General features: G+C 51.0%; 50 protein-coding genes (1 of these 50 running past the window's edge). 40 read left to right on the top strand and 10 right to left on the bottom strand.

The window, feature by feature from the left end; genetic code table 11:
* The 6 genes in view from AC6B99_RS29165 to AC6B99_RS29140 are tightly spaced (at most 48 nt apart) and all read left to right on the top strand, a layout consistent with a single transcriptional unit that may run on beyond the window.
* Positions 1-1,674, top strand: partial view of a M20/M25/M40 family metallo-hydrolase gene (locus AC6B99_RS29165; RefSeq protein WP_496664858.1) — the 3' portion only. It extends 222 nt beyond the left edge of the window; 1,674 of the gene's 1,896 nt are visible here — the last part of the coding sequence; its start codon lies off the left edge, out of view; the stop codon is at positions 1,672-1,674.
* A complete protein-coding gene (locus AC6B99_RS29160) occupies positions 1,637-2,443 on the top strand; it encodes a thiamine pyrophosphate-binding protein (protein ID WP_496664857.1) in 807 nt (268 codons plus the stop codon). The genes AC6B99_RS29165 and AC6B99_RS29160 overlap by 38 nt, the downstream gene beginning before the upstream one ends.
* Positions 2,440-3,375, top strand: coding sequence for a transketolase family protein (locus AC6B99_RS29155; protein WP_496664856.1), 936 nt, complete (start codon positions 2,440-2,442; stop codon positions 3,373-3,375). The genes AC6B99_RS29160 and AC6B99_RS29155 overlap by 4 nt, the downstream gene beginning before the upstream one ends.
* Positions 3,365-4,585 (top strand): MFS transporter, encoded by a 1,221-nt coding sequence (locus AC6B99_RS29150; RefSeq protein WP_056038669.1) that lies wholly within the window; start codon positions 3,365-3,367, stop codon positions 4,583-4,585. Before AC6B99_RS29155 ends, AC6B99_RS29150 begins: the two co-directional genes overlap by 11 nt.
* A gap of 25 nt (positions 4,586-4,610) precedes the next feature.
* Positions 4,611-5,846, top strand: a complete 1,236-nt coding sequence (locus AC6B99_RS29145; protein ID WP_496664855.1) for an ATP-grasp domain-containing protein — start codon at positions 4,611-4,613, stop codon at positions 5,844-5,846.
* Between the two features lie 48 nt (positions 5,847-5,894).
* Positions 5,895-6,446, top strand: coding sequence for an NAD(P)H-dependent oxidoreductase (locus tag AC6B99_RS29140; RefSeq protein ID WP_494883564.1), 552 nt, complete (start codon positions 5,895-5,897; stop codon positions 6,444-6,446).
* Positions 6,447-6,599: 153 nt separating this feature from the next.
* Here AC6B99_RS29140 and AC6B99_RS29135 read toward each other — a convergent pair whose 3' ends face one another.
* Together AC6B99_RS29135 and AC6B99_RS29130 are read right to left on the bottom strand one after the other, a co-directional pair.
* A complete protein-coding gene (locus tag AC6B99_RS29135; protein WP_056038660.1) occupies positions 6,600-7,817 on the bottom strand; it encodes an acetoin utilization protein AcuC in 1,218 nt (405 codons plus the stop codon).
* 43 nt (positions 7,818-7,860) lie between these two features.
* Complete coding sequence (locus tag AC6B99_RS29130; protein ID WP_496664854.1) at positions 7,861-8,496, bottom strand: GNAT family N-acetyltransferase; 636 nt, start codon at positions 8,494-8,496, stop codon at positions 7,861-7,863.
* 178 nt (positions 8,497-8,674) lie between these two features.
* On the opposite strand from AC6B99_RS29130, the gene acsA reads away from it, so the two are divergent.
* Positions 8,675-10,399: an acetate--CoA ligase gene (gene acsA / locus AC6B99_RS29125; RefSeq protein WP_494883560.1), complete on the top strand. Its 1,725-nt coding sequence runs from the start codon at positions 8,675-8,677 to the stop codon at positions 10,397-10,399.
* A gap of 95 nt (positions 10,400-10,494) precedes the next feature.
* Here the strand turns inward: acsA and AC6B99_RS29120 are convergent, their stop codons facing one another.
* The gene (locus AC6B99_RS29120; protein WP_496664853.1) at positions 10,495-13,614 is read right to left on the bottom strand and encodes a transglycosylase domain-containing protein; all 3,120 of its coding nucleotides are present in this window, start codon (positions 13,612-13,614) and stop codon (positions 10,495-10,497) included.
* 282 nt (positions 13,615-13,896) lie between these two features.
* Here AC6B99_RS29120 and AC6B99_RS29115 point away from each other — a divergent pair, with 282 nt between their 5' ends.
* Together AC6B99_RS29115 and floT are read left to right on the top strand one after the other, a co-directional pair.
* Positions 13,897-14,424: an NfeD family membrane protein gene (locus AC6B99_RS29115; RefSeq protein WP_099520810.1), complete on the top strand. Its 528-nt coding sequence runs from the start codon at positions 13,897-13,899 to the stop codon at positions 14,422-14,424.
* A 233-nt stretch (positions 14,425-14,657) separates the two neighbouring features.
* Positions 14,658-16,241, top strand: a complete 1,584-nt coding sequence (gene floT, locus AC6B99_RS29110) for a flotillin lipid rafts scaffold protein FloT (protein ID WP_496664852.1) — start codon at positions 14,658-14,660, stop codon at positions 16,239-16,241.
* 142 nt (positions 16,242-16,383) lie between these two features.
* Here the strand turns inward: floT and rpsD are convergent, their stop codons facing one another.
* Entirely contained in the window at positions 16,384-16,983 is a 600-nt protein-coding gene (rpsD, locus tag AC6B99_RS29105) for a 30S ribosomal protein S4 (RefSeq protein WP_494865091.1), read from the bottom strand.
* Positions 16,984-17,361: 378 nt separating this feature from the next.
* On the opposite strand from rpsD, the gene AC6B99_RS29100 reads away from it, so the two are divergent.
* The 5 genes from AC6B99_RS29100 to AC6B99_RS29080 all read left to right on the top strand — a co-directional run bounded on the left by AC6B99_RS29100 (position 17,362) and on the right by AC6B99_RS29080 (position 22,176).
* A complete protein-coding gene (locus AC6B99_RS29100) occupies positions 17,362-19,311 on the top strand; it encodes a diguanylate cyclase (protein ID WP_496664851.1) in 1,950 nt (649 codons plus the stop codon).
* Positions 19,312-19,498: 187 nt separating this feature from the next.
* Positions 19,499-20,203 (top strand): hypothetical protein, encoded by a 705-nt coding sequence (locus tag AC6B99_RS29095; RefSeq protein WP_496664850.1) that lies wholly within the window; start codon positions 19,499-19,501, stop codon positions 20,201-20,203.
* Positions 20,204-20,291: 88 nt separating this feature from the next.
* On the top strand, positions 20,292-21,407 hold the full coding sequence (locus AC6B99_RS29090) for an aminopeptidase (RefSeq protein WP_496664849.1): 1,116 nt from the start codon (positions 20,292-20,294) through the stop codon (positions 21,405-21,407).
* Positions 21,408-21,510: 103 nt separating this feature from the next.
* Positions 21,511-21,753, top strand: coding sequence for an HPr family phosphocarrier protein (locus AC6B99_RS29085; RefSeq protein WP_046230579.1), 243 nt, complete (start codon positions 21,511-21,513; stop codon positions 21,751-21,753).
* 135 nt (positions 21,754-21,888) lie between these two features.
* Positions 21,889-22,176: an Fpa/YlaN family protein gene (locus tag AC6B99_RS29080; protein WP_056038636.1), complete on the top strand. Its 288-nt coding sequence runs from the start codon at positions 21,889-21,891 to the stop codon at positions 22,174-22,176.
* 105 nt (positions 22,177-22,281) lie between these two features.
* Here the strand turns inward: AC6B99_RS29080 and cax are convergent, their stop codons facing one another.
* On the bottom strand, positions 22,282-23,340 hold the full coding sequence (gene cax / locus AC6B99_RS29075) for a calcium/proton exchanger (RefSeq protein WP_056038632.1): 1,059 nt from the start codon (positions 23,338-23,340) through the stop codon (positions 22,282-22,284).
* Positions 23,341-23,490: 150 nt separating this feature from the next.
* Between cax and AC6B99_RS29070 the strand changes: the two genes are divergently transcribed.
* Entirely contained in the window at positions 23,491-23,877 is a 387-nt protein-coding gene (locus tag AC6B99_RS29070; protein WP_056038629.1) for an Asp23/Gls24 family envelope stress response protein, read from the top strand.
* A gap of 104 nt (positions 23,878-23,981) precedes the next feature.
* On the opposite strand, the gene ftsW is transcribed toward AC6B99_RS29070, so the two are convergent.
* Together ftsW and AC6B99_RS29060 are read right to left on the bottom strand one after the other, a co-directional pair.
* Positions 23,982-25,151 carry a putative lipid II flippase FtsW gene (ftsW, locus tag AC6B99_RS29065; RefSeq protein ID WP_496664848.1) on the bottom strand — a complete coding sequence of 390 codons (1,170 nt, stop codon included), beginning with the start codon at positions 25,149-25,151 and terminating at the stop codon, positions 23,982-23,984.
* Position 25,152: 1 nt separating this feature from the next.
* Complete coding sequence (locus tag AC6B99_RS29060) at positions 25,153-25,497, bottom strand: YugN family protein (protein WP_046230584.1); 345 nt, start codon at positions 25,495-25,497, stop codon at positions 25,153-25,155.
* Positions 25,498-25,725: 228 nt separating this feature from the next.
* Here AC6B99_RS29060 and AC6B99_RS29055 point away from each other — a divergent pair, with 228 nt between their 5' ends.
* The 8 genes from AC6B99_RS29055 (at position 25,726) to AC6B99_RS29020 (ending at position 34,334) form a co-directional block, all read left to right on the top strand.
* Positions 25,726-26,910, top strand: a complete 1,185-nt coding sequence (locus AC6B99_RS29055; protein ID WP_496664847.1) for a M20 metallopeptidase family protein — start codon at positions 25,726-25,728, stop codon at positions 26,908-26,910.
* Positions 26,911-27,162: 252 nt separating this feature from the next.
* Positions 27,163-28,860, top strand: coding sequence for a DNA repair helicase XPB (locus AC6B99_RS29050; RefSeq protein WP_496664846.1), 1,698 nt, complete (start codon positions 27,163-27,165; stop codon positions 28,858-28,860).
* A gap of 40 nt (positions 28,861-28,900) precedes the next feature.
* Positions 28,901-30,757 carry a helicase-associated domain-containing protein gene (locus tag AC6B99_RS29045; RefSeq protein ID WP_056038619.1) on the top strand — a complete coding sequence of 619 codons (1,857 nt, stop codon included), beginning with the start codon at positions 28,901-28,903 and terminating at the stop codon, positions 30,755-30,757.
* A gap of 71 nt (positions 30,758-30,828) precedes the next feature.
* Entirely contained in the window at positions 30,829-31,323 is a 495-nt protein-coding gene (locus AC6B99_RS29040; protein ID WP_081418931.1) for a YlbF/YmcA family competence regulator, read from the top strand.
* A gap of 45 nt (positions 31,324-31,368) precedes the next feature.
* Positions 31,369-31,632, top strand: coding sequence for a YlbG family protein (locus AC6B99_RS29035; protein WP_046230587.1), 264 nt, complete (start codon positions 31,369-31,371; stop codon positions 31,630-31,632).
* A gap of 312 nt (positions 31,633-31,944) precedes the next feature.
* Complete coding sequence (locus AC6B99_RS29030) at positions 31,945-32,382, top strand: hypothetical protein (protein WP_046230588.1); 438 nt, start codon at positions 31,945-31,947, stop codon at positions 32,380-32,382.
* A 159-nt stretch (positions 32,383-32,541) separates the two neighbouring features.
* Positions 32,542-33,453 carry a selenium metabolism-associated LysR family transcriptional regulator gene (locus AC6B99_RS29025; RefSeq protein WP_046230589.1) on the top strand — a complete coding sequence of 304 codons (912 nt, stop codon included), beginning with the start codon at positions 32,542-32,544 and terminating at the stop codon, positions 33,451-33,453.
* Positions 33,454-33,464: 11 nt separating this feature from the next.
* Complete coding sequence (locus tag AC6B99_RS29020; protein WP_235533222.1) at positions 33,465-34,334, top strand: PHP domain-containing protein; 870 nt, start codon at positions 33,465-33,467, stop codon at positions 34,332-34,334.
* Between the two features lie 148 nt (positions 34,335-34,482).
* Here AC6B99_RS29020 and AC6B99_RS29015 read toward each other — a convergent pair whose 3' ends face one another.
* Complete coding sequence (locus tag AC6B99_RS29015) at positions 34,483-36,276, bottom strand: Rqc2 family fibronectin-binding protein (RefSeq protein ID WP_496664845.1); 1,794 nt, start codon at positions 36,274-36,276, stop codon at positions 34,483-34,485.
* Positions 36,277-36,465: 189 nt separating this feature from the next.
* On the opposite strand from AC6B99_RS29015, the gene AC6B99_RS29010 reads away from it, so the two are divergent.
* From AC6B99_RS29010 to AC6B99_RS28940, 15 genes are all read left to right on the top strand, one after another.
* Positions 36,466-39,258: a calcium-translocating P-type ATPase, SERCA-type gene (locus tag AC6B99_RS29010; RefSeq protein ID WP_496664844.1), complete on the top strand. Its 2,793-nt coding sequence runs from the start codon at positions 36,466-36,468 to the stop codon at positions 39,256-39,258.
* A gap of 120 nt (positions 39,259-39,378) precedes the next feature.
* The gene (dapF, locus tag AC6B99_RS29005) at positions 39,379-40,209 is read left to right on the top strand and encodes a diaminopimelate epimerase (RefSeq protein WP_056038606.1); all 831 of its coding nucleotides are present in this window, start codon (positions 39,379-39,381) and stop codon (positions 40,207-40,209) included.
* Positions 40,210-40,222: 13 nt separating this feature from the next.
* Complete coding sequence (locus AC6B99_RS29000; protein ID WP_496664843.1) at positions 40,223-42,118, top strand: bifunctional homocysteine S-methyltransferase/methylenetetrahydrofolate reductase; 1,896 nt, start codon at positions 40,223-40,225, stop codon at positions 42,116-42,118.
* A gap of 535 nt (positions 42,119-42,653) precedes the next feature.
* Entirely contained in the window at positions 42,654-42,914 is a 261-nt protein-coding gene (remA, locus tag AC6B99_RS28995; RefSeq protein WP_005548256.1) for an extracellular matrix/biofilm regulator RemA, read from the top strand.
* Positions 42,915-42,927: 13 nt separating this feature from the next.
* Positions 42,928-43,545, top strand: coding sequence for a guanylate kinase (gene gmk / locus AC6B99_RS28990; RefSeq protein WP_099520798.1), 618 nt, complete (start codon positions 42,928-42,930; stop codon positions 43,543-43,545).
* A gap of 15 nt (positions 43,546-43,560) precedes the next feature.
* Positions 43,561-43,770: a DNA-directed RNA polymerase subunit omega gene (rpoZ, locus tag AC6B99_RS28985; protein ID WP_056038602.1), complete on the top strand. Its 210-nt coding sequence runs from the start codon at positions 43,561-43,563 to the stop codon at positions 43,768-43,770.
* Between the two features lie 726 nt (positions 43,771-44,496).
* Positions 44,497-46,566: a bifunctional rhamnulose-1-phosphate aldolase/short-chain dehydrogenase gene (locus AC6B99_RS28980; RefSeq protein ID WP_056038596.1), complete on the top strand. Its 2,070-nt coding sequence runs from the start codon at positions 44,497-44,499 to the stop codon at positions 46,564-46,566.
* Positions 46,567-46,588: 22 nt separating this feature from the next.
* Entirely contained in the window at positions 46,589-46,960 is a 372-nt protein-coding gene (locus tag AC6B99_RS28975; protein ID WP_056038593.1) for a sensory rhodopsin transducer, read from the top strand.
* Between the two features lie 33 nt (positions 46,961-46,993).
* Positions 46,994-48,214, top strand: coding sequence for an L-rhamnose isomerase (gene rhaI / locus AC6B99_RS28970; RefSeq protein ID WP_496664842.1), 1,221 nt, complete (start codon positions 46,994-46,996; stop codon positions 48,212-48,214).
* A complete protein-coding gene (locus AC6B99_RS28965; RefSeq protein WP_496664841.1) occupies positions 48,211-49,677 on the top strand; it encodes a rhamnulokinase in 1,467 nt (488 codons plus the stop codon). The genes rhaI and AC6B99_RS28965 overlap by 4 nt, the downstream gene beginning before the upstream one ends.
* Positions 49,678-49,703: 26 nt before the next feature.
* Positions 49,704-50,462, top strand: coding sequence for a DeoR/GlpR family DNA-binding transcription regulator (locus tag AC6B99_RS28960; protein WP_056038584.1), 759 nt, complete (start codon positions 49,704-49,706; stop codon positions 50,460-50,462).
* A 161-nt stretch (positions 50,463-50,623) separates the two neighbouring features.
* A complete protein-coding gene (locus tag AC6B99_RS28955; RefSeq protein WP_056038581.1) occupies positions 50,624-51,352 on the top strand; it encodes a (Fe-S)-binding protein in 729 nt (242 codons plus the stop codon).
* Positions 51,349-52,875 (top strand): LutB/LldF family L-lactate oxidation iron-sulfur protein, encoded by a 1,527-nt coding sequence (locus AC6B99_RS28950; protein ID WP_056038578.1) that lies wholly within the window; start codon positions 51,349-51,351, stop codon positions 52,873-52,875. The genes AC6B99_RS28955 and AC6B99_RS28950 overlap by 4 nt, the downstream gene beginning before the upstream one ends.
* A complete protein-coding gene (locus AC6B99_RS28945; protein WP_496664840.1) occupies positions 52,868-53,596 on the top strand; it encodes a LutC/YkgG family protein in 729 nt (242 codons plus the stop codon). Before AC6B99_RS28950 ends, AC6B99_RS28945 begins: the two co-directional genes overlap by 8 nt.
* Before the next feature lie 48 nt (positions 53,597-53,644).
* Positions 53,645-54,352, top strand: coding sequence for a FadR/GntR family transcriptional regulator (locus AC6B99_RS28940; RefSeq protein WP_496664839.1), 708 nt, complete (start codon positions 53,645-53,647; stop codon positions 54,350-54,352).
* A 52-nt stretch (positions 54,353-54,404) separates the two neighbouring features.
* Here AC6B99_RS28940 and AC6B99_RS28935 read toward each other — a convergent pair whose 3' ends face one another.
* Both AC6B99_RS28935 and AC6B99_RS28930 read right to left on the bottom strand, forming a co-directional pair.
* On the bottom strand, positions 54,405-54,794 hold the full coding sequence (locus AC6B99_RS28935; RefSeq protein ID WP_496664838.1) for a GNAT family N-acetyltransferase: 390 nt from the start codon (positions 54,792-54,794) through the stop codon (positions 54,405-54,407).
* A 599-nt stretch (positions 54,795-55,393) separates the two neighbouring features.
* The gene (locus tag AC6B99_RS28930; RefSeq protein WP_327204934.1) at positions 55,394-55,987 is read right to left on the bottom strand and encodes a CGNR zinc finger domain-containing protein; all 594 of its coding nucleotides are present in this window, start codon (positions 55,985-55,987) and stop codon (positions 55,394-55,396) included.
* A 127-nt stretch (positions 55,988-56,114) separates the two neighbouring features.
* Here AC6B99_RS28930 and AC6B99_RS28925 point away from each other — a divergent pair, with 127 nt between their 5' ends.
* Both AC6B99_RS28925 and AC6B99_RS28920 read left to right on the top strand, forming a co-directional pair.
* Entirely contained in the window at positions 56,115-56,552 is a 438-nt protein-coding gene (locus AC6B99_RS28925; RefSeq protein WP_056038567.1) for a VOC family protein, read from the top strand.
* The gene (locus AC6B99_RS28920; protein WP_496664837.1) at positions 56,537-57,463 is read left to right on the top strand and encodes a pyridoxamine 5'-phosphate oxidase family protein; all 927 of its coding nucleotides are present in this window, start codon (positions 56,537-56,539) and stop codon (positions 57,461-57,463) included. Before AC6B99_RS28925 ends, AC6B99_RS28920 begins: the two co-directional genes overlap by 16 nt.
* Positions 57,464-57,671 lie beyond the last annotated feature (208 nt).

Below are 57,671 nucleotides of genomic sequence, written 5' to 3'. Positions count from 1 at the left end.
GAGATGCCGCTCATTCGGGAGGCGTATCAGGAGTTTATTTTAGCGAAGATCCATGAGCAATTAAAAAGCTACGAGCTCAAAGTATTCGCCCAAATTGGCGGTGACAACGAGGTTGTATTTGGACAAAAATCGAAGCCGGTTAAAGCCGTCAAGGATGGCAAAACGGTTATCGTTCGCGATTCCCTGTTCGGCTCTTTTACAGGCTGCAACGTCGATTTTCTACAGGGCGCCCTGCAGGTATTTGATGTCGTATGCTTGACACCGCCTATTTATGACCGTGAGCTAAGCGAATATATTAACATCGATGCGGACATGCTGGCCGCTCATCTTGCAACCGAGCTTGCAGCCGAGCATTTGCGATTTGTGACAGGCACGGCAGGGCTTTTGGAAAATGTGGATGAACCAGCTTCTACGATATCCGACGTCTACTTGGGCGATGACATTCATTCCATCAAAGGACGGATGAAGCAAAAGGTACGGGCGGCGAATCATGCCATCAGCAAAGGCATTTGCGACGTAAGCATAACGGGCCCCCATTCGCTGAATCGGCCGGGCACAGGAAAAACATGGTTTTGGAATATGCAGCGGGATGCAAACGGAACGGATTTGCTTAGAAAAGCAATTCGAATTCCATCAGTGTCCGGCGACGAGTCCGAGCTTGCCGACTATTTGCTGAATGCGGTTCAACTGCCAGAGGTAAACGGCTTTGTCGATGAGGCGGGCAATGTGGTGTTCCGCAAAGGCAACGGGCCTAATCAGCTGCTGCTGCTCGGCCATCTGGATACCGTGCCCTATAATTGGCCTGTTGCATGCGATGAGGAGCGAATTTCTGGCCGGGGAACGGTCGATGCCAAGGGCAGCCTGCTCAGCTTCATTCAAATGCTTTATGAGGCCAAGGTGCCAGAGGATGGCTCGCTGCTCGTCATTGGAGCGGTGGAGGAGGAAGTATCTTCGTCCAAGGGGGCCTTCTATGTCAGGGATCATTACCGGGCGGATGCGGTCATTATCGGCGAGCCGAGCGGGGAGGACAGCTTGACCTTAGGCTACTACGGACTATATAAGCTGAGTATCGCCATAAGCAAGCCGCAGGAGCATTCCGCCGGCAAGGACAGCATTAGCGTGCTGGATCAGCTTTATACGATTGTGGCGGATATCCGGCAGCAGGTAGGGGGCGTTGACCCGAACCATCTGTCATCTCTTATTGATATAAAACATAGTAATCATAATGGAATACTTAGTACTGTGGGCATTTTAAATTTTCGGATTTCCCCTGATGCGGGCAAGGAGTATGCGAAGCAGATCCAGCTTGATTATGGCGATGGGGTTTCTGTAACGGTGCTGCGGGCTACGCCGGGCTTCGCAAATCCGCGAAACAACCCATTAGTGAAAGCCTTTGTACGCAGCTTTGCGAGTAAGGGGAAAGCGATTCATTATATTAAAAAGCGTGGAACAAGCGATATGAATACGCTGGCTACGACTTGGGAGGGCGTACCAATGGTCGCTTACGGCCCAGGTGATGCGAGCCTCGACCATACAAATGAGGAGTATTTGCAGCTCAGCGAGGTGCATGGCGCGCGAGCGATTTTGCGGGGAGCAATTGAGGAATGGTATCGCCTGCGATCGGAGGAGGGTTCCTATGGGTACGTTGGTACAGTCGGCAAGTCATTCAGCTGAGTTTGAACAATTGCTAGCAAAGGCGCAGGCTGCGCGCAGCTCTATTATCGATATGGCGGCTCGTGAGACAGGCTGCCATATCGGCGGCAGCTTGTCGGTCATCGATTTGCTCATAGGCGCCTATGCAAAATATCATCAGGACGAGAATACGGCCATCGTGCTGAGCAAAGGTCATTCCGCAGCGGCATTATATGCAGCGCTGTACCAGTACGGAATTTTATCGGATGATCCAGCGGCCTCCTACGGCGGGGCAGATTCGCTATTCACCGGGCATCCCAACCCGAAGCTGCCTGGCATCCCATTTGCGACGGGCAGTCTCGGTCACGGGGTAGCCTATGCAGCTGGCTGGGCGCTCGGACAAAATCTGCGGCGTACGAGTGGGCTCGGCATTGCCATTGGCGGCGATGGCGAGCTTCAGGAAGGGCTGTGCTGGGAAACGGCACAGCTCGTGCAGGCGAAGGGCATTACGAATTTTATTTATGTCGTCGATTGCAACGGAGGTCAGAACGACGGCTTGCTAGCCGACATATCGCCGCTGCCGAATTTGCGGGAGCGCTTTGAAGCGTTTGGCTTTCAGGTGAAGGAGATCGACGGCCATGATCTGGGGCAAATTATTGCAGCGCTGGAGCCGGACGGGGAGAAGCCGCTGGCGATTTTGGCCCACACGGTGAAGGGCAAGGGCGTAGCTGCCATTGAAGGCAATCCGCATGCCCATTATGCCAAAATTTCCGAGAAAATAGCGCTGAAATGGAAGAGGGGCTTGCAATGAGCAGCTTGGCAGCAAGAGAGGCCTACAAAGATGAATTAACGAAGCTGGCAGCGGATAATGGGAACATTATTTGCTTGGAGGCGGACTTGGGAGGGAAGGAGCATCCTTTTCAGCAAAGCTATCCGGATCGTTTCTTCAATCTAGGCATAGCAGAGCTCGCCAGCGTAGATATTGCTGCGGGGCTGTCGAAGGCAGGCTTCGTGCCGTTTTTCTCGACCTTTGCGTCATTTGCTGCTCTGCGGGCAGCAGAGGGCGTGAAGCTGGCGCTAGGGTATATGGGTGAAAATATTAAAATCGTCGCCGCTTACGGCGGTGTATCGGGTGGCTGGTTCGGGACAACGCATCATTGTCTGGAGGACATTGCGGTTATCCAGACGTTCCAGAACATCCGTATCGCCTGTCCTCATGGGGAAGCGGAGACGCGTAGGGTCGTACAGGAGGCCGCAGCGTCGAAGGAGCCCTATTACATCCGCCTGTCGCGCAATGACAAGTTCGACAGCCTCGCCCGTGATGAGTCAAGCAGCTGCCGCGAGCTGTTGTTCGAAGGCGCTGTCCGCAGCGATGCGCCGCTGTGCCTGGTGTCGATTGGCGAGCAGGCTACTGAAATATGCAGCCGGATTTATCAGGAAAATGAGCGGGTCAATCATGCGCATCTTTGCTATGTCGACCGCGACAGCTTGAAGCGCTACAAAGCGGAGCTGCAAGCGGCAGCGGGAACGTTCCTCGTTGTAGAGGAGCACCGGGCTGCTGGCGGTACAGCGTCAAGTCTCGCCCTGCTGCTGCCGGAGAGCCAGGTCTACTCGCATGATTGCGGCGAGGAATGGCCGATGTATGGCGGCAGCCATGCTGATGTGCTGCATTATTTAGGCTTTGGCTATGAAGCGCTGACAAGGCAGATCGCAGAGCTCGGAGGAGATGCCGATGATTTTTAGTGTGCTGCGGCCAGCGAAATTCCGTTATTTTTTTCTCTCGGACATTATATCCGGCTTTGGAGTAGGAATGAGCACCATTGGCGCCAACTGGTTTCTAATGGACGAGACGGGCTCCATCAGCGCAATCGGGTTTATGCTGTCTCTGAATGTGATCGCCGGCTTTCTGATTTCGCCTTTTGTGGGCAGCTTGACTGACAAGTTTAATCGCAAAGCGATTATTCAGTGGACGTATTTTATCCGGGCGGCAGCTGTGCTGGCTATTATGGGCTTGTTTTTATGGACTGGATTTCGCATTGAATATTTGTATTTATTTACGATCGTAAATGGGATGGGCTGGACCATCTATATGTCGGCTTCCCGCAGCCTGGTGCAGGAGCTGCTGCCTGAGAAGGACTTGATTAAGGGCAATTCCTTAATCGAAATCAGCCTGCAGGTCGGCATGTTTATGGCTGGCGCAGCATCGGGCGTGCTGTATAAATATTCGGGCTTCGAAGTGATTCTGCTTATTAATGCCCTTGTGTTTATCGTCAGCAGCCTGCTGCTGTTCCGGGTCAGCTATGAAGCGATTGCGGTTGAAAATAAAGAAGAATCGTTTGTTTCCAGCTTTAAAAATGGACTCAGCTATTTGGCTGAGCGCCCGTTTATTTTTTTCCTCGGCGTCATCGCTATTATTCCGTTAGTATCCACGATGATTTATAATGTCGTGCTGCCGGGTTATGTGAGCGATGCCGTAAAGGGCGACTCGGTCGTGTTTGGCCTGTCGGATATGTTTTATGGCATTGGCGGGCTGCTATCGGGCTTCATTGCCGCTCCGCTGGCCGCGAAATTATCGAAAAATACGACGATTGCTTTATTTTTCGCCGTAGCCTTCGGTGTATTAGTCGCTGTCGCATTCAACACATTTGCGTTTATCCTTTACTTGGGCAGTGTGCTCATCGGCCTCAGCAATTCCTCGCTGCGAATCGTCATGACGACGACGCTGATGGAGAGTGTGTCGAAGTCGTACATGGGCCGGGCGATGTCGGTGTGGATGGCCATTTCGCTGCTGCTGCAGACGGTATCCGCTTCGGCGCTGGGCTTGCTCATCGACCGTTATTCCGCAGCTGTCGGCTTTCTCTGCATGGGCGGGCTGATGCTCGTCGGGCTGATTTTGCACCGGATGCTAGTAGCAAGCAGCGGCGTGAAGGCGAAAAAAACGCTGGAAGTATAAATTCATTAACTAAAGGAGAATCGCTATGACCAAACCCAAAATCGTCGCTTTTGTTGAGCCGAGCTTCTATGGGGTGAGCTTTGCAAGAGCGGCCTTTCAGCAGGGCTGCACCGTAATTTCGATTGTATCCTCTGTGGATAACCCGCGCACGTATGGCTATGAGGGTATTTACCATGATTTAATTGTTGCGGATATAAGAGATGAGGAGTCCGTTTACGAGGCGATTCGCAGCTCAGCGTATTTCGGCAAGCTGGATGCTTTAATTCCGGCGACCGACTATGCCTCGCATTTGACGGCAAAGGTGGCAGAGCGGCTGGGGCTTAGAAGCGTGCCGTATGAAGCGGCGTTAAAATCAAGAAATAAAGATTTGGCCCGTGAAGCCTATGAGGCGTTTGGTGTGCCCAGCGCAAAATACAGGAAGGTGAGAACTTATGAGGAAGCGGAGGCTGCGGCTCGTGAAATTGGCTATCCTATTGTACTTAAGCCGACCAATTGTGCAAGCAGCCAAAACGTTTATTTTATTTCCGGACAGGATGAGCTGAAGGACGCGATGGCGATCATCTCGGATTTTAAAGTAACGTATATGGATTTCAAAGTGAGAGAGGAATATTTGGTTGAAGAATATTTGGATGGCCAGGAGTTCAGCGTGGAAATTTTCCTTGAAAATAGCGAGCCTGCATTTGCAGTCGTTACTGAAAAAATAACGTCGCCGCTGCCTTATTTCGTTGAAGTGGCGCATACACTGCCGACCTCCGTGCATACGGATAAGCAAGCGGAAATTATTGAAACGGCGGTAAGTGCGCTGCGGGCCATTGGCATTACGGATGGCCCTAGCCATGTCGAGGTGAAGCTTTCGGAGCAAGGTCCGCGAATCATCGAAGTGAACGGCAGGCCGGGAGGCGACAATATTTCCTCGGATTTGCTCGTTCAAGCGCTCGGCGTTGATTTTTTTGAAGCAACCGTTCATTATTATTTAGCAGAACCTGTAAATGTTCATGCCAGCCGCAGCCGGGCAGCGGCGATCGCTTATTTGCTGGCTGAGAAGGATGGCACCGTTGCCTCCGTAGAAGGGCTTGAGCATTTGCAGCCGGGAGACGCTATCGTTCGTTCGCATATTTCGGTGCAGCAAGGGGACCAGATTTCCGTAGCCAAAAGCTCGGATGACAGGCTCGGCTATGTCATTACCGTCGCCGATACACCGCAGGAGGCGAAGCAGGCCGCGCTTGCGTTGATAAGCAAGGTGGAGCTGGTCTATCAGTAGCCTAAGCAGGCTTGCCATTTTAAACAGAAACAGGGGGACTACAAGCAGATGACGAACATTCTGATTGTTAACGGACATGATTATTATGACAGAGCGCAAGGGAAGCTGACCCAGACGCTTGTATCAGCGGCGGTCTCACAGCTCTCGGAGCAGCATGACATTCAGACAACGACGGTTGCAGAGGGCTATGAGGTGGAGCAGGAGATTCAAAAATTCCAATGGGCCGACGTCATTATTTTTCAGACGCCTATTTATTGGTTCAGCATTACGGGCCTGCTTAAAAAATATATCGACGACATTTATCTGCCGAATATCTTTTTCGGCAAAGCGACGAAGTTTGGCCGGGGCGGGCTGCTCACCGATAAAAAATATATGCTGTCGCTCACCTGGGGATCGTCCGCTGCCGCTTTCTCCGATCCAGCGGGCTTCCTGGAAGGAAAAAGCGAGGACGAGGTGCTGTTCAGCGTACATAAAACCCAAGAGTATTGCGGGCTGAAGCCGCTGCCTACATTCTCGCTTTATTCTTCGATGCGCGAGCCTGATGTGGATGATGGCTTAGCGAAGCTTGAGGCTCATTTGAAAAAGACATTCGAGCTTTGAGGCAGAGCGAGCGGGGGAAGCTTGGAGGTTTTTTTTGAAGGCTTCCTTGAAAGCCTCTTAAACGTTTCTCGGAAAGCTTCCCTTAAGTTTTCCCTCAAAGCTTCTCACCCCGCAGTTTTTCATAGATAGCCCGCTCTGTTCGGCTACGCCAGCTTATAAATCCTGTATTGCGATTTCACAAATAGCACGATTTTTGGCTTCAATTTCACTACGGCGGGGAATAGGCGGAATCTGTGCCAAATCATCCAGCCACCATTCGGGCAGCCCGCTAGGGCTGCTTTCTTGCCATTTATCGAGCCACTGCTGCGGCAGTCGCAGATTGCTCTCAGGGGTGAACCCGGCTTCCTTGAGCCCCGCACCCGTTTTGCCGGCAAGCGCCAAGGCGATTGGGTGATCGGTCATCGTCAGCCATACGAGTGCCCAAGCACGCGGAACGACGCGCCACAGGTCATAGCCGCCACCGCCTAGCGCGACCCATTTGCCTCCCGCAAACGTATGGGCCAGCTCATGGATAATGGCAGGCATTTCGCTATAAATGCGCATGCTGCAATGAATATGCGACAGCGGATCATAGGCGTGGGCATCGCAGCCATGCTGGCTAATAATAATGTCGGGCTTAAAAGCGGCCGCGACCTTCGTAATGGAGGAGCGGAAGCATTCCAGCCACGAATCGTCCTCCGTATAAGGCTCCATTGGCAGATTAAAGCACGTGCCAATGCCCGCATCGGTTCCTTTTTCATACACATAGCCGGTACCGGGAAAAAGAAACTTGCCCGTCTCATGGATAGAGTAGGTGCACACATCGGGATCATTGTAAAAAATCCACTGCACCCCGTCGCCATGATGGACATCGGTATCGATATAAAGCACCCTCGCATTATACGTTTCCCGCAAATGCTTAATCGCTACGGCCGCGTCATTGTAGACGCAGAAGCCGGAACCGCGCTCTGGAAAAGCGTGATGCAGCCCGCCTGCCATATGATAAGCATGCAGCGTCTTGCCGCTCATCACCTGCTCCGCCGCTTCTACGGAACCAGCGACGATAGCCGCCGCTGCGTCATGCATGCCCGGGAAAAAAGGCGTATCCTCCGTATTAAGCCCAAATTGCCCGGAGCTGTCTTGTTCTTCCGCTGCTGGCGTCTGCGTACTGAGCTGTTTAACCGCTTCTATGTAGTCCTGGCGATGCGCCAGCGCAAGCATTTGGCTGCTTGCTTGGCGGTCCGTCTCATGCCAATGCTTCTGGGGGAGCGCACCCAGTGCTTGAAGCAGGTCAACCGTAAGCGTCAGCCTGATCGGATTAAAAGGATGCTCCTCGCCAAATTTATAAAGCGAGCAGCCTGGCTGATGCACAAAAATAGCATTTGACGGCATAAACGAATCACGTCCTCCTCCGGCCTATAACGCCGATCTATCCTTAATACATAAACCGCTGCCGAAACCGAACGCGGTCAAACTGTTCGATCGATGCCAGCGGCACCTCGCTGCCGATCCGCACCATCAGGCAGTTGGCGGGATGAGAGCATATTTCCGGATCATCCGTTGCGTACCAAATCATATCGACAGACTTCATGAGCTTTTCCATCATCGTGCGATAGTCCCAGACGCTTAATCCCGTGCTTTTCAAATCCCAGTGCCAATAATATTCCGTTGTGAAAACAATCAGGTTTTCCATCTGCTGCTCCGCGAAGGCGAGCTGGATCATTTTTTTGCCGAGCCCATAGGAGCGGTAGTCATTGGCTACTTCGACAGCGCCAAGCTCGACCAAATCGATCATATTTCCTTCGGACCACCGCTCCAGCTCATCGGGGTAATGGAAGGTGACATAACCGACGATGCAATCAGCTTCCCGTGCCAAAATAATGCGGCCTTCTTCCAAGGCGGCGATTTCCACAAGCGCCTCATGCTGCTCGGCAGGCCTGCGAAACGCATCAAGGTCTGGATGCATAGTAAGCTGAGATAGCTGCTCAGCGGGAACAGGCCCTTCCAGCACAAGCTCCCGGCCGTCTGCGAGTATGATTTTGTCTTGCTGATAATGTTTGCGATGCTGCAAGGCATACTCCCCTCTCTGTGGTGCTGCCTAAATGGTAAAGCTTGTTCTACTAATGGTTATAGCAAACATTCAGCCAAATGAAAAGCATGGTCGAAAATAAAGCAGATATGTTATAATCGTCCATGTAAGCGTATTCCACTCGGTAAAGGTGTAATAGATTTGATGGGAGAGTGATAGAATGTCTGATCTACATCAAGAGCGAATTTCAGCAATAGCCAATAATTCTAACCTGGTTGATTATGATGAAGCTGTAAAAACCTTCCGATGGGAAACGATCGAGCAGCAGTTCAGCTGGCACCAGACCGGAAAGGTGAATATGGCTTATGAAGCGATAGATCGCCATGTATCTGTTGGCAAAGGAGATAAGGTTGCGCTGTATTACAGCGACAGCTCGCGCGACGAGGCTTATACGTTTGGACAGCTGCAAGCGCAATCGAATCAATTTGCGAATGTGCTGCGGGGGCTCGGCATAACGAAGGGCGAGCGTGTATTCGTGTTTATGCCGCGAACGCCTGAGCTGTATATCAGCGTGCTCGGAGCGCTCAAGCTCGGCGCCGTCATCGGCCCGTTATTTGAAGCGTTCATGGAAACAGCAGTCAAGGACCGCCTGCAAGACAGTGAAGCGTCTGCGATTATCACAACGCCAGCGCTGCTCAGCCGGATTAAGCGCGATGAAATTCCATCGCTGCGGCATATTATCGTTTACGGCGATGAGGTGCAGACGGATGACGTAATCGTCGATTATGCCGCCGAGATGCAGCAGGCATCGACCGATAGCGAGATCGAATGGCTCGGACGCGAGGATGGCCTTATTTTGCATTATACGTCCGGTTCGACCGGCAAGCCTAAGGGCGTCTATCATGTACAAAATGCAATGATTCAGCATAAATATACAGGCCAGATTGTCCTCGATCTGAAAGAGGATGATATTTACTGGTGCACCGCCGACCCGGGCTGGGTAACGGGAACGTCCTATGGCATTTTTGCCCCATGGCTGAATGCGGCTACGATTGTTGTAAGAGGAGGCAGGTTCAGCCCGGCGGATTGGTATGGCACCATTCAAAAATACGGCGTCACCGTCTGGTACAGTGCGCCAACAGCGTTCCGCATGCTGATGGGAGCAGGCGATGACGTCGTATTGAACTACGATTTGTCGAGCTTGCGTCATGTGCTCAGCGTGGGCGAACCACTCAATCCAGAAGTCGTTCGCTGGGGGATGAAGGTTTATCAGCAGCGCATTCACGATACGTGGTGGATGACGGAAACGGGTGGACAGCTGATCTGCAATTACCCGTCGATGACGATTAAGCCAGGCTCAATGGGCAAGCCGCTGCCGGGGGTGGAAGCGGCGATTATTGATAATCAAGGCAATGTGCTGCCGCCATTCCGAATGGGCAATTTGGCGATTCGCACGCCATGGCCTTCGATGATGCGCAAAATTTATAATAACCCAGCCAAATACGCAGAATATTTTCATCTGGAGGGCTGGTATGTATCGGGCGACTCCGCCTATATCGATGAGGATGGCTACTTCTGGTTCCAGGGCCGCATTGATGATGTAATTAATACAGCGGGCGAGCGAGTAGGGCCGTTTGAGGTGGAGAGCAAGCTTGTTGAGCATCCAGCGGTTGCCGAAGCAGGCGTCATTGGCAAGCCTGATCCGATGCGCGGCGAGATCATTAAAGCTTTTATCGCCCTGCGTGAAGGCTACACAGCATCCGATGAGCTGAAGGCGGAAATTTCCCAGTTTGTGAAAGTGGGCCTGTCTGCACATGCGGCTCCCCGGGAAATTGAATTCAAGGATAAGCTGCCGAAGACGCGCAGCGGCAAAATTATGCGTCGTGTGCTGAAGGCATGGGAGCTGAATTTGCCAACAGGCGATTTATCTACGATTGAGGATTAGGCTGTGTGTTAAGTTAAAAAAGCTCCGGTTCCTGCAACGTTAGTTGCGGAACCGGAGCTTTTGCTTTAGAACGATTTATCTGTGAAAAATAACGTTTAACCGCCAATGCTTGCTTTCGAGGAAGGAGCCGACTGCCCGACCGCGTTCTCCGCTGTCACGTAGAACGTTCCTGACGAAAGCGGCGAGGCGTAGACGAAGCTCGTCTCTGCGGTAGAGCCTACTTCCACATATTTGCCATCGTTGCCTGCGGCGAAATACACATGATACACCGTGACCTGCTCGCCAGCTGCGCTTGCCTGCCAAGACAAGGTAATCCCTGTTTCATTGCCCTGCGCGGAAAGGCCAGCAGGAGCTGCTGGAGCAGCCAAGCCGATTTCCGGCGTTGGCCGAACATCAGGTCCTTGACCTTGTCCTGGATCGCCGCTTTCCTCAGGAGGCTGTCCCGGATTAAGCGGATCAGGGATAACAGGTGCGACAGGCGCTTTGCCGAAGCGGACAATTTGGCTTGGTGCCGATTCCTTGCCGGCAACATCCACGGCTGTTACATAGAAGCTGTAGCCATTGCTGGCACTGACGGTAAAGCTCGCGCTGTAAGTATCTCCCAGCAGGATGGAATTTCCTACTTTGTTAAAGGAGCCTTCGTTAACAGCCTGATATAACCGGAAGCCAACGACATCATTCTGGCCCGGAGCGGAGAAGGAAAGGCTGACTACGCCCTGGCCAATCGATGTGAGTGACACATTTCCCGGTGCACTTGGCGCACTTCCGTCATCCTTGCGTGGATCGACCTTGGAAGGCGCGTTTTTGCCTGCATCCGTAGGCAAGTAATAGCTGAGCGCTCTGCGGCTGCTTGCCGGAACGCGGGAAAGCACTTTGCTGATTTCATCCATAAGCTCATCAAGCGGCTTCTTGCGCTTAATAACCGTCTGCTGCGAAATGAAATCAGATGGTGTTGCATCTTGAGCGACATAATTGACGCCGTTATAGCGTATGAATGACATATTCACAAGGGCATCATCCGCTTGCTTAGGAATATATTTTTTGTTGAACCAGTCGGTTACCAGCATGCCTGCTGATCTAGTTAATGAAGTCGGCAGCTTGCCGCTGGCACTGGATACAGTTGCTTTAACAACGCCATCCGGCTGATTGAACGCTTTGGTTGCAAACATCTCCGGCTTCTGATCGGCCAGCTGATTCATCATCTTCGCCCAAATTTCGCGGGCGCGCTTGCGGCTGTCGCCTTCGAGCGTGTAGATCGGCTTCTCATAGCCGGCCCATACGCCAAGCGTGACATCTGGGGTGAAGCCCATAAACCAGACGTCGCCGTAGTTTTGCGTGGAGCCCGTTTTGCCCGCGTACGGAATTTTACCGTAATTTTTAAGCCGCGAAGTCAAGGAATTCGCTGTGCCGCTTGGGCTGGAAATAACGGTGCGAAGCATATCCGTCATCAGGAAAGCGGTCTGCTCGGAAAAGACGCGAGTTGGCTCGTGCTGATGCTCATAGACGATTTTTCCATTAGCATCCGTAATTTTGGCGATCATGTAAGAATCATTGTACAGACCTTGATTCGGAATCGAGCCATAGGCGCTGGTCAATTCTTCAACAGACACCCCGATGCTGAGTCCGCCAAGAACGCCGGTCTGTGCGGCATCATCTTCTGGCTGCAGCGTTGTAATGCCGAGCTTTCTAGTAAACTTCCAGGCTTCCTTAATCGTAACCTCATCGAGGAAAATTTTCAGCGCTGGCAAGTTAAGCGAGCGGTTGAGCGCTTCGCGAGCGGTAACAAGGCCGCTGTAACGGTTATTTGCATTTTTTGGAATATGATAGCTGGAACCACTGTTTTTCAAAATAATCGGTGCATCATCCAAAATGCTTGCTGGTTGGATCAGCCCTTTATCAATGGCTGGCAAATAGGCGGCGATAGGTTTCATCGTTGAGCCCGGCTGCCGCGTCATCTGAGTGGCAAAGTTCATTTGCTCCTCGTAAAAATCACGGCCCTCCAGCATGCTAAGTATCGCTCCGGTTTTGTGATCGACGAGAACGGCAGCAATTTGTTCAATGCCTTTCTCCTTGCTGTCCGGAGTGAAGTTGCTCGGATCATTGCCGATATCACGCATCATTTTATAAATGTCTTTGTCAATCGTTGTATGCACCTGATAGCCGCCACGGAGCAAATGCTCGCGCGCTTCTTCTATGAGATCGGCGTTTTCCTTCTTGCGAAGATCGGCTACGGTTAGCGTCGGGTCCTGCTGCATGAGCATAACTTCCGCCGCTTGGCGCTCTGCCTCCAGCATGAGATAAGGATACGTCGTATAGGCTTTCGCTACTGGCTTTGCGAGCGATCCGCGAATATCGAATTTTTTCGCCTCATCATATTCCTGCTGGGTAATGCGTCCGGTTTGGAGCATCCGCATCAGCACGGTCGCCTGACGCTCAATGGCGAGGTCAAAGCCGCCTTCATTGAACTGGCCTTTGCCGTTAAACGCGGTATAAGCGGAAGGACGCTGCGGCAGTCCGGCCAAATAAGCCGATTGCGCAATGTTCAGCTTGCTCAAATCGGTAATGCCGAAAACACCTTTGGCGGCCGCCTTGATTCCATATAAATTGTAGCCGCTTGAGCCATTTCCGAATGGTACTTTATTCAAATATGCTGCAAGAATTTCTTCCTTCGTCAAGTAGCGCTCCATCCGCAGAGCGAGAAAAATTTCCTTCACTTTACGGCTGTCGGTTACGTCCAGACTTAAAAATACGCGTCGTGCCAATTGCTGGGTAAGCGTACTGCCGCCCGTCTGCGTATCTTCATTAAGCAGCTTTTGCTTGACTGCCCGTCCCAAACCGTTCAAATCAACGCCATAATGGGTTTCAAAATTATTGTCTTCAATCGCAAGCACGGCGTTAATGACTTGCGGGGGAAGCTCATCGTAATCGACTAGAATACGATCTTCTTCCGTACGAAGCTGTCCAATAAGGGTATCATCATTAAAGAAGACAAAGCCGGTAACTGAGTTTTCGTTTATTTTCTCTTCAATTAAGGTTCGCGGTCGTACTTCTTCTCCTTTAACCAAAGAGGCCACATAGCCCGTTACGGCTCCTCCCGTTAGCAAACCGACGAATATGACAAGGTAACAGAGCCACTTTACTGTTAGCCATGTAACGAGTCCAAATGTGCGCCAGCCGCTTCTGCGGGATGATGATGGTTGTTGATCTTCCTGCATATGAATTAACTCCTCCTCCAATACACCCAACTATTATAGCATAAAACACCATTTCGAAAAGAGGGAAGATGATTGACTTCACTCATTTGCTATGTTATGGATACGCGAAATATGTGATACCCATAAAACTAAGGAATAATTAGTATGAAAAAAAGAAATATAGCAAAGCATTTGGGACAAATTGTGTAGACTTATTTATTTTTTTGAAACAAATCCCAAGGAATTATCGTAATAAATAAAAACAGTTATAACAGCATTTGGTTGCAGAAAGGGGAGGACAAAGTGGAGGCGTTGTTCTGGGGCTGTCTGTTTGGCGGCGTGCTTTATGCAATTGTAAGCGTTATATTTGGCGATTTTCTAAGCTCTGCTTTTGACGGAGCGCTCGATTTCCTCGCCAGCGAGGGGTATGGCTGGCTTCAGCCAACCTCGCTCGTAGGCGGTATTACCGCCTTTGGCGGCGCAGGGCTGCTGCTGCAACAATATTCACCGCTGACAGCTGGAATAGTCCTTGTCATTGCTGGATTAGTCGCGATCGTCGCAGGCGGAGGCGTATATTTCCTATATGTGAAGCCGATGAGCGAAAGCGAAAATTCAACAGCCGTCTCCATTCATGATTTCACGGGGCGGCTTGGAGAAGTATTGGTACCGATTCCGGCGATTGGATGCGGCGAGGTGCTGATGCCGGCAGGAGCGGGATTTTCCAATCAAATTGCCGCAAGCTTTGACGGCGAACCGATTCCAAGCGGCGTCCGCATTGTCGTAATTGAAGTGAAGGAGCATACGCTGTATGTGTCTCAGCTTGAAATATAGGAAAGGATATGATTTTGCCATCCTTTCTCTATATTTCTCAGAATGAAACGCGCCGCCAGAGGACGGCGACAGCCGTTTCACCTTGAATTCTAAGAATGTATAAGTTTCTTCCTTATATCCGCTTAGAATTCTCCGACAAAGCTCTTCGCTCGTCCCAGAAGGACGACGAAGTCGTTTTTGCTTGATCCACTGTTATAACTGGCTATTTGACAAACAGAGAGGAGCTTGATGCTATGCCTGAATTTTTGCTTATTCCCATTATTGTTGTTGCTGTATTCGTCGTACTAGGACTCGCGTTCTGGGCTCGCTACAAAACCGTTAGCCCAGATGAGGCGATGATTGTAACCGGCTCATTTCTTGGAACCCGCAATGTTATGACAGATGACAGCGGCCGCCGCATTAAAATCGTCAGAGGAGGAGGCGCTTTTATACTGCCAATCTTCCAGAAGGCTGAATTTCTTTCTTTGCTTTCCCATAAGCTTGATGTGTCTACTCCAGAGGTGTATACGGAGCAAGGTGTTCCGGTTATGGCCGATGGCGTCGCGATCATTAAAATCGGCGGTATCGTAGAGGATGTCGCAACAGCTGCCGAGCAGTTCATGGGCAAGCCGACAGAAGAGCTGAAGAGCGAGGCACAGGAAGTGCTGGAAGGGCATTTGCGGGCGATTCTAGGTTCCATGACGGTAGAGGAAGTATATCGCAACCGCGATCGGTTTGCCCAAGAGGTACAGAGCGTGGCGGCCAAAGATCTTAAAAAGATGGGGCTGCAAATTGTTTCCTTTACGATTAAAGATTTGCGCGACAAGCACGGTTATCTGGATGCGCTCGGCAAGCCTCGTATAGCGGCAGTGAAGCGGGATGCAGACATTGCACAAGCTGAGGCGGTGCGGGATGCAAGAATTAAGAAGGCGAGTGCCGAAGAGGAAGGACAGAAGGCCGAGCTGCTGCGGGATACGAATATCGCGGAGGCAGAGAAAATGAAAGAGCTCAAAGTCGCTTCCTTCAAAAAAGACCAGGATACCGCGAAAGCGGAAGCGGATCAGGCCTACGCCATTCAAGAAGCTCGGGCGAAGCAGAGCGTGGTCGAAGAGCAAATGAAAGTTGAGCTGGTGCGTAAAGAACGGGAGATTGACCTTGAAGCAAAAGAAATTTTGCGTAGAGAGAAGCAATACGACGCTGAGGTGAAGAAAAAAGCGGATGCCGATCGTTATGCAGTCGAGCAGGCGGCAGAAGGGGAGAAATCCAAACGGCTGCGTGAGGCGGATGCGCTGCAGTACAGCATCGAAGCGGAAGCGAAGGCGATGGCCGAGCAGAAGCGGCTGGATGGCTTGGCCGTAGCGGATGCTGAGCGGGCCAAAGGTACAGCGGAAGCCGAAGTGATCAGGCTGCGCGGTCTAGCGGAAGCCGAGGCAAAGGAAAAGCTGGCAGAGGCGTTCGAGAAGTTTGGAGAGGCAGCGATCCTCGACATTATTGTGAAAATGCTGCCTGAGCTGGCAGGCAAGGTCGCTGAGCCAATCAAAGGCATCGATAAGCTGACCGTTGTGGATACGGGCAATGGCGAAGGGGCGATGCGACTGAGCAACTACGTCACTTCCTTGATGGCAACAGCGCCAGAAATGCTGAAAAGTGTAGCGGGCATTGATGTGTTTGCTTTAATGAAGGGATTAACGACGAAAAATACATCAGCCCCTGCCCCAGTGCCCGCTGCCCCAGTGCCCGCTGTCGCGGTTCCGGCGAAAGCTTCCTCAACGAGCGAGGCATTAATGCAATTGCTGTCCTCTAAGGAATCGGGCCAAGACGAGAACAACCCATCCTAAATAAGCGAACAAAAAAATCCCCGGCCATCATAAGATGACCGGGGATTTCCTTTAAAATATAGGAAAGAATATTCTAACACTATCCTATCTCTATATTTCTCGGAATGAAACGCGCCGCCAAAGGACGGCGCGTTTCAGCTTATTAACGGCTGTAGAACTCGACGATTTGTTTAACGTCGATTTCTTGCGTCAACTCAGCACGCTCTGGGAAACGAACGTACTTGCCTTCAAGCGCTTGGTCGTTAAACTCAAGGTAGTTAGGCAGGTGATGACGGCCTTCCATAGCTTCTTTGATCGTTTTCAGACCACGGCTGCGCTCGCGCAGGCCGATTACGTCGTTAAGCGATACAGTGTAAGAAGCGATGTCGACTTTTTTGCCGTTAACTGTTATATGACCGTGAGAAACCAATTGGCGCGCACCAGCACGCGAGTTGGACAGGCCAAGACGGTAAACGAGGTTATCCAGACGGCTTTCCAAAAGCACGAGGAAGTTGTCGCCGGAAATACCTTTCATTTTAGCTGCTTTGTCGAACAAGTTGCGGAATTGCTTCTCGTTCAAACCATACATATGGCGCAGCTTTTGTTTTTCTTGCAATTGAACGCCATAGCCGCTCAATTTCTTGCGTTGGTTCGGGCCGTGTTGGCCTGGTGGAAATGGACGTTTGAGATCTTTGCCAGTTCCGCTCAGGGAAATACCAAGGCGGCGGCTTAATTTAAATTTAGGTCCTGTATAACGTGACATGCGTCGTGTTAACTCCTTCAACAAATGGGATTTTTGAAGATGGGGTTGTGTTTCGCGGAACAAGCTCAAATGCTCAAGTCAAAACTTAGAGCCTAACAAGCACCTCAGCCGCAGGCCTGTCAGTGAACTTATTCTCGAGGGTGACACAAAACCGTACGCCCATGTATTCAACAATTAATATTATATGAAATTCAAGCAGAAAGTCAAGAAAAATAGCCTGTTATGCTAATCGGGAATGATATAGAGTCTTTAGGCCTATAAACCAACTGTTAATTAGTGCAATATTCTTAAAAATAAAGTATGATGATGGTATCTTCTTCATACATAGATGACTGCTCATCTCCTTGTTTAGACCGACAGAAGGGTTGGGTGTTGCAGATGAACAATCGAAACCGAGATGGGAATAATAACGATCACTTTGCTCAGGCTGCAGCTCCTGTAGAGCAATTGCATCCTGAAATATGGTTTATGCACGAAGATATTAACGATGCGGACAGGCCATATATGATGCCGCTGCTTCAGGACAGCTTCGAGCTATGGTTCAGGGAGGCAAGCGAAGAAGCGGAAGCGGTGCAGGGCGCCTCATTATTATTTGACTGGGAGCTGCGTTTAATTGATAGCGCGGGTGCTGTTAAAGGGCAGGCGGAGTTGTGGCGCGATGAGCTGCGAATGCTTGCTGCACAAGTAGCTGAGTCTGGCTGCGCAGCTTCAGTGACGTTTGGAGAGCCGCCTGCTCATGCTGCTGCTGTTCCTGTCCGCAAACGCTCGAGTGGCGAGCCATTCAGCATATTTATACATATTGTCCCAAGCAGTACCGCCGAAGCTGAGCAGCAGGCAAGGCTTAGTGCCCTTCATTTCCGCAGCTGCTTCTACCGCTCTTTCGAACATATATATGTCCGGGATTTGCTGCTCCAGCAAAAACGAACGGAGAAGGATGCCAATAGGCGCGATGCCCTGTTTCTGGCAGCTAAGCGATTGTATGATCAATTCGACGTTACAGCCGTACTGTCCGAAATGCTAAGCAGCTTAGGTCAGCTTTACCCGAGCTCCGAAGTCAATCTGTATTTGTCCCAAGACCATTTGAATGGCGACGCGCGCGTCAAGCCGCTTATTTTTAAAAATACAGCGCATGACATTGTTGCGAAAGCTTTCATGGAAGGCAAGCCGATGACGCAGAAGGAGCGGGATGGCACGATACGCCTAGCAGTTCCAATGAGCGGCAAGCAGGCGGCTTACGGCGTGCTCTGCATCTCGATTGACGCTGAGCGCTGGGATATTGCGAATATGCCGGCCTTCGTGCTGCTGGCGGATACAGCGGGATCTGCATTTGAGAATGCCAAGCTGTACGAGCAGTCCAATTTGCTCATTAACGAGCTTCGCGTCATTAATGAGCTGGCGAAACGGCTGAATCAATCGCTGAAGCTTAAGGATATATTCAAGTTTGCGACGAATGAGTTGCTTAATATTTTTGAAGCGGATTATTGCTCGATTCTCCAATTGGATAAAGACCGCAACCAATTTAATGTCATGTCCAGCAACATTCCTACGCTTGCACGCGAGCAATTCGTGCCGGATTACGGCTTTAGCGGCATTATTAATCGCACGAAAGAACCGCTTATTTTGTCAGATTATTGGCAAACCCGTGTCGTAACGTCTAAAATGATGGATTACACTGGCTCCCGCTCGCTGATCGCTGCCCCTATTATGGTTGAGGATGAAGTAGTGGGCGTGATCATGGTTACGCATAAAAACCCTCATTATTTCTCCTACGACAATTATAAGCTGCTCCAAATTATGTCCACACATATTGCCTTGGCGGTGACGAACGCTTCGCTGCATGCAGAGGTTCGCCGCATGGTTATTACAGACAATTTAACGGGGCTGCATGCCCGCCACTACTTGAACGAGCAAATCCAGAGCCGTCAGCGCAAAGATCCGTTAGGCTCACTCGTGCTCGTCGACGTCGACCATTTCAAACGCATTAATGACACATTCGGCCATCAGGTTGGGGATCGTATTTTAATCCAAGTGAGCGAAATTATACGGACTACGATTAGGCAGGGAGACATCGCTGCACGATGGGGCGGGGAGGAGCTGGCCGTATATTTGCCAGGCATTCGTTCTGAACAAGCTTTTCGAATTGCTGAACGTATTCGTCTGCTTGTGGAAGCGGAGACGGATCCTAAAGTGACGGTGTCATGCGGCGTGTCGGAATGGACGTTTGAAAATGATAAAATCAGCGTGGAATCGCTATTTTATCGTGCAGATATGGCCTTATATGATGCAAAAAATAATGGAAGAAACTGTATTCGTCTTGGCGTGGGGTAAAAGCAGGCATTAGACATAAGATTTTTGTTTGAAAAAATAGGAGAAGCGTCTGGGCATTTTGCTCAGGCGTTTTTTCTTTTTTTGCAGCCCTGCTTCATTAGATAATAGAAGCCCAGAAAGGAATAAGGAGCCTGCTGCTTCGGGGAAGCTAGAGAAAGCAAAAGCAACCTTATGGAGGGAAGAAAAAATGAAAACCATTAAGCTAGCTGTTCTATTAGCTTTAATCGCATGCACGGCATGGCTGAGCGGCTGCATGGATGTGGCAGACAAACGAACGCCGGAGCAATGGCTTTCTTTATCAGCAGCAGGGCTTGCGGCAACGGATAAATACAGCTTCAGCGGCACCACTTCCATTATTGGAGCAGATGGCTGGAGCTATACGCCGCGACGCTTCTCGGGAGAAGTAGTGGATCATGAGCAGGTCAAATCGTATGCAGCAACAGCTGCTGATCAGAGCGAATCCGCTGCGCCAGCGGAGCTGCTTAAGGAGATTCAGCGAGCGACAAATAAGGTAAGTATTCAAACGGCGGCAACAGCAGAAGGGCATCTCGTGCTTCATGCGGCCGTAGACAAGGGGGAAGCGAAGAAAAGGTGGGAGAAGCGCTTGACGGCAGAAATGGCGGCGCTCGCGAGCCAGGCTCCCGCTAAGGAAGGAGCGCTCCGGCAGGAATGGCTGCGCACGTATGAGAAGTCCCATCAGGAGCTGAAGCAAATGCTGTCCACCTTAGAGGTGGATGGGCAATACGAGCTGACGATCGACCGCAGCAAGCTGGTGCCGCTGCAGTTGCTGGAGCAAACGACATTTGCCTATCAAAAGCAGGGAAAGCGGATTACGGAGAAGCGGACGACGAACATCTCGCTCAGCGCCTTTGACGGCACCACTTCGCCATGAAGGATGCACGCACCTGTTAAACATGTTACGATGGAGTTGGTAGTATTTATCAACGATAGAGAAGCAATGATTTGGAGGAGAGTTTAACATGCGTGACCCAAGAATTCAGCAGCTAGCTGCCAATTTGGCAGGCTATTCCATCGGTGTTCAGCCAGGAGAAAATGTACTTATTGAAGTGATCGGCTCGGAGCGCGAGCTGACGAAAGCTTTAATTGAAGAGGTAGCGAAGCTTGGCGGCAGACCTTTTGTAGAAATTACAGACCCTGCGGTGACGCGCACGCTGCTGCGAAGCGGAAGCAAAGAGCAAATCGAAGAATGGACGAAATATGATTTGCAGCGCATGAAGCAAATGGATGCTTACATCGGCATTCGCGCAGGCGGCAATGTCAATGAAATGAGCGACGTTCCAGAAGATAAAATGCGGCTTTATGAGCAAATTTATCGCGATGCTGTACATATGGATCAGCGGGTAAAACGCACGCGCTGGGTTGTGATGCGTTATCCGAACGAATCCATGGCGCAGCTGGCGAAGATGAGCACGGAATCGTTTGAAGATTTTTATTTTAATGTTTGTAATTTGGATTATGCCAAAATGGACAAAGCGATGGACCCGCTTCAGGCTTTGATGAACAAAACCGATCGCGTCAGAATCGTATCGCCAGGCACCGATCTTACTTTTTCCATTAAAAATATCGGTTCCAAAAAATGCTCCGGCCACCGCAACATCCCGGATGGAGAAGTATTTTCGGCCCCTGTTCGCGACTCGGTACAAGGCACCATTTCCTACAATGCACCCAGCGTATATTCAGGCGTAACCTTCTCGGATATTTGCTTCACGTTTGAAAATGGCAAAATCGTCAAAGCGACCAGCAGCGATACGGCGCGCTTGAATGAGATTTTGGATATGGATGAGGGCGCTCGCTACATTGGCGAATTTGCAATTGGCTTTAATCCGCATATTTTGCACCCGATGAATGACACTTTATTTGATGAGAAAATTGCCGGAAGCCTGCACTTTACACCGGGCCGCGCTTATGATGAAACAGACAATGGAAATCGATCGTCCGTTCACTGGGACCTTGTGCTCATTCAGCGTCCAGAATATGGCGGAGGGGAAATTTATTTCGATGATGTGCTGATCCGCAAGGATGGACACTTCGTTATTCCGGAGCTAGAGGCATTAAATTCCGAAAATTTGAAATAAATGAAAAAGAAGCGTTTTACAATTTGCCTCTTGCCCGATCTTTAATTTCAGGTTATCATGATTTCGAAGGTAAGCTTTACTAATTTAATTGGAGGGGTTCCCCATGTCTAACAACGCAGCTATTGTAGAAATATCCCAAGCAGCAGGTCAATTCCGCTCATCAATCGTTCTGCAAGCAGATAACAAATATATTGATGTTAAAAGTATTTTGGGATTGTTTACTACGCTGGTAGGCGGTCACTCCTACGAGCTTCACGTCCACGGACCAGATGCTGAGGAAGCAAAAGCCGCAATGGCAGCTGTTTTCGCTAAGCATAACCTGAATATTGCAGTAGTTTCTGAATAAACAGGTTACACCAGTACATGCGCTTCTTCGCTAGCCGAAGGGGCGCTTTTCTGTTTTGTCCTTGTGTATTGGCTCTTTTTCGTCTAATATAAAGGGTATAGACGACGGCGGGTACACGCATTAGGGGGGAAAACGATGTCTTCACCGGAAGTCACGGTTCAATTGCATGAGAAAGCTCTTCGTCTCCTTATGGAGGATGCGGCTAAAATAGAGAAATTGATTGAGGTTCAGATGGAGAACTTGACGACCCGTCAATGTCCGCTGTACGAGGAAGTATTGGACACGCAGATGTATGGATTCTCGCGGGAAATTGATTTTGCAGTACGCGCAGGATTGATCGCTGAGCATAGCGGCAAGGAGCTGCTAAGTCGCTTGGAGCGCAATCTGGCTCAGCTTTACGAAGCGTTGAATAGAAAGGAGTAGGCGTACCATGCGGCCTGCTCCTTTTTTTTTGTCTGTCTCTCTTTGTGTCTATGAACTCCAAGCCTTTTGCGCAGTCCAGATCCTGTTTCAGCATACTCCCGTCCTTTAGACCAAATAAAAAGCAATGCCCAAAATACAATAAACCATGAGCAGCAGCGCCCCTTCGTACCAATTGGTCTGTCCATCGCCCGATACCGATTTCGCGATAAAGACGGATACTGCGATAGCGGTCAGCTCAATCGGTGTAAAAATAATGTCCATCGTTTTGCCCATTAATGCGCTGGCAATAATGAGCACGGGAGCGACGAACAGGGCGATTTGCAGGCTGCTGCCGACCGCAATTTCCACAGCTGCCCCGATTTTGTTGCGCAGTGCCAGCAAAACCGCAGCGCTGTGCTCAGCGGCATTGCCGACAATGGCAATGATGAATGCCCCTACAAACAGCTCAGACAGCCCAAAACGCGTTGTAAACGTATCCAGCGTGTGCACAAGCCATTCGCTAATAAAAGCGACCATAACGGTAGCTACAACGAGCATAAGGACGGAGCGGCCCTTAGACCATGCAGGCGCCTCGCCGTGATCAGCGCTCATTTCGCTGTCTGCCAGCATTTGTTTATGTGTCACCATGGAAAACAGCAGCCACAGCACGTAAGCCAAAATCAAAATGACCGCAACGGATAGGCTGAGAAAATGATCTTTCTCCATGGTGAAATGTTCGGCTCCAACGAAGATGGCCGGCACGAACAAGCCGATGACGGCAAGCAGCATGAGAGTCGAGTTATGCTGGGCCAGCTGCTGATTGAAATGCTGCTGCTTGAATTTAAGGCCGCCTGCCAGCAGGCTGAGCCCCAGCACGAGCAGCAAGTTGCCGATGATGGACCCGGTAATGCTCGCTTTGACCATATCGAACAAGCCTTCCTTGACGAGGAAAAACGCGATAATCAGCTCCGCGGCATTGCCGAAGGTCGCATTGAGGAAGCCGCCAAGCCGCTGTCCGGCATAATGGGCGACGCTCTCTGTTGCTTGCCCGAGAAAGCCTGCTGCGAAAACAATCGCTACAGCGGAAACAGCAAATTGCAGCGTCATGTCCAGATGGGCGAAATGTGCGATTGCACTAAAGACGAACATGACGATTAATCCGGTGAAAAACAGCTTCTGTCTCACATGGGCACCCCTTTGTTAAAGTCTGCAAACCTGTTATATAATATATCCAATTCTATTCGACAGATAACCGTTATTTTAATCGACAAAAGTTGCTTCCGGTTAATCCATCCAGTACAATATACATATATAGCAAATGGAGGAGTGAAGAAGATGACCGAGGACCTTAAAACAGGCATTATTCGTATTTCTGATGACGTAGTAGCAACAATCGCGGGACTCGCCGCACTTGAGACTCCAGGTATAGCAGCCATGTCTGGCGGGATTTCTGAAGGGCTTGCTAAACGCCTAAGCGGGAAAAACGTGCAGAAGGGTGTTTCCGTGGAAGTCGGACAGCTCGAAGCCGCAATTGATTTGCGTATTATCGTTCATTATGGCATTCCTATTCAGGAAGTATGCCGCCAACTGCAGCTCAATGTAAGGGAGTCGGTATCGAATATGACCGGTCTTCAAGTCGTTGAAGTCAATGTGAAAGTAGAAGGCGTTGTATTCAAGGAAGAAGAAGTGTTTGAGGAAACAGCTACCCCGCGTATTAAATAATCGGTGATGGCATGTTCCGCTCCGGCGGATAAAGCTATTCATTCTGATATAACGACACAACAATAAACAAGCTTCCGCGCCTCATAGCAGGTGGGAAGCTTGTTTTAGTTTTGACGTTTGTTTTTTGGCTTTGCATTGCGATTCGCTTCTCGGGAAATGCTGAGCAATACGCCAATGCACATGAGGCAGGCCATAAGCGATGAACCGCCGTAGCTGATGAAAGGGAGCGTTACCCCAGTCAGCGGTATAGCGCCTGTTACTCCGCCAATGTTAATGAATCCCTGAATGCTGAACAGTCCAACAATGCCGACGCCAATAATGGTGCCGTATTGATCCGAGCAGCGCAAAGCGACGATCAAGCAGCGCCATAAAAAAGCCAGAAAAAATAAAATAAAAAGCGAGGCGCCAATAAAGCCAAATTCCTCCGCGATAATGGCAAAAATAAAATCATTATACGCATAGGTCAAATAATGCAGCTTTTGTACACTTTCACCGAAGCCTGCTCCGGTCAAGCCGCCATGCCCTAAAGCCTGTAAAGAGGAAACGAGCTGAAGCCCCGTATCCTGCTTGTCTGCCACAGGATCCAAAAAGGCAGTAAAGCGGGCAATACGATAAGACCACTTTGTCGGGCTGATCGCCATAGATATGCTAACGCCAACGGTAAGCACGAGTCCCATTAGTCCGCCCGTTACGAATACCTGCTTCAGGTTTGCCCCGCCAGCCATAATCATAACGGTAGCGCATCCTGCCAGCACCATGCAAGAGCCCAAATCCGGCTGCAGCATAATGAGAAAGCAGATAAAACCCGTAACAAGAATGACGGGAATGAGACCTTTTTTGAAGTCGCGGAATTTTTCGCCTTTTTTGGAGATAAGTGCTCCCAAGTACAAAATAAGCGCGAGCTTTGCGGGCTCCGTCGGTTGTATAGTTAGGGGCCCTATTTCCAGCCAACTGTGCGCGCCGTTAATGTTATCACTAGCAAAGGGAACGATAGCAAGTAAAATGACGACAGGAAAAAAGAAAAGCAGAAAAGATTTTTTGTAAAACTCATAACGAATATTCATCAGTAAAAACATGGAAAATATGCCTGCTGCTGCAAAAACCGCCTGTTTCTTAACAAAATAAAGCGGATCATTCAAATATTTTGGTGAATATAAAGCAATGCTTGAGCTCGCGCTGAATACCATCACGAGCCCAAAACCGACGAGCAGAAGCGTGAAAATTAAAAGCAGAAAATCTGGCCTGCCACGGCTGCCGTTTTGCGTTTTGCTCATACTAGTCAAGCAATTGCTTGAGTTGCTGCAATCGCTGCGTAGCTGTGTTCAAAATAGGCTGTGGCACCGGGGATTCATACTCCATGCCATGCGGGAACGTTGCTCTGCCAATGTATACGGCTTCAATTGCAAGTACAGCATGCGGAGATTCAAGCTTTCCTTCAACAGCACGCGTGTTGATGCGCAAGAAGTATTCAGAGTTCGTAGCCTTATCTTCCAGTTTCAAATCATATGTAGCGCGGTAGTATTCCCACTGCCAGCGAACGAAGCCGAGCTTTTCTGCCGATTCATCCAGATGGAACAGCTCGCTCTGAACACCGTTCAAACCGGTATTCTCAATAATCATGATGTTTCCTCCTCATTATTCAAAAACCAATTGTTGAACATTCATTTCTCATGATAGTATGTTTCCCCAGCCAGTGCAAGCCTTACCCACGGCGACAAAGCAATCCGAATAAACATTCCTGCAATTAAGCTTCCTTATGTGAGCTTCGTTCTGTTAAAATAGAGTAAGTTAATACGATTAAGACGATAGGTCTGTCATTTGTGTAAAAGGTGAAGGAGGTTTGCTGTTATGTTGACCAGTGTCTATGCATTAGAAAAGCTGCAACATCTTTATCCAGAGATGGTGCAGTGGCGGAGATACCTCCATCAGCATCCTGAACTATCCTTCCAAGAGGAGAAAACCTCAAGATGGATCGCAGGGAAGCTGGCGGAATTCGGCTGCGAGTTTGAGGAAGGTGTAGGCGGATATGGAATCGTTGTGACGATAAAAGGTGAACAGCCTGGGCCAGTCGTGGCTCTGCGCGCCGATATCGATGCGTTGCCGATTCAAGATGAGAAGCAGTGTGATTATGCGTCGACAGTACCCGGAATTATGCATGCCTGCGGGCACGATGGTCATACGTCGTCGATGCTGGCCATAGCAAAGTTCTATCAGGAGCATCGCAGTGACATTAAAGGCGAGCGGAGACTGTTGTTCCAGCCTGCTGAGGAAGTGACGCCGGGCGGTGCCATTCATATGATTAAGGACGGAGCGCTTGCAGGCGTAGATGTTATCTATGGCATTCATCTGTGGGCACCGCTCCCATTTGGGCAAGTATCGACAAGAGCAGGCGCATTCATGGCCGCAGCCGATGAATTCACAATTGAAATTATCGGGCTGGGCGGACATGGCGGCATGCCGCATAAAGGAATTGATACGATTGTGGTTGGGGCGTCGCTCGTGCAGTCGATTCAATCGATTGTTAGCCGGAGCATCAATCCGCTGCATCCGTCGGTTATTTCTATAGGTTCTTTTCAAGCGGGAACGACGAATAACGTCATTGCCGAGCGGTGTTTGATGAAAGGCACGGTTCGTTCCTTCGATGAGGAAAGCCGTTATTTTATTCATGAGCGTTTGAAGCAGGTTATTGAGCATACGTGCCAAATGTATGGCGCCAAATACGATTTTCAGCTTCGCGTCGGCTATCCTGCCGTCATTAATAATGAGCATGAAGCGGAGCGTTTTTTCCGCGTAGCGGAGCCGATGCTCGGAGAAGGCAATGCGGTGCGGGGCGATGAAATGATGGTAGCAGAAGATTTTTCCTACTATTTGGACGAGGTTCCCGGCTGCTTTATGATGGTAGGCGCGGGCAATGGTGATACGTCCACCAGCTATTCCCATCATCATCCTAAGTTCGATTTCGAAGAAGGCGCCATGCTTAAATCCGCAGAGCTGCTCATACGGCTGGCTGAGGATTATGTGTCAGAGCATTAGAAGGTTAGAGCATTAAACGGCGTGCTGGACGAGCATGGCAGCAGCAGTACGATAAATGGAGAGTATGTCACAGAATACGGTGGCATGCTCTCTTTTTTTATGACCAGCTAAAGATAACAACGACTTTTATGCTTGCATAAAATAGGGCCTATTTCCGCATACTGCTCCTATAGGAGGCCATTATGGCCGATGGTCTGGCTTCGCCGTTGTGCTAATGGCAGGCTGCACACAGATACATAAGGAGGGGATAACATGCTGGAACCAAGCAGCAAGCCGCTCATTGTTCAAAGCGATATGACGCTGCTGCTCAATATGAAGCAGGCCGGGGCAGAGGAAGCTGCTGGCAGACTGCTTGCTTTCGCAGAGCTCGTCAAGCGCCCAGGCGGTTGGCATACGTACCGGATGACAGCCATGACGCTGTGGCAAGCCTGCGCGTCGGGAATGGCGGCTGAGGACGTCATAGCGCTGCTGATGAAGTATGCTTCATCGAGCATCCCGGGCTATGCGGAAATGAGCATACGCAAATGGATGGGCCGCTATGGAAAGCTGCATCTTGAGCTAGCGGGAGACAAGCTCATGCTCAGCGGCAGCGCGGAGCTGCTCACGGAGCTGGCTCGCCATCCGGAAATCGGGCCGAAATTAGCTAGCCCGGATTTGGCAGCATGCCTCAGCGGGCTAGGTGTAGAAGTTCGCGGGGAGGAGCGGGGGCTGCTCAAGCAGGAGCTGGCCCGGCTCGGTTATCCCGTCATCGATCAGGCGGGCTATCATGCCGGCGAGGCGCTGAAGGTGCAGCTGCGTGAGGTAACGCGCCAAGGCAAGCCGTTTGAGCTGCGAGCCTATCAGCAGCAGGCGGTAGATGTTTTCTGCGCTGAAGGCTCCGTGCATGGCGGCAGCGGGGTCGTCGTGCTGCCATGCGGGGCAGGCAAGACGGTTGTGGGACTGGCTGCTCTTGCTAAGCTAAGCAGCGCGACCCTGATTTTGACCTCCAGCACCACCTCGGTCCAGCAGTGGAAGCGCGAGCTGCTGGACAAAACAACACTGTTGGAAGAGCACATCGGAGAATATGCCGGCGGGCTCAAGCAGGTACGCCCGGTAACCATTGCCACCTATCAAATATTGACGAGCCGCAAGGCGAAGTCGGCAGCTTACCAGCATATGAATTTATTTTCAGAGCGCGACTGGGGGCTCATTATTTATGATGAGGTGCATTTGCTGCCTGCACCTGTATTTCGAATGACGGCAGATATTCAAGCGACGAGGCGGCTTGGGCTAACGGCAACGCTCGTCCGCGAGGATGGCTGCGCGGAGGACGTCTTTTCGCTCATTGGTCCGAAGCAGTATGAATGGCTGTGGAAGGCGGTTGAAGCAGAGGGGCATATTGCGGCTGTTCATTGCACCGAAATTCGTATACCGCTTGGTGAGGATGTCCGCACGCGTTATGCGGCTGCCGCTCCCCGTTCCCAATTGCGGCTTGCGGCAGAAAATCCGTCGAAGGCAGATGTAATTACGGAACTGCTGAAGCGTCATGAAGGCGTGCCTACGCTCATTATCGGGCAATATTTAGATCAGCTGCATGCGGTTGCCGAAGCGCTCGCGATTCCCGTTATAACCGGAGAGCTGGAGCAGGATAAGCGCCAGCTGCTGTATGATCGTTTCCGCTCGGGCGAAATTCCGGTGCTGGCGGTTTCAAGGGTTGCCAATTTCGCTGTTGATTTGCCGGATGCGGCAGTAGCTATTCAAATATCGGGCAGCTATGGCTCAAGGCAAGAGGAGGCTCAGCGCATTGGGCGCATTCTCAGGCCAAAGCAAGGAAGAAACGAAGCGTGGTTTTATACCGTTGTCAGCGACGGCACCAAGGAGCTGGATTTTGCCTTGCGGCGCCAGCTGTTCATGGTGGAGCAGGGGTATCGCTATGCGCTGGAATCGCGGGAAGCAGCTCTGCTTGAATAAAGGCAGCAAGCCGAGGCAAACGATGTAGGGGGAGAAAAAAATGTACGTCCACGAGCTCGCCGACAAGCTGACGGATTATCGGCAGCAAACATTTATGGAAGCGCCGATGTGGTGGTATGCAGCTAAAGAAAATAAGCAGTGGAGCGATGCGGTTAAAGATCGCCGCTCCATGCTTGAGGCGATTCAATCGCTCTCTTCTACGACGCTTGCGGCGCTGAAAGCGGTCATAAAGCTTGCTGGCGCTGATCCAGCTCCTGAGGAGAGGCTTTTTCGCCTCGGCCCGAAGCAGGCGTGCATGTCAGGCGCGGAGTTTCGCTGGGCTTTGGCAGAGCTGCAGCGCGGCGGACTCGTATTTTCGGTAAGCCGCAATTGGGGCGAGCGCATTTATTTTGTGCCTCGCGACAGCTTTGCGCTATGGCGGCAGCTGGTGTTTCCCTGCCATATGGAGGCGAAGGCGATGGATGCTTTGGCGGAAGGCGAGTTGCAGTTTCGAGCCTCTGGTAGACTGCTGGGACTTCAATTGCTTGATGCGTGGACGGAGCTCGCGCGAAGCGGGCTTACGCTGACGAATAAAGGAATTTTGCCTAAAAAAATAATTGCCCGACTGGGGATCTCCGTTACGCTTACGGAGGAAAATATCGCTTGCTTGAATGTATCGGACGATCGGGTACGCCAATACGGACGCATACCTGCCTTTATTTTGGAAACGGCTGTAAGATTAGGCGTGCTGGAGGAGGAAGAGGGGCGGCTCATATGGGTAAAGGATAAGCTGGAGCAGTGGCTGATTTTAAACAGCTTTGCCCGAGAGGCTTGTCTGCACAGCCTGATTGTGGAGCATTATTTATATAGAAAGCCGCTTTTGGCGCATGGCGCATCGGCATTGTCTGCGCTAACCATGGGGCCTTGGTATGAGGCTGAGGCGTGGCTGTATCAGGTGCAGGGCGAGGCTGTTGCAGTTGCGGCTGGACAATTGCCTTTGAGCGATAAGCAGCAGCTGCTGGGGTGGTTGGACACGCTGCATGCTTTCGGCTGGCTTGAGCGGATCGAAGGACCCGGGGAGCGCAGCTGGTTTCGCTGGATGATAGATCCCCAGCCCGGAACAGATCGTTCATCAGCACCGCTTTCAAGTGAAAGCGAAGCTGTCATCGTGCAGCCAAATGGGGAAATTATCGTCCTAACGGAATGCGACGGGCGTATTCGCTGGGAGCTGGAGCTTATGGCCGAGCGTGTGAACGAGGTGCAGCAAGGGCTGTACCGGCTTAGCCGCAAGTCGATCGAACGGGCAATGGCTTTTGGCCGAACGGAAGCAGCGATGCTCGCATTTCTCGAATGGGCTTCCGGGAGCAAGGACGCAGCAGCAGAAGCAGCTCCGCTGCTGCGGGACTGGGGAAGCAAGTTGGGCCAGCTGGACAAGCCAGTTGCGGGTGCAGGGAGCTTCGGAGACGGCAGAGAATATCCTTCCTTTCAGGATAGCTCCCAGCAGCAGCTTGTCGCTGGTTTCCGGCTGTATCCCGACTATGGAATGGCTACACCCAGAGCAGAGCATGAGGACTGGCTGGGCCATTATGAGCTGATTCAGCATGATGAAGAGGACAAGCAAGGAAGCTATGCGGGGCTAAAGCAAATTCCCGCAAGCTGGCTGAACCAGCGCCGCGCCTACCATCATTCCACAAGCCGGGAGATGATGGAGCGTGCGCTGCAGTGGCAAACACCTGTCGAGCTGCATTTGGAGGAAGGACTGGCTGCTTTTGTACCTTGGGAGCTGCATGCCGAATCCAATAGTTGGTCTGTAACGGGCAGCTTCTCAGGCGCGCAATATGGAGCCAGCGTGAGGTTGTCGCCTGAAAGCTGGCAGGCGATGCGGCTGCTTGTTCCAGGAATTAATTTTTATACATAAAATGGTATGTACTATTTAAGCTAGTATGCTATGATAGATAAGGAAGTAAGCGAATGAGATGAGGTGGAAAAATGCCTGCTACTAAGGAGCTCTCGGCTGTTCTACCCATACACCCTGAAGGTGCAAGCGGTGTTTCTTCGCTCGATATGGCGTCGCTGCTGCTTTGTGCTTACGAGCTGGGTGATTGGATTAATCAGTCGGCTGAAGTTGCCGAATATTTATATTGGAAAGACGCAGTCAGCGAAGATGCTGATGTTAAGGCGCTGACCAGGAAGTTTGAAAAGGCGAAAGAGCTGTTTGAGGAATGCCAGCGTTTTGGGCGTTTTCATCCGGATTTTCATGCAGCCAAAGATAAAATTAAGCTGGTTGAAGCTGAGCTCGCCCAAATCGAGGCGGTCGTTCGATTCAAATCAGCGGAGCAGGCTGTTGATACGATGCTGTTTGAGGTATCACGGACCATTGCTGAATCAGTATCGGACACGATTAAAGTGCCGAGCAATGAAGCAAGCGGCGGCGGTTGCGGAAGCGGCGGATCATGTGGCTGTGGAAGCGGCGGTTGCGGCTAGGCGGCTCTGCTCGGTGTGAATTTTACACAGGTGGAGGGAATCGTATTGTTACCGGAACGGACGGGTTATATTATATGGGTCAGTGACCTAAAGGCGGCCAGATCGCTAGAAAAACACGGCACCGTTCATTACATGTCGCGCAAAATGCACTATGTCGTCATCTACGTAAATGCCGAACGTGCCGAAGAAGTGCTGCGCAATATTGGACGTTTGCCATTCGTTCGCAGAATTGAACGTTCCTTCCGGAATGAGCTGCGAACGGAATATACGAAAGACAGTGAAGACAAAACAAGATTTTACAGCATGTAGCTGCTGGCAGCGAACAGGCTGTGCGCAATAGCCCGGGTGGGGTACAACCACCCGGGCTATTTTTTTATGCCTAGCAATATAATGAAAGTAGCCTCCGTAAGAGAGAAGCTAAAATCGATTTCGGAAAAGGAAGCGAAACGCTGAGTTAGCAAGCCTGTGGCGGGATCATAATCAGAACCGCGGTCGCGGCGGCGTCACGTCAACTGTTATTTTTGAGATTCAGCATTTTTTCTGTTGTAAAATCGGTCAATCATGGTAAAATACTTGATATAATAGTCATAAAGGCCTGGTTCTTTAGGAGGAGGGTTCGTGATGAAGGACAAGTTGACGAAACGATGGAGCACCTATGAAACGTTCTATGTCGATCTGGGCGATATGAAAGTTTCTGATATTGTCATTACGAATCATGCCCGTAGCCGCTGGATTGATCGAGTTGAACATGAGAAAACTGGCTATGAGGACATCGCAGAATTTTTGTGGGAATGCTTGAAGCAGGGCAGAATCGAGTCGTATTACCGCAATGAGCAGGATGTCTATTTAATTGACAATGATTTGGTTTTCGTAGCTGAATTTTCGCCTTCCCTGACAGATACGGACATCTTGGGGAACCCGCTGCACAAAATGATTATCGTGACCTTTCTCGGCCGCATGTCGGAGACGATGGAGCTTAGAGATTTGAAATCCTATTATTCCTGGCTGCGCCATTCCCGGCGAATGACGCTCGTTAAAAATAGCCGCAAGAAGAAATAAACCGGCCCTTATATGGAATTAAAAATGAAAGCGCATCTTCGATTCGCAAGCATGGTGAAGCAGCAGCTAGCCGTGCGATGAACGAGAGTTGCGCTTTTTCGTGCGTTTTGGCCTAGCCATATAGTATAATATAGGGCAAAGGAAAGGGTGGTCGGCCAGATGGCGCTTAATTTTCATCAACTGCATATTTTTTATACCGTCGCGGAACGGGGCAGCTTTTCGGCTGCGGCGCAAGCGCTCCATATGACCCAGCCGGCCGTGACCATGCAGGTTCAGTCGCTGGAGGATTATTTTGGCACGAAGCTGCTGCTGCGTTCGACAAAGCGAATCGAGCTGACGGAAGCCGGGCAGGAGCTGATGCCGTACGCGAGACGCAGTATTGAGCTAATTAGAGATACAGATCAAGCGATGAGCTTGTTTACAAAGCAATTAAAGGGACGGCTGCTGCTAGGAGGCAGTCTGACGATAGGAGAATACATACTTCCACGGCTGCTCGGCCCTTTCGGTCAAGCTTATCCGGACATTGCCATCAGCATGAAGGTGATGAACACGGCGCAAATTATGGAGGATATCATTAATCATCAGCTGAATTTTGGGCTTATTGAAGCGCCTGTCAATCATCCGGATATGCAGATGGAGGCCGTCATGAGCGATGAGCTGCATCTCGTAGTGCCACAGGGCCACCCGCTAGCGGGGCGGACGGATGTGACGCTGACAGAGGCGGCAAGCTATCCCTTTGTACTGCGTGAGCAAGGCTCTGGAACGAGGCTTGTGATGGAAGAGCAGCTGAAGCGCAAAAATATTGATCCTTCCGATCTTAAGGTCGTCATGGATCTTGGAAGCACCGGCGCGGTAAAATGTGCGGTAGAAGCGGGCTTAGGCATTTCTTTTCTGTCCTCCTCATCGACCAAGCATGAAATTGCGCTAGGCTTGTTGCATAGCGTGCCGATTGTAGATACGAAATTTAAACGGCAGTTTTATTCGATTTATTTGAAATCCGCGCTGCTGCCGATTTCTGCGGTCACTTTTTTAACGTTTCTTAGAGAAAATGATTTGAGAAAATGGCTATGAGGAGCAGTGAGATGAGACAAGCTGATTTGCATACACATACGACGGCTTCCGACGGTACAGGCTCCCCAAGCTACAATGTGCAGCTAGCAAAGGCGGCAGGGCTGGCAGCGATTGCGATAACCGACCATGATACGATGGCTGGGGTAGAAGAGGCGCTGGCGGAAGGCGAGCGATTAGGCATCACGGTGGTGCCAGGAGTAGAGCTAAGCACGGTGGCAGATGGTCAGGACATTCATGTGCTCGGCTATTATGCGAATTGGCGGGATCAATTATGGCAGCAGCGCCTTACGGGGCTGCGTTCAGTTCGTGACAAACGCAATGAGCTAATCGTTGCCAAGCTCGTAGAGCTGGGCATCGACATAACGCTGGAGGAGGTTATAGCGGTCGCGCTGGAGCACTCTGGCGATGCGGCGGGCGGGAAGACGGTAGGCCGTCCGCATATAGCGGAGCTGCTCATTCGTAAAGGGGCAGTCGCCACCATGCGGGAGGCGTTCGACCGTTATCTGGCTTCGGGAAGCGCAGCCTATGTCAATCCGCCTCGCGTGAATCCTTATGAAGCGATTAGCTGGATCAAGGAAGCGGGTGGCGTGAGCGTGCTGGCTCATCCTGGTTTATACAGCAACGACAAGCTGGTGGAGGAATTAATTCGCAGTGGCGGCGTTCAAGGCATTGAGGTTTATCATTCCGATCATGGCCCCCAGGAGGAAGCGAGATATTTGCAGCTTGCGGAGCAATACGGCTTGATTGTAACCGGTGGCTCTGATTATCACGGTGAACGGGAAGGCAAAGTATTTCACGGCGCAATTGGCAGCCGGACAGTGGATGCGGGCGTCTTGGAGCTATTGAAATCTGGATTGAACTTGAACGATGTGAGTTCGTAAAGATAGGTCTTTTTAAATGAAAAGGACGTGACCAGCTGTGCTTAGCAGCGGGTTCACGTCCTTTTTTATGGTGTGCAGGCAATTTAGGCCATGTAGGCAAGGCCAAGTTGTACAGATGAGGCTGGCCTTTTGAAGCCTACTGCTTTAATTAGGTGATTTTTGAAGGCAGTGCTTTAATGCGCTGTTCGTCTGGCGTAATGAAAAGCGTCTTCTGATGATCATAGATGACGAAGCCTGGCTTGGCGCCGCTTGGCTTATGCACATGGCGTATCATCGTGTAGTCCACCGGAATCATGCTGGACGATCTTGCTTGACTGTAATGCGCCGCCAGCATAGCTGCCTCTTCAAGTGTAGCATCGCCAAAGCTGCCCCCGCGGATGACGACATGCGAGCCCGGGATGTCCTTCGTATGCAGCCAAGTGTCGGAGGAAGAGGCGAGACGGTTCGTCAAATATTCGTTTTGCGTATTGTTTTTGCCTACGTAAATCGCAATATTTTCCGAAGAGGTGTAACAGAGCAGAGAAGGCTGGGCCGCCTTTTTGCGTTTAGGTCCGCGCTTGCTGCTGCGATCCCGCAGATAGCCCTGCGCAACGAGCTCCTCGCGAATTTCTTCCGTGTCGGCAAGCGACGCATTGTCCAGCTGCTGAAGCAGGGAGGACAAATAATCAATTTCTGCCTTCGCCAGCTCCATCTGCTCGCCAACGACAGCGATGCTGTTCTTATGCTTCGTATAGCGGCGGAAATAGCGCTGCGCATTGTCAGACGGTGTGAGCTGCGGATCCAGCTCTATCGTGACCGTCGCTTGATTTTCATCATAAAAGTTAACCAATGTTGCTACTTTATCCCCGCGCTGGATTTGATGCATGTAGGCGGTAAGCAGTTCGCCAAGGACGCGGTATTTATCGGCATCATGCGCGTCAACCAACGTTTCCTCCAGCTTGTCGATTTTTTTAATGTTTTTGGCTTTTTCGTTTTGCACAAAACGGATTAAATCGGAGGCGCGCTGCTTCACCGTATCCCGCTCGGCTTTATCGCCATAGAACGCTTCGAGCATTTCGCTGACGTTAGGGAAGCTTGCGGTTTCCCCTTCCAAATGAGTGAGCGCCGTGATGGAAAAATAAGCTTTGCCTTTCGCGTTCGTTACGATGGCAGGCTCAAATTCTCCCCGCTTTGCTTTGTCCATTAAATCTGAAAAGCTTTGCCATAATGTAGCTTCGGAATCATTAGCGCGGTACGCAATCTCCTTGGCAAGCAGCGGACTCAAACCGCTGAAAGCTTCTACAAGCTGCTGAAAAACGGGAGCATCTGTACTAGCTTGCTTCTCTACTGCTGGCGTGCTGTCCGCATCATCGCCAGCTGCCTCCGTATGATCCGGCTCCGGCTTGCGAAGCGCTTCGCGGAACTGCTCCTCTCGGGCAATAGCAAATGGATCAAGCTTTCCTTGGTCAGGGGGAGAGACGTAGCTGCTGCCCGGCATGACGATGCGGAAGCTGCTGATGGAAGGCGTGACATGATGGATGCCGTCATGGATGATGCCCGTAGCCGGATCCAGCAAAATAATGTTGCTGTGCCGCCCCATAATTTCAATAACAATGCGTTTCAACGATAAGTCGCCGAGCTCGTCGCGGTGCCGGATATCGATATGTATAATTCGTTCCCGTCCGATTTGGCTGATTGCTTCAATGACGCCGCCCTCGCAGTATTTGCGCAGCAGCATGCAGAACATCGGGGCTTCCATTGGATTGACGTATGTGCCCGTCGTCCAATGAAGCCGCGGATAGGTGGGATTGGCGGACAGCAGCAGCTTGCCGCTCATTCCGGCTCCACGAATGCTGAAGATGAGGTCGTTTGCTGTCGGCTGATGGATTTTATGAATGCGGGCGCCAATGCAACGCTGCAAATCATCGGTAATTGCATGTATGACGATGCCGTCTAAGGCCATAATTCGCTAGCTCCTTTATGTTTCAGGTCACTGAAGGGCTCCTGAAATCGGTACGTATCTTCCTATCATGCCATAGTTGAGGCAAAAACTTAACCCCTTGTTGGGATATTTTGCGGGTTGTCCGAATACATTTAGGCTTGAGAGGCTGTCCGAGGGGCGCTGAGGCATATACGGGAGGGAAAAGAAGCGATGGAACAATTGAAATGGCATCAATTGGGTAAAGGGGAGCTGACGCAAGCGCTGAACAGCATCCCGGAGCAGGGGCTGGCTGCCGCTGAAGCGGCGGAAAGGTTGCAGCGGGATGGGCACAATGAGCTGACCGAGGGCAAGCGGGTATCGCCGATCATGCTGTTTCTCAATCAGTTCAAGGATTTTATGGTATTGGTGCTCATGGGCGCTACTCTTATATCAGGGCTTTTGGGCGAATATTTGGATGCGGTAACGATTATCGCCATTATCGTCATTAATTCTGTGCTCGGCTTCGTACAGGAGTTTCGGGCGGAAAAGTCGCTGCATGCGTTAAAAGAAATGTCAGCCCCGTCAGCAAAGGTTTTGCGCGGTGGGCAAATAATGGATATTCCAGCGAAGGAGTTGGTCGTTGGTGATGTGATTCTGCTGGAGAGCGGGGACCGCATTCCGGCCGATGTGCGGCTGCTGGAGGCGAACAGCTGCTATACGGAGGAATCTGCCTTAACCGGCGAGTCAGTGCCAGTCGGCAAACATGCGATGGCGATTTCCGAAGCAGAGCTGCCGCTCGGTGATCAGCGCAACATCGGCTTTATGGGTACGATGGTCACACGGGGCACCGCGAAGGGCATGGTCATTCGTACCGGAATGAAAACGGAGATGGGCACGATTGCCGAGCTGATCCAGCAGACGGAGTCGATGGAAACGCCGCTGCAGCACAGGCTGGAGCAGCTGGGCAAAATTTTGATCGCCGTCGCCATTGGCCTGACGATTATTGTTGTTGCAGCAGGAATCCTGCATGGACAGCCTGCTTATGGCATGTTTTTGGCTGGAGTCAGCCTTGCTGTAGCGGCTATTCCGGAAGGTTTGCCCGCTATTGTGACGATTGCGCTCGCGCTCGGCGTACAGCGAATGATCAAGCGCAAGGCCATCGTCCGGAAGCTGCCGTCGGTGGAGACGCTCGGCTGCGCCTCGGTTATTTGCTCGGACAAAACAGGTACGCTGACGCAAAATAAAATGACCGTCACGACCATTTGGATGGGCGGACGCCGCCTCGATGTAACCGGGCAGGGCTATGAGCCCGTCGGCGCGATTATGGAGGGCGGGGAGCCCGTCGATATGAAGCATGACGCCTCGCTTAAACGGCTGCTGCAAGTTGCGGCGCTGTGCAACAATGCTTCGATTTATCAGGTGGAGCCGGAGGATGGACGCAAGCGCAGTGGTAAAAATGCAGGGGCGGTGAAGCAGGAGTGGGTGCTGAATGGCGATCCGACCGAAGGAGCGCTCGTCGTGCTGGCAGCGAAGCTTGGCTTGACCGCCAAATCGCTGGAAGGACTGTACAAGCGAGAGCGGGAGTTCCCGTTCGATTCGGAGCGCAAGCTGATGTCGGTGTTGGCATCCCATCAAGGAGGACGCGTCATTTATGCGAAAGGCGCTCCAGATGTGCTCATGCACCAGTGCAGCTATGTGCTGTGGGACGGCAAGGTTGTGCCGTTTACAGGTACGCTTAAGCAAAAATATGCCGAGGCCAGCGAAGAGATGGCCCAGTCAGCGCTGCGTGTGCTCGGTCTCGCTTACCGTGATCTGCGGGCGACAGATAAATGCAATAGCGAGGCGGAGGCGGAGAGCCAGCTCGTATTCGTAGGGCTTACGGGCATGATTGACCCGCCGCGCCGCGAAGCGAGGGAAGCGATTGCGGTATGCCGCCGCGCAGGCATCAAGACTGTGATGATTACAGGCGATCACCAGTTGACTGCGGAAGCGATTGCTGGGCAGCTCGGCATTATGCCGCGCGGCGGCATCGCGATGAGCGGGAAGCAGCTTGAAAGCATGAGCGATGAGCAATTGGATCGTCTGGTAGACAATGTGTACGTCTATGCTCGCGTATCACCGGAGCATAAGCTGCGCATCGTCAAGTCGCTTCAGCGCCAAGGGCATGTCGTTGCGATGACGGGCGATGGAGTAAACGATGCGCCAGCAATTAAAGCAGCGGATATCGGTATTTCAATGGGGATTACCGGAACGGATGTATCCAAGGAAGCTTCCGCGCTCATTTTGAGCGATGACAATTTCGCTTCCATTGTTTCGGCCATTGAGGAGGGGCGGAATATTTATGAAAATATCCGCAAATTCATTCGCTACTTGCTGGCCTCCAATGTCGGCGAAATTATGACGATGCTGCTTGCTATGATGGTAGGCTTGCCGCTGCCGCTCGTACCGATCCAAATTTTATGGGTCAATTTGGTGACCGATGGGCTGCCGGCGATGGCGCTCGGCGTCGATCAGGCGGAGAAGGATTTAATGAGCCAGAAGCCGCGCTCGGCGAAGGAAAATATTTTTGCCCGCCGCCTTGGTTGGAAAATCATTAGCCGCGGCTTGCTGATCGGCGTATGTACGCTCGGGGCATTCTGGATTACGCTGATTGAGGCGCCGGGAAGCACGGAGCATTTGGTAAAAGCCCAAACCGTCGCGTTTGCTACACTCGTAATGGCGCAGCTCATCCATGTTTTTGACTGCCGCAGCTCGCGCTCGATTTTTCACCGCAATCCGCTGCAAAACCGTTATTTGGTGCTCGCTGTGCTATCGTCGCTCATTATGATGCTTGGCGTGCTTTACATTGAGCCGCTGCAGCCTATTTTCAAAACGGTGCCGCTTGGCCTGCGCGAATGGTGTCTCGTCTTTGTTGCAGCGGGAATTCCGACGTTCCTTATGGGAATTGGCAGCGTGCTGGGCACATCCAAGCCTAAAAACAAATCGGGCAAGCTGACGTTTGGCTCCAAAATGTCGACCAGATAACATAAAAGTACAAATGTTGATGTATTTAATGAATAGTGTTTATCCAAGCTTTGCGGTATGCTATCATTAATCAGAATCTTTTATTTATCAATGATAGCCGCGGCAAAGGAGCGTACACATATGAATTTCACGAAAATGCACGGATTAGGAAATGATTTTATCGTTATTGCGGGCGAGCAGCAACTGCCTGATAACGCAGCTCAGCTTGCTATCGAATTGTGCAACCGATTTTTCGGTATTGGCGCAGACGGTCTTGTATACATTTTGCCTTCGGAAAATGCGGATTTCCGCATGCGCATCATCAATTCTGACGGCTCTGAAGCAGAACAATGCGGCAACGCGATTCGCTGCGTTGCAAAATACGTGTATGACAACGGCTTAACCAATAAGGAGCTCATTACGATTGAAACGCTTGGCGCAGGTGCACAGGCAGTACAATTGAGAGTAGAAGGCGGCAAAGTTCAAAGCGTTCGCGTTGATATGGGCGAGCCGATTTTGAATGGCCTGGCGGTGCCGACAACGGTAGACCAGGAGCAGGTTGTGGAGCATCCGATTGAGGTTGACGGCCATGAGTTCCGCTTTACTGCTGTATCGATGGGCAATCCGCATTGCGTTATTTACGTAGATGATGCGGCTAATTTCGACTTGGCTGCATGGGGCCCCAAGCTGGAGACCCATCCGATGTTCCCGCGCAAAATCAATGTAGAGTTCGTAACGGTCAATTCCCGCGAGCATACGGAAATGCGCGTTTGGGAACGCGGTGCAGGCCCGACGCTTGCTTGCGGCACAGGCGCCTGCGCGACGGTCGTTGCTTCGGTGCTGAACGGTTACACAGACCGGACGGCAACGGTGTCGCTGAAGGGCGGCGATCTGCTCATTGAATGGAATGAAGCGGACAATCACGTATATATGACAGGGCCAGCGGCAGAAGTTTTCCGCGGCTCATTATAAGGCGGATACGGCTATGGGAGAGATGAACAGCAAACCGGATTTGCGCTCAGCAATCGCTGAGCGCATCTTAACTGGGGATGGCGCAATGGGAACCTTTCTGTATCAGATGGGGTTCCCTGTCGGCGTTTCGTATGAGGAATTTAATATTTTGCGTCCTGATGTTATTGAAAATGTTCACCGCCGCTATTATGAAGCGGGAGCACAGGTCATTGAAACGAACACCTTCTCGGCAAACTTGGAAAAGCTGTCGATTTACGGCTTGGAAGCGGAAATGGAAGCGATTAATCGTGCGGGTGTCCGCATTGCCCGCGCTGCATCCGGCCCGGATGCTTACGTAGTAGGGGCGGTCGGCTCGATTCGCGCCGGAAAGCTCAAAAACACAAGAACCGTCCGCGTCAGCGATGCATATGAGCGCCAAATGGCGGCGTTGCTGACAGAGGGCGTTGACGGTTTTATGCTTGAAACGTTTTACGATCTTGACGAAATGCTGCTGGCATTGCGAATTGCCCGCAAGCTTACGGATATCCCGGTCATCTGCCAATTCGCAGTTGAAGACGTTGGCCGTACGCAAGATGGCGTCAGCCTGAGACAGGCGTTCGACCAGCTTACCGATGAAGGCGCAGATGTCGTTGGCTTCAATTGCCGAAGCGGCCCGAACGGGATTATGCGGGCGATGAAAGCGATTGAAGGGGAAGCGACATGGCCGCTGTCCATTTTTCCGAACGCCGGTATTCCTGATTATGTGGACGGCAAGTATACGTATGCAGCTACGCCGGAATATTTTGCGGCATCTGCACGCGAATTTGCGGACTACGGAGCGCGCATTGTCGGTGGCTGCTGCGGTACGACTCCTGAGCATGTCGCTGCAATGGCAGCGGCGCTGAACCACTATTCACCGCAAAACGGTTTGCAGGCAGCTGGAGGAACAGCTATAGCGGAAGTAGAGACCATTGTTATTAATGAACAACCTCCGGTGAAGCTGGAAATTCCGGATGTACGCATGCCAAGCGAGCCGAACATCGTGGATACGGTCCGCGAGCGTCATACCGTAATTGTCGAGCTGGACCCGCCGCGCGATCTGGATATTAGCAAGTTTATGGCGGGAGCAGCAGCGCTTAAGGCATGTGGAACGGACGCTGTTACGATGGCGGATAATTCGCTGGCAGTTACGCGCATGAGCAATTTGGCGCTCGCAGCGCTCGTGCAAGAGAAGGTCGGCTTGCGGCCGCTCGTGCACATTGCCTGTCGGGACCGCAATTTGATCGGTACGCAATCCCACTTGATGGGCCTTGACGCGCTTGGCATTGACCATGTGCTTGCGGTAACAGGCGACCCGGCCCGTTTTGGGGATTTGCCGGATTCCAGCTCCGTCTATGACTTCACCTCCTTTGAGATGATCCGCATGACGAAGCAGCTTAATGAAGGCATTGCCTTCTCCGGCAAGCCGCTGAAGCAAAAAGCGAATTTCATCGTCGGTGCCGCCTTCAACCCGAATGTGAAGCATTTGGACAAAGCGGTGCAGCGTTTGGAGCGCAAAATCAAATCCGGCGCCGATTACATTATGACACAGCCGGTCTACGATCCGGCTTTGATCAAACAGGTGGCAGAGGCGACAAAACATCTTCCGATTCCTGTTTTTATCGGTATTATGCCGCTTGCGAGCGGGCGCAATGCCGAGTACCTGCACAATGAGGTGCCGGGCATCCAGCTGTCGGATGAAGTTCGCCAGCGGATGGCTGGCCTTGAAGGGGAAGCGGGGCGTGCTGAAGGCGTTCGTATAGCCAAGGAGCTTCTGGATGAGGCGGTGCTCCATTTCAAAGGCATTTATCTAATTACACCGTTTATGTTTTATGATATGGCGGTCCAGCTTACGGAATATGTTTGGGAGAAAACAGGCGTTCATCGCTAATCGCATCGAAATGAATAAGGGGAAAGTGCCATTTTCATAAATATAAGCATTTATAAGTTTCACATTTATAAATGGGCTTATATTTCACCGCGAAACGTTAGCTTTGCCGCCAGAGGACGGCGATAGTCGTTTACGCTTGAAATATAAGAGTTTATAAGTTTCACCCTTATACTCCGCTTATATTTCTCGGACTGAAACGCGCCGCGCCGCCAGAGGAAGGCGACAGCCGTTTCACCTTGGTAGAATTTGCGCTTTGCCCTTGTTCGTTGCGCCAAAATCATTTAAGATGTATACTAATGAATACTGCCTCCCTGACTGGTTGGAATAGCAAGGCGAGGACAGGCTGTCGTACAGTTCGGATGTTGTCTATACGTCCGCCTAGCGGAAAACGTATGCCCCGGACTTTTTTCGTCAACAATAATGCAATAGTTCTGCCGTTATTTGGCAGGTGGAGTGCATTCATCGTCCAAATACTTATACTTAATATCTTGTTTATTCGGGCAGTTGCACGAGGGAGACCGGAGGGGGAGCTTACTTGGCTATTAAATTAATTAATATTGGCTTTGGCAACATTGTGTCAGCCAACCGCATTATTTCAATCGTGAGCCCCGAATCGGCGCCGATTAAGCGGATTATCCAGGAAGCGCGCGACCGTCATATGCTTATTGACGCCACATATGGAAGACGTACGCGAGCGGTAATTATTACGGACAGCGACCACGTTATTCTATCAGCAGTACAGCCGGAGACGGTAGCACACCGTCTTTCCACTAAGGATGACGATAACGACGAATAGTACGGGGAGTCTTATGAATAAGGGATTGTTAATTGTATTGTCCGGTCCATCCGGCGTAGGTAAAGGGACGGTTTGCTCCGTTCTGCGGAAAAAGATGCCTAATCTCGTATACTCTGTTTCGGCGACAACTCGCTTGCCGCGGCAAGGGGAAGTTGATGGGGTAAACTATTTTTTTAAGACCCGAGAGCAGTTTCAGGAAATGATGGCTCGTGATGCCTTGCTGGAGCATGCGGAGTATGTCGGCAATTGCTATGGCACGCCGCGCGATTTCGTTGAACGGACACTGGCAGGCGGTCAGGACGTCATTTTGGAAATTGAAGTTCAAGGCGCATTGAAGGTTAAGGAAAAGTTTCCGGAAGGCGTGTTTATTTTTCTCGTGCCGCCATCCTTGGATGAGCTGAAGCAGCGCATTACAGGGCGTGGCACGGAGACGCAGGACACGATTAATCACCGGATGACGGTGGCGGAAGAAGAGATGAATCTGCTCAGCCATTATGATTATGCGGTCGTGAACGATGAGATTGAGGCGGCTTGTTATCGGATTGAGAGCATCCTTACCGCCGAGCATTGCAAGGCAAGCAAATATTTAGCGGAGCTGGGCGAGCTGCCAGCTGCAATCGAGAAAGCCTAAGCGAGGAGATGGAACATGTTATACCCTTCTATTGATGAAATGGTTAAGAAAGTCGACAGCAAATACTCGCTAGTCGTTGCAGCATCCAGACGCGCGCGCATGCTGCGCAATGGGGAAAAATCCGAGCTGAAATCGCCAAGATCGGCGAAATTTGTCGGTGTAGCGCTTGAAGAGATTTACGGCGATATCGTTGTCGTAGAATCGAAAGAACCGATCGAAGACTAGGCTGCTGGCCCTTTAGTCAGCTTATATGGCATTCAGGAGAGCAACCGTCATTTATGGCGGTTGTTTTTTGTTTTGGAAACTAGGGTATGCATGCAAACCAAATTTGGGCCATTACTCCTTACTCAGCGCTTATTTGAATCCAATCTTATCTGATGGTTCAAGGCTTAAGGTAGCTCAGCAAGCGAGTGTTGCAGGGACCATACAGCTCGGGATACGCGACCTCCATTTTTTTAGGACTGAGCTTCCGCTATTCTGGCTTTTTAGCCGATTTGAGGCCGTAAGCGGACAGGAATGCGGTTATAGCCTTCGTCATCCTATCAAAATACCGTTTGGCAGCGCATTAGCGTCTTCTGAGTCCGCGGCCACTGCCATAACGAGTGATTCGGTTGAATTAGCGGCCGCTGTGTCCGCCAAAAGTCCATGCACAAGGCTGCCTCTCCAGACGCAGCTCCTATTCATGTTTGAAGCTGAATTCAATCAGGATCAGCATCTGGCTTATTTGCGTTTGCATACACGCCCTAATGGACCATCCTTCGTGCAGGATGGTCTTTTTTCTATGTGAGGGTATTGGTGGGTCTACAAGGTGGGATTAAACATGTTATTTTTACTTTGCGTATTTTCAAGTCCGAAATCTTTGTTTTTGTTTGAAATATGTATATTCAAAGACAAACAAATATGATAGTATAAAAACAAGCAAAAACAAATATGATTTCGGAGGTTTGCAAAATGGTACAATCTTTATGGAATGCCTCTCTTGCAGCAGAAGTTGAAGCAGGTTTGGGTGAACTTGTATACCGTTCTAATATTATTGGCGCTGATCGCCGTGTATGTAACTGGGGAGGCGGCAACACTTCCTCCAAAACAATCGTAAAGGACTTCCGCGGCCGTGATGTGGAAGTAATGTTCGTTAAAGGCAGCGGCTCCGACCTTGCGTCCATGAAAGCAGGCAATTTTACTGGCCTTCGCATGGAAGACATTCGTCCATTGTTCGAACGCTCGGAAATGTCTGATGAGGATATGGTAGCGTATCTTGTTAACTGTATGATCGATTCCAAGCATCCGCGCGCTTCTATTGAAACGCTGCTGCATGCGTTCCTGCCGTTCAAGCATGTCGATCACACGCATCCGGATGCGATTATTAGCCTGTGCTGCGCAGACAACGGCAAAGCGGTTGCGAAAGAAATTTTCGGCGACCGTTTCGTCTGGGTTCCTTACGTGCGTCCGGGCTTTACCCTTTCCAAAATGATCGCGGAGGGCGTGCTTGCCAATCCGAAAGCTGAGCTTGTGCTTATGGAGAAGCACGGTCTGGTTACTTGGGGCGAGACTTCAGAGGAGTGCTACGCAAAAACAATTCAAATCATCAGCGAGGCAGAGGCTTACATTGAAGCTCGCGTTGATGAAGCGAAGCTGTTTGGCGGCGTAAAGCATGAGGCGCTTGCGGCTGATGTTCGCAGAAGCATTGCGGCACAAGTAATGCCGACGATTCGCGGTGCAGTAAGCGACGAGAAGAAAATGATTTTGACATTCGATGACGAAGCCGATGTGCTGCAATTTGTAGGCGGACAGAGCTCCGGAGTCGTTTCCCAAGTAGGCGCTGCTTGCCCGGATCACCTCGTTCATACGAAGGTTGTTCCACTGTATGTGGATTGGACACCGAACGTGGACGATGTAGAAGGCCTTAAAGCGAAGCTGAAAGAAAGCATTGCTGCCTATAAAGAGCAATACAAAGCGTATTTTGAACGCAACAAGCATGAAGGCGATGTTATGTTCGAAGCGGCTCCACGCGTTATTTTAATACCAGGCGTAGGCATGATCAATACAGGCAAAAGCTGGGCTAACTCCAAAGTCAGCGGCGCGCTTTACCACCGTGCGATTGCGGTTATTAGAGGAGCGACAGCTCTGGGCGAGTTCGTCTCGCTTAGCGAAAATGAGTCCTACAACGTTGAATATTGGCCGCTTGAGCTGTACAAATTGTCGCTTGCTCCAGCTGAAACCGAATTTTCCCGTAAAGTGGCGTTCATTACCGGCGGTGCTGGCGGAATCGGCAGCGAAACAGCTCGCCGCCTCGTTTCTGAAGGCGCGCATGTGGTGCTAGCAGACTTGAATCTTGAAGGCGCTGAGAAAGTAGCGGCGGAAATTAATGAGAAGTATGGCGAAAACCGGGCGATTGCCGTTAAAATGGATGTAACGAGCGAAGAGCAGGTTGCTGCTGCTTACGCCGATACGGCGCTTGCTTATGGCGGCGTTGATATTATTGTCAACAATGCAGGCCTTGCTACATCGAGCCCATTTGACGAAACTTCGCTCAAGGAATGGAACCTGAACATGAACGTGCTGGGCACAGGCTATTTCCTTGTCGCTCGTGAAGCGTTCAAGCAAATGAAAACACAGGGCATCGGCGGCAACATGGTATTTATCGGCTCGAAAAACTCGGTATATGCAGGTAAAAATGCATCGGCTTACAGCTCCGCTAAAGCGCTAGAAGCTCATTTGGCCCGCTGTATTGCAGCTGAGGGCGGCGAATTCGGCATTCGTGTCAACACGGTGCTGCCGGATGCTATTTTGCAAGGCTCGGCGATTTGGAACGGGAGCTGGCGCAATGAGCGCGCAGCAGCTTACGGTATTGAGCCGGATCAGCTGGAAGAGTATTACCGCAAGCGTACGACGCTGCTGGTTAATATTTATCCGCGTGATATTGCCGAAGGCATTGCTTTCTTTGCTTCATCGAAATCGGAGAAGACGACTGGCTGCATGCTGACGATTGACGGCGGCGTACCAGCAGCGTTTACCCGCTAATTTTATTAGGAGAGATGCGGATATGTATAAAGCTCAGGGAGAAAAGCATTGGTTTATACCGGACGGTTACATTCCAGAGACGAGCTCCGGCTCGCTGCCCAGCCATGAGTCCATCTGTGTGCTGAATACATCGTCGGAAGAAGCGCTGCTGCGGATTACGATCTTTTTCGAAGACCGCGACCCCATGACCGATATTCTTGTGGTGATTCCTGCCAGACGTACGAAGCATGTCCGCACCAGCTCCTTAGGCAAAAACGGGACGCCGATTCCAATCGGCGTTCCATATGCCATCGAGCTGCAAAGCGACATTCCGGTCATTGTACAATACAGCAGGCTGGATTCTACGCAAGCGGAAAATGCATTAATGTCAACGATGGGCTATCCTATTAAATAAAATCATATTTTATAATGGAAAGGGTGTTTGAACATGTCCGATCGCGCGTATCAGCTATTGGAAGAACAGCAGAAGGCCAGAGGTATTAATTTGGATGCCATCAAAGAGCAATTGAAAACGCTTAAAATTGAAACGCCTTCATGGGGCTATGGCGATTCAGGTACGCGCTTCAAGGTATATCAGAAGGAAGGCGTTCCACGCACGCCATTTGAGAAAATCGAAGATGCAGCGCAGGTTCACCGTTATTCAGGCCTAGCGCCATCGGTTGCGATTCATATTCCTTGGGACAAAGTGGACGATTACGGCAAGCTGAGAAGCCATGCGGAAAATCTTGGCCTCAAGATTGGTGCGGTTAATCCGAATTTATTCCAAGAAGATGAATACATGCTCGGAAGCGTGACGAATGCGAATGAAAAAATTCGCCGCAAAGCGACGGATCATTTGCTGGAATGTGTGCAGATTGCGAAAGAAACAGGCTCGCGCGATATTAGCCTATGGTTCGCAGATGGCACGAACTATCCGGGGCAAGGCGATATTCGCAAGCGTAAAGCATGGATGCAGGAATCGCTTTCCGAAATGTACCGTGCGCTTGATCCTCATATGCGGATGCTGATTGAATATAAATGCTTTGAGCCGGCTTTCTATCATACCGATCTGGCAGATTGGGGCATGTCGTATAATTTGGCGATGAAGCTGGGACCGCAGGCAGAAGTGCTTGTTGATACGGGGCATCATCTGCAAGGCGCGAACATTGAACATATCGTCGCTTACCTGATTGACGAGAAGCGTCTGGGCGGCTTCCACTTTAACAGCCGTAAATATGCCGATGATGATCTCATCGTCGGAACGACGAATCCTTATGAGCTGTTCCTGATTTTCTATCAAATTCTGCTAGCTAGCAAAGATAATGATGAAGCGATTCGCAACAACGTCAGCAATATTGCGTATATGATTGACCAATCGCACAGCATTGAACAGAAAATTCCAGCGATGCTGCGTTCGGTATTGAACGTACAGACGCAATTCGCGAAAGCGCTGCTGATCAACCATGATGAAGTGACAGATGCGCAAAACAGAGATGATGTGCTTGGCGCTGAAGACGCCGTTCGCAAAGCGTTTGAATTCGACGTAACGCCGCTGCTGCATGCCGTTCGTCAGGAGCAAGGCTTGCCGCTTGATCCAATGCGCGCATATTTGGACAGCAGCTATGGCAAGGATATTCTAGCGAGAGGCAAGGGCGGTGCCAGCTGGTGACCATTCTTGCTTACGATTTAGGGGCGAGCAGCGGAAGAGCGCTGCTTGGCCGCCTCGTTAACAACAAAATCGAAGTGGAAGAAATACATCGGTTCTCGAACGATCCGGTACAAGTGGGAGAGCGTCTGCATTGGGACGTTCTTCGCTTGTATTATGAGATCAAACAAGGCTTGGTTAAAGCCAAGCAGTTGAAGGTAGAGCCGCAAAGCATCGGTATTGATACGTGGGCTGTAGATTTTGGCCTTATTGGAAGCAGCGGCGAACTGCTCGGAAATCCTTATCATTACCGCGACCGTCATACGGATGGCATGATGGAGAAGGTTTTTACGGCGATTCCGCAGACGGATATTTTCGAGCGGACGGGCATTCAGTTTTTAAGCTTTAATACGATATATCAGCTCGCTGCAATGCAGCAAAATGGATCGCCGCTGCTGCGTGAAGCCCAGCATTTTCTAATGATTCCAGATTTGCTGCGGTATTATTTGACGGGCGATATGCTTAATGAGTTTTCCAATGCGACAACGACCCAGCTGTTTAATCCGCTAACCGGAGATTGGGACGGCGAACTGATTGAACGTCTTGGATTGAATCGCAGCATGTTTGGCCAGGTCGTTCAACCAGGAGCAGACGCTGGCCGTATTCGTCCTTCCGTAAGCGCCGAGCTTGGCGTTGGCAATATTCCGGTTATCGCCGTTGCCGAGCATGATACAGGATCTGCAGTTGCAGCGGTGCCAGCGCTTCAGAGGCCATTCGCGTATTTGAGCTGCGGAACCTGGTCGCTGATGGGGACAGAAGTAGAGCGTCCAGTCATTAACGAGACAGCCTACCGCCTGAACTTTACGAATGAAGGTGGCGTAGACGGTACGTTCCGCCTGCTCAAAAACATTATGGGCCTCTGGATCGTGCAGGAACTGAAGCGCGAATGGGATCAAGCGGGGAACGTCCAATCCTTTGCAGAGCTTGTCAAGCTGGCGGGAGAAGCGAAGCCTTTCACTGCTTTCATCGATCCCGACGCTGCGGTATTTTTGCCGCCAGGCGGCATGGAAGCGCGCATTCGCGCCTATTGCGAGTTGACGGGGCAGCAGCTTGATCGCAGTCCGGGCGCAATTGTGCGTTGTGTATTGGAGAGCCTCGCGTTAAAATATCGTTATGTGCTGGAATTAACCGAGCAGCTTTCCGAGCAGCAGTTTAACGGTCTGCATATGGTTGGCGGCGGCATTCAGAATAAGCTGCTATGCCAGTGGACGGCTAATGCCATCGGCAAGCCGGTATGGGCAGGTCCGGTTGAAGGCAGCGCAATCGGCAATATGATTGTGCAATGGATTGCCCGCGGCGAGCTGGCCGATATATGGGAAGCGCGCAAAGTGATTCGGGATTCCTTCGAGGTAGAGCATTACGAGCCAACGGAGCAGCAAGCATGGCAGGAAGCTTACGGCCGGTTTACACAGGTGACGGGGCTGTAGTTTTTTGAAAGAAAGGAGGGCGGCTTATGCTGGTTGCGGAGCGTTATGAAAAAATCGTACAGCTGGTGAATGACAGAGGCAGTATAAGAGTGTCCGAGCTCAGCGAGCTATGCGGCGTAACGGAGGAAACGATACGGCGCGATTTGGATCGCTTGGAGCAGGCAGGCAAGCTGCGGCGTTCGCACGGCGGCGCGGTGAACGTGAAGGATCAGCAGCCGGAGACGCCCTTTACCGAGCGGGAAATTACCCATGCGGAGGAAAAAAGGCAAATTGCACAGGAAGCGATTAAGCTTATTAAGCCGAAGGACCGAATCGTACTCGATGCCAGTACAACGGCTTGGTATATGGCCTCGCATTTGCCGGATATACCGCTCACGGTATTGACCAATTCCATTAAGGTCGCGCTGGAGCTGAGCACGAAGGAGAAGATTGAGGTTATCTCCACCGGCGGGCTTCTCGCTTCACGCTCGCTGTCCTACGTTGGTCCGCTTGCGGAACGCTCGCTTGATGCGTATTACGTCGATAAACTGTTTTTATCGTGCAAGGGCGTGCATTTGGAGCGGGGGATCAGCGAATCGAGCGAGCTGCAGGCGCGCATTAAGCTGAAAATGATCGGCATTGCCGATCAGGTCGTATTGCTGGCTGATTCCAGCAAGTTCGGCGTACAAGCTTTTACGCAGGTAGCAGAGCTGAGTGATGTCCATTCTATTATTACAGACAAACGGATTGGTGCGGATACCGTTGCCGAGCTGAAAGCAAGGTCAATGGATTTGACGATTGTGTAAGGCGGCGTTCTAGCAAGCGGGATTTGTCAAAAGGTAATGGAAAGTGTTGGGAGTATGCAGGTTCTTTCCAGACGTTTTGCAGTCCCGCCTGCTTTGTCCAACTTGTCTGACAACCTGATATTATACATTTGTTATTCATCAGAGCAAAAGAGGTGCTAAAGGTGAAAGTATCCTTATTTATAACATGTTTAAGTGACGCGATGTATCCCAGAGTCGGCGAAGCGATGGTTCGGCTGCTTGCGAAATACGGCGTACGGCTTGATTTTCCAACGGTGCAAACCTGCTGCGGCCAGCCAGCCTTCAACAGCGGCTATTGGAAGGAAGCGCGGGAATCAGCGAAGACGATTTTGGATGCTTTTGAGGACAGCGATTTTGTCATTTCGCCTTCGGGCTCCTGCACAGGGATGATTCATCATTATCCGAAGCTGTTTGAAAATGACCCCATTATGCTTGCGCGAGCGAATAAGCTTCAGCAGAAGTCTTATGAATTCACCCAGTTTCTCGTTCAGGTGCTAGGGGTGAAGGATGTAGGCGCGGTGTACCCGCACAAGGTGACCTATCATCCATCGTGCCATGGCAGCCGCCTGCTTGGCATCAAGGAAGAGCCGATGGAGCTGATGCGGCATGTCAAAGGGATGGAGCTTGTGCCGCTGCCGTTCGCAGAGGACTGCTGCGGGTTCGGGGGAACGTTCGCCGTCAAGATGGCGGACATTTCTGGCGCAATGGTGACAGAGAAGGCGGACCATGTGCTGGAGACGGAAGCAGAGGTGCTCGTCGGTCTTGATCTCGCCTGCCTGATGAATATCGCGGGAAATTTGCGCTACCGCAATGAACCCGTGAAAGTGATGCATTTGGCTGAGCTATTGTATGAAGGGGTGAAGCAGGCATGAGTGCACCAGCAGGAACGAAAGTGCCGCCTACGGTTAAAGGCCGGGCAGATCTGGCGTTAAATGACGAGTTTTTGCGCAAGGCCGTTAAATTTACGACAGAGCGTTTGCGCAACGGCAAGCATGCGGCTACAGCCGAGCATGGCAACTGGGAAGATTGGCGCGAGCGCGGACGGCAAATTCGTCTGCATACGATCGCCCATCTGGACTATTATTTGAACTTGTTCGCTGACAATGCGCGGGCGAATGGCGTTCATGTGCATTTTGCTTCGACAGCGGCCGAGGCGGTGAAAGTATCTCTGGCGATCGCCAAGCAAGTAAAGGCCAAATCAGTCGTAAAATCCAAGTCGATGGTAACGGAAGAGCTGCATCTCAATCATGCGCTGGAAGAGCTCGGAATCGAAGCGATCGAAACCGATTTGGGCGAGTATATTATTCAGCTGGCTGGCGAGACGCCTTCGCATATTATTATTCCAGCCATTCACAAAAACCGCTTTCAGATCGCGGAGCTGCTGTCCAAGGAAGCGGGCGAGACGCTTGAAGCGGATACGACGATATTGGCGGGCTTCGTCCGCAAAAAACTGCGGGAGAAGTTTCTTGAAGCCGACATCGGCATGACGGGCTGTAATTTTGCAATTGCGGAAACCGGGTCGATGGTATTGTTTGAAAATGAAGGCAATGCGCGTATGGTGACGACGGTGCCGAAAACACAAATTACGCTGATGGGCATGGAACGGATTATTCCTTCCTGGTCGGATCTTGAAGTGATGGCGACGCTGCTGCCGCGTTCAGCGACCGGGCAGAAGCTGACGATGTATATGTCCGGCATTACTGGACCTCGCCGTGATGTGGATGCTGATGGGCCTGATGAAATGCACATTATTATTGTAGATAATGGGCGTTCCAACCAGCTTGGCGACCCTGAGTTTCAGGAGCTGCTCAATTGCATTCGCTGCGGCGCCTGCCTCAATGCTTGTCCGGTATACCGCCACATCGGCGGTCATGCCTATGGCGGGACGTACAGCGGACCTATTGGCGCGGTGCTCACGCCCGCGCTCCAAAAAAATGTCGGCGACTGGGACGATATCGCCAACGCCTCCAGCCTATGCGGCGCCTGCTATGAAGCATGCCCGGTCAAAATTCCGCTGCATGAAATGCTCATTTATTTGCGCAGACGCAAGCAAGAGGGCGGACATCGCGATTTGGCAGAAGCGGGCGGCATGAAAGGATTTTCGGCCATTATGGGCAATTCGGGCCGCTTCAAGGGCGTAGTCAAGCTGGGCAAGCTGGGACAGCGGCTCGTTGCACGCAATGGTGAAATTCGGCTTAAGCTGGGGCCGCTGAAGGGCTGGAACAGCTATCGCGTCACGCCAAGCCTGCCGAAGCAGTCGTTCCGCGATAAATGGGGCACGCTCGAGGAGGAGCTTCGCCATGGTCTGAATGAGCTGAGTCCAGATGCACGCAGCCGGATGGAGCAGCTCGTTCGCAACAGAGAGCAAAATGGAGGAGGGCATGGGCATGGCTGAACAGACGCATGAGCAATGGCTGGAAGAGCTTGCAGCAGATTCCCGCCGCAAGCAGGATGCTTTTATGAATGATATCGCAAATAAGCTGCGACGTCCGCGTGTACTAGAGAAGCCGGTGCACCCGTTCCGCGGTGCCCCGGACTTCTGGCAGGAATATGAATGGACGCTGGAAGAGCGGATTGAACGGTTTACAGCGAATTTTCATAGCAATGGCGGTCATGTCAGCAATTTTTCTACAATGGACGAGGCCAAGCAATTCATTAAGGATAAGGCGACGGAGCTTGGTGCGCGGTATATCATTAGGCAAAACCAGCCGGAGCTTGCCGGAATGAAGCTGGAGGAAGCACTTCCTAACGTAAGCCTAAGCGTATGGAATAGCGATGAAAATGAAAACTGGAAAGCGCGCGCGGCAGAAGCGGATTTTGGGGTTGTTGTGGCTGATTATGCGGCTGCCTATACGTCATCTATTGCGGTTTTGTCCGGAAAAGACAAGGGGCGTTCAGTAAGCCTGCTCCCAACCGTCCTAATCGTCATTATTCCGCTTGAGCGGTTGAAGACGAAGCTTGGAGAGATTTTAATTCCTCTGGATGAAGCGGGCCGCGAAAGCTTGCCGGCAGGCATTCATTTTATTTCGGGGCCAAGCCGCTCGTCCGATATTGAAAACGACCTGACAATTGGTGTTCATGGTCCCGGCGTCGTTTATGCGCTGCTGGTCGGATAGGTTTTAGATTTATTTTTTAAGCGGATTTAGGAAAAGGAGGCGGCTGGCTTGCAAGTAACGAAGCTGACAAAGCGGAACCATTACGAGGAAATAACGGCGCAAATTAAGCGTTTGATCGTAGATGGGGAGCTTAAGGTCGGAGACAAGCTGCCTTCCACTAAGGAGATGTCCGAGCGCTTTGGGGTAGGGCGGTCTACGACCAGAGAGGCGCTCAGTGCGCTTAAAGCGATGGGCCTTATTGACATTCGCCAAGGCGGCGGCTGTACAGTCATAAGCACGCTGCCCGCGGAGTTTGAGCTGCCCGAGCTCCAATCGCTGCGTATGAACCGCCAAACCTTATTGGAGCTGCTGGAGGCGCGCCAATCGTTCGAGGTATCGAATGCTGCTATCGCTTCTTCGAAACGGACGGCGGACGATCTGGCCGTGCTGAAGGAGCTTGTCGTCCAAATGAAGGCAGCTGCGGGCAATGATCTGGAAGGGGAACGCACCGACCTGCTATTCCATTTGACGCTTGTTAAGGCGACGCATAATACGATTTTGGTACAGCTTTTCGAGACGGTCATGAACCAGGTGGAAACCGCCATTCGCGAAATTCGCAGGGTGGAGCTGTATGCGAACCGCTCGGTTGCGGAGCAGCTTTACGAGGAGCATTTGGCCATTTATAAGGCGGTTGACGCGCAGGACGCCGAGGCGGCGTCGCTGTCGATGCGGCAGCATCTGCATCACGTCGAAAGCATTTTGATGAAATATGTTTGAGCAGCAGCGGCAGTTCTGACGAGACAATCGTTCAGGGCTGCCGCTTTGCCATTTAAAGCAGCTTTTCCATATGCACACACGCCACATGCTCCCCGGATGAACGGAATTTTAATGAGATATTGAAAGGCTTATAGCCAAGCTTTTTGTAAAAAAGCTTGCCTCTCGTATTCGTGCTATGGCATAGGAGATGCAGCTTCTTTATGTTTAATTTTTCCTTGGCGAGCATTTCTATCGTTTCGATCAAAAATCCCGCCGCTCCCTTGCCTCGATAATCAGGGGAGACAATGACATTTCCCAGCCAGCAGTCGTTGCTGTCATCCTTGTAAAAGTTGGCGTAGCAGACAACACTCTCACCATGTGTAATGACGGTTGGCTCCAGCCGGTTAGGAAGATTTTTCAAAATTTGCTCAGGTGTTAAAGGGTAGGCGGCCGACGGAAACATATAAGGTGAAACGGCTCTCGCCTTCCTTTGGCGGCGCGGCACGTTTCATTCCGAGAAATATAGAGAAGGTATCGCGTAATGCTATACTTTCCTATATTTTAAAATAATTCATCTTCGTTTTGTGGAAAGATAAATTTCCCCATTTCAAAAAATATTTTTACATATGTTTTAATTATTATGTATTCCCTTTTAAAGGGCTAGATGAAGATGGCAACTATCCATATGGACAGAGAGATAGGGATTGAGCCACATAGCCATCAAGCTAAGAAATTAATACACCCCCAAAACGAAAAAAAGCTATTTTTCTTAAATAAAGGATAGCTTTTTTCGTTTTGGGGTAGTCGAAGATTTTAGCTTGATGGGCATGTGGCGGTACTCCTATCTGAATGGATGGGGGTAGTCCCCATCACATTAGAAGATTGGCTAACGTTCCTTGAGACTCCGACATGCAAAAAGGAATACCATTCTATTTGTATGAAGCCCGGTAAAGACGGCGAATCTTCGGTCCAGAAGCTGCGGAGGGGATTTACGGATTGTAACGGTGAAGAGGGGATGTCTTGGAAGTAGGTTCTTCTACTTTTAAGTCATCCCCTCTTTTTTTATTCCTGGTTTTTCTTGCGGTGGTAGTGCTGATTTACTTTGACGCGATTCCCGCACTTGTCCATGCTGCACCAGCGGCGCTGCTGATTGCGGCTGCTATCGTAGAAGAACAGGATGCAGGCATGATTCTCACACTTCTTGAGATTAGCCAGTTTGAATGTCGTGAAGAAGAGGCAGGCCTCTTCCAGGAACAAGGCGGGCAGCTGTGTGATCTCGTAGTTTCTGACAGTGGTGAATGGACGTTCCTGATCGCCTGCCTCGATTTGATAATAACTGCGGTAACGCGCCAACTCTTGATTGAGAAAAGTGACGATCGAGGCCGGAATGGATTGTTCCTGAATGATTTGGGTAAATGCCTGTTCAATCCGGCTGCGAATGATCAGGATCTTTTGAATGATGGTGTCCTGCTCGTCAGGGGTAAGCTCCTCTCGATCACTTATCACCCATTTCCGTCTGTCGGCCTGCTCCAGCCAGCTCATCAGATGACCCCAAGACTCGATGAGCTCTGTCCGGATTCCTTTGACATTCTTGCGGGTGTTCACAAAATCAGTTGTAAAGTGATTGCCTACAAAAACAAATGCGGGCTTATCTATGGTTGATCCAACTCCTTCTCTGTGCTCCTGTTTTAATTCTAACCGCTAAATTAGCTATTTACAAGTTATATAATATTGTGTATTGTAATGCCTGTAAGATATTTTTGGTGGTTAGGGGATATGGAAAATGAGATTGGGACACATTGGTTTGAATGTATCGGAAATAGAAAGATCGGTTCGATTCTATACGGAGGTATTGGGCTTTACACTGCGGAATCTATCGGAGGAACCCGGAAGAAAATTCGCACTGCTTGGCGATGATCAGAAGAATCTGGTCACCTTATGGCAGCAAAGTGAAGGAAGCTTCTCCCCACGGCTGCCGGGTCTGCATCATCTGGCCTTTGAAGTGGATTCGGTTGATTCCATTAAAGGATATGAGGAAAAATTGAGAGCGAACGGAGTTCCCTTCATCTATGATGGGATGGTTGCTCATACGGAGGGCGGAGACTCCGGCGGGATCTTCTTCGAAGATCCGGACGGGATCCGGTTGGAGATTTATGCGCTGCTGGGTGTGGGCTGCCACGCGCACACGGCGACGGAAGGGAAAGCTTGTGGTTTCTTCTGATGCACTATCATCCGGGCGAAATTCAGGTTCAGGAACGGGCGGGTGTAAGGGACATCGCAGCACGCAAAAATAACATTTACAGTGAGATTCCGCTAGCGGCGAAGACGTTCCTCGAAAGCCAGCCTTTTCTGATACTTGGCGCAGCAGATGACGATGGAGCAGTTTGGGCTTCCGTATGGTTCGGAACCCCCGGATTCATCAAGGTAGAAGACTCTCAGCATGCCATTATTAACGGTCTTCCTGATTCCCAGGACCCCATCTCACTCTGCCTGTACCCCTCCAATCCGATCGCAGCCATTGCAGTCGACTTCGCCACCCGGCGCCGCATGCGCTTGAATGGCCGAATTGGGGAGATCCAACCGAACGGGTTTCAAGTTAGGGCAGAGCAAGTCTACTCCAACTGTCCGAAGTACATCCAAGCGCGTGAATGGACCCTAAGAGAAGGACCGAGCGTTGAACCGATAGCTCAGGCACTGGAGACGCTCTCTGAAGAAGTGGTGACCCTGGTGAATAAAGCGGATACCTTCTTCATTGCAACTCAACATCTTCAGTATGGTACGGATGTATCCCACCGCGGGGGTATGCCGGGATTCGTAAGAGCCGAGGATGACCGGACGTTGGTGTTTCCGGATTACAGCGGCAATGCGATGTTTAATACGCTTGGGAATGCAGTCTGTTACCCGCAGGCAGGGCTGTTATTCATGGATTTTGACTCGGGCAGCCTTATTCAATTGACGGGAACGGTCGAGATTCTATGGGATGTGACTCCATTCGCCCACTGGTTCCAGGATGCCCAGCGGATCATCCGATTTCATCTGGAACGGGGAATTATTACGAGTCATGCGATGTCTCTAAGCTGGAGAACCGTACAGTACTCCCCTGCTAATCCGAGCGTAGTTGTGGAGTCCTAGTTGATCGGCATGAACTTTCACACCCCAATTCTGCAGCGTCGCCTTACCTTCCACGCTTAACACATAATCTTTTCCTTGTTCCTCTAAATAGTTCATATTGGATCGGCTACACTTAGTTGGACAATAAAAATGAGGGCTTGTAGAATAAACCTATCATCCTAAGGAGCGGATCTCTACAATGCCAAAACAACGACGCACGTTTACAGCA

It is taken from the genome of Paenibacillus liaoningensis, from assembly GCF_059609455.1.
Note: the sequence above shows the minus strand (reverse complement) of the source record. Positions and strands in the feature narration are given on the sequence as shown.

Excerpts from the sequence above, each read along its gene's own strand:
- AC6B99_RS29025 (WP_046230589.1), top strand. The coding sequence starts at position 32,542 with ATGGCGCTTAATTTTCATCAACTGCATATTTTTTATACCGTCGCGGAA.
- AC6B99_RS29160 (WP_496664857.1), top strand. The coding sequence starts at position 1,637 with ATGGGTACGTTGGTACAGTCGGCAAGTCATTCAGCTGAGTTTGAACAA.
- AC6B99_RS29040 (WP_081418931.1), top strand. The coding sequence starts at position 30,829 with ATGCCTGCTACTAAGGAGCTCTCGGCTGTTCTACCCATACACCCTGAA.
- ftsW (WP_496664848.1), bottom strand. The coding sequence starts at position 25,151 with ATGAGCAAAACGCAAAACGGCAGCCGTGGCAGGCCAGATTTTCTGCTT.
- AC6B99_RS29145 (WP_496664855.1), top strand. The coding sequence starts at position 4,611 with ATGACCAAACCCAAAATCGTCGCTTTTGTTGAGCCGAGCTTCTATGGG.
- AC6B99_RS29010 (WP_496664844.1), top strand. The coding sequence starts at position 36,466 with ATGGAACAATTGAAATGGCATCAATTGGGTAAAGGGGAGCTGACGCAA.
- AC6B99_RS28975 (WP_056038593.1), top strand. The coding sequence starts at position 46,589 with ATGTATAAAGCTCAGGGAGAAAAGCATTGGTTTATACCGGACGGTTAC.
- acsA (WP_494883560.1), top strand. The coding sequence starts at position 8,675 with ATGTCTGATCTACATCAAGAGCGAATTTCAGCAATAGCCAATAATTCT.
- AC6B99_RS29060 (WP_046230584.1), bottom strand. The coding sequence starts at position 25,497 with ATGATTATTGAGAATACCGGTTTGAACGGTGTTCAGAGCGAGCTGTTC.
- AC6B99_RS29070 (WP_056038629.1), top strand. The coding sequence starts at position 23,491 with ATGACCGAGGACCTTAAAACAGGCATTATTCGTATTTCTGATGACGTA.
- AC6B99_RS28950 (WP_056038578.1), top strand. The coding sequence starts at position 51,349 with ATGAGTGCACCAGCAGGAACGAAAGTGCCGCCTACGGTTAAAGGCCGG.
- rpsD (WP_494865091.1), bottom strand. The coding sequence starts at position 16,983 with ATGTCACGTTATACAGGACCTAAATTTAAATTAAGCCGCCGCCTTGGT.
- AC6B99_RS29135 (WP_056038660.1), bottom strand. The coding sequence starts at position 7,817 with ATGCCGTCAAATGCTATTTTTGTGCATCAGCCAGGCTGCTCGCTTTAT.
- AC6B99_RS29015 (WP_496664845.1), bottom strand. The coding sequence starts at position 36,276 with ATGGCCTTAGACGGCATCGTCATACATGCAATTACCGATGATTTGCAG.
- AC6B99_RS29095 (WP_496664850.1), top strand. The coding sequence starts at position 19,499 with ATGAAAACCATTAAGCTAGCTGTTCTATTAGCTTTAATCGCATGCACG.
- AC6B99_RS29030 (WP_046230588.1), top strand. The coding sequence starts at position 31,945 with ATGAAGGACAAGTTGACGAAACGATGGAGCACCTATGAAACGTTCTAT.
- AC6B99_RS29055 (WP_496664847.1), top strand. The coding sequence starts at position 25,726 with ATGTTGACCAGTGTCTATGCATTAGAAAAGCTGCAACATCTTTATCCA.
- AC6B99_RS29140 (WP_494883564.1), top strand. The coding sequence starts at position 5,895 with ATGACGAACATTCTGATTGTTAACGGACATGATTATTATGACAGAGCG.
- AC6B99_RS28935 (WP_496664838.1), bottom strand. The coding sequence starts at position 54,794 with ATGTTTCCGTCGGCCGCCTACCCTTTAACACCTGAGCAAATTTTGAAA.
- floT (WP_496664852.1), top strand. The coding sequence starts at position 14,658 with ATGCCTGAATTTTTGCTTATTCCCATTATTGTTGTTGCTGTATTCGTC.
- AC6B99_RS29150 (WP_056038669.1), top strand. The coding sequence starts at position 3,365 with ATGATTTTTAGTGTGCTGCGGCCAGCGAAATTCCGTTATTTTTTTCTC.
- AC6B99_RS28945 (WP_496664840.1), top strand. The coding sequence starts at position 52,868 with ATGGCTGAACAGACGCATGAGCAATGGCTGGAAGAGCTTGCAGCAGAT.
- AC6B99_RS28925 (WP_056038567.1), top strand. The coding sequence starts at position 56,115 with ATGAGATTGGGACACATTGGTTTGAATGTATCGGAAATAGAAAGATCG.
- AC6B99_RS28960 (WP_056038584.1), top strand. The coding sequence starts at position 49,704 with ATGCTGGTTGCGGAGCGTTATGAAAAAATCGTACAGCTGGTGAATGAC.
- gmk (WP_099520798.1), top strand. The coding sequence starts at position 42,928 with ATGAATAAGGGATTGTTAATTGTATTGTCCGGTCCATCCGGCGTAGGT.
- AC6B99_RS29090 (WP_496664849.1), top strand. The coding sequence starts at position 20,292 with ATGCGTGACCCAAGAATTCAGCAGCTAGCTGCCAATTTGGCAGGCTAT.
- dapF (WP_056038606.1), top strand. The coding sequence starts at position 39,379 with ATGAATTTCACGAAAATGCACGGATTAGGAAATGATTTTATCGTTATT.
- AC6B99_RS29000 (WP_496664843.1), top strand. The coding sequence starts at position 40,223 with ATGGGAGAGATGAACAGCAAACCGGATTTGCGCTCAGCAATCGCTGAG.
- rpoZ (WP_056038602.1), top strand. The coding sequence starts at position 43,561 with ATGTTATACCCTTCTATTGATGAAATGGTTAAGAAAGTCGACAGCAAA.
- AC6B99_RS29085 (WP_046230579.1), top strand. The coding sequence starts at position 21,511 with ATGTCTAACAACGCAGCTATTGTAGAAATATCCCAAGCAGCAGGTCAA.
- AC6B99_RS29100 (WP_496664851.1), top strand. The coding sequence starts at position 17,362 with ATGAACAATCGAAACCGAGATGGGAATAATAACGATCACTTTGCTCAG.
- AC6B99_RS29050 (WP_496664846.1), top strand. The coding sequence starts at position 27,163 with ATGCTGGAACCAAGCAGCAAGCCGCTCATTGTTCAAAGCGATATGACG.
- AC6B99_RS29080 (WP_056038636.1), top strand. The coding sequence starts at position 21,889 with ATGTCTTCACCGGAAGTCACGGTTCAATTGCATGAGAAAGCTCTTCGT.
- AC6B99_RS29155 (WP_496664856.1), top strand. The coding sequence starts at position 2,440 with ATGAGCAGCTTGGCAGCAAGAGAGGCCTACAAAGATGAATTAACGAAG.
- AC6B99_RS29045 (WP_056038619.1), top strand. The coding sequence starts at position 28,901 with ATGTACGTCCACGAGCTCGCCGACAAGCTGACGGATTATCGGCAGCAA.
- AC6B99_RS28980 (WP_056038596.1), top strand. The coding sequence starts at position 44,497 with ATGGTACAATCTTTATGGAATGCCTCTCTTGCAGCAGAAGTTGAAGCA.
- AC6B99_RS29020 (WP_235533222.1), top strand. The coding sequence starts at position 33,465 with ATGAGACAAGCTGATTTGCATACACATACGACGGCTTCCGACGGTACA.
- AC6B99_RS29120 (WP_496664853.1), bottom strand. The coding sequence starts at position 13,614 with ATGCAGGAAGATCAACAACCATCATCATCCCGCAGAAGCGGCTGGCGC.
- rhaI (WP_496664842.1), top strand. The coding sequence starts at position 46,994 with ATGTCCGATCGCGCGTATCAGCTATTGGAAGAACAGCAGAAGGCCAGA.